The organism is Pedobacter sp. WC2501, assembly GCF_052682415.1.
On the sequence record NZ_JBQZFI010000001.1, the window covers coordinates 5,706,904 to 5,764,574 of the forward strand.

51 protein-coding genes (2 of these 51 only partly in view) are annotated in these 57,671 nt (G+C 37.8%); 32 read left to right on the top strand and 19 right to left on the bottom strand.

Going from position 1 to position 57,671, the window contains the following annotated elements; translation table 11 throughout:
- The 4 genes from ACUN24_RS23860 to ACUN24_RS23875 all read left to right on the top strand — a co-directional run.
- Window positions 1–1,016 carry the end of an outer membrane beta-barrel protein gene (locus ACUN24_RS23860; RefSeq protein ID WP_445564788.1) on the top strand. The gene continues 1,384 nt to the left of window position 1, outside the view, so only the last 1,016 of its 2,400 coding nucleotides appear in the window; its start codon lies off the left edge, out of view; the stop codon is at window positions 1,014–1,016.
- A 300-nt stretch (window positions 1,017–1,316) separates the two neighbouring features.
- Complete coding sequence (gene lat / locus ACUN24_RS23865) at window positions 1,317–2,648, top strand: L-lysine 6-transaminase (protein ID WP_445564789.1); 1,332 nt, start codon at window positions 1,317–1,319, stop codon at window positions 2,646–2,648.
- Between the two features lie 2 nt (window positions 2,649–2,650).
- Complete coding sequence (locus ACUN24_RS23870; RefSeq protein WP_445564790.1) at window positions 2,651–3,052, top strand: hypothetical protein; 402 nt, start codon at window positions 2,651–2,653, stop codon at window positions 3,050–3,052.
- 21 nt (window positions 3,053–3,073) lie between these two features.
- A complete protein-coding gene (locus ACUN24_RS23875; protein ID WP_445564791.1) occupies window positions 3,074–3,934 on the top strand; it encodes a hypothetical protein in 861 nt (286 codons plus the stop codon).
- Between the two features lie 1,000 nt (window positions 3,935–4,934).
- On the opposite strand, the gene ACUN24_RS23880 is transcribed toward ACUN24_RS23875, so the two are convergent.
- The 6 genes from ACUN24_RS23880 to ACUN24_RS23905 all read right to left on the bottom strand — a co-directional run bounded on the left by ACUN24_RS23880 (window position 4,935) and on the right by ACUN24_RS23905 (window position 9,330).
- Window positions 4,935–6,296: an acyl-CoA dehydrogenase family protein gene (locus ACUN24_RS23880; protein ID WP_445564793.1), complete on the bottom strand. Its 1,362-nt coding sequence runs from the start codon at window positions 6,294–6,296 to the stop codon at window positions 4,935–4,937.
- A gap of 154 nt (window positions 6,297–6,450) precedes the next feature.
- Entirely contained in the window at window positions 6,451–6,963 is a 513-nt protein-coding gene (locus ACUN24_RS23885; RefSeq protein WP_445564794.1) for a hypothetical protein, read from the bottom strand.
- Window positions 6,964–7,060: 97 nt separating this feature from the next.
- Window positions 7,061–7,390 carry a LytR/AlgR family response regulator transcription factor gene (locus ACUN24_RS23890; protein ID WP_445564795.1) on the bottom strand — a complete coding sequence of 110 codons (330 nt, stop codon included), beginning with the start codon at window positions 7,388–7,390 and terminating at the stop codon, window positions 7,061–7,063.
- An 82-nt stretch (window positions 7,391–7,472) separates the two neighbouring features.
- Window positions 7,473–8,189, bottom strand: coding sequence for a bacillithiol biosynthesis deacetylase BshB1 (gene bshB1 / locus ACUN24_RS23895; protein WP_445564796.1), 717 nt, complete (start codon window positions 8,187–8,189; stop codon window positions 7,473–7,475).
- Between the two features lie 7 nt (window positions 8,190–8,196).
- Complete coding sequence (locus ACUN24_RS23900) at window positions 8,197–8,709, bottom strand: glutathione peroxidase (RefSeq protein ID WP_219075528.1); 513 nt, start codon at window positions 8,707–8,709, stop codon at window positions 8,197–8,199.
- 6 nt (window positions 8,710–8,715) lie between these two features.
- Window positions 8,716–9,330, bottom strand: a complete 615-nt coding sequence (locus tag ACUN24_RS23905; protein ID WP_193423666.1) for a DUF4294 domain-containing protein — start codon at window positions 9,328–9,330, stop codon at window positions 8,716–8,718.
- 110 nt (window positions 9,331–9,440) lie between these two features.
- On the opposite strand from ACUN24_RS23905, the gene ACUN24_RS23910 reads away from it, so the two are divergent.
- The 5 genes from ACUN24_RS23910 to ACUN24_RS23930 all read left to right on the top strand — a co-directional run bounded on the left by ACUN24_RS23910 (window position 9,441) and on the right by ACUN24_RS23930 (window position 15,496).
- Window positions 9,441–11,648 (top strand): RelA/SpoT family protein, encoded by a 2,208-nt coding sequence (locus ACUN24_RS23910; protein WP_121287184.1) that lies wholly within the window; start codon window positions 9,441–9,443, stop codon window positions 11,646–11,648.
- A 152-nt stretch (window positions 11,649–11,800) separates the two neighbouring features.
- Window positions 11,801–12,298: a Fur family transcriptional regulator gene (locus ACUN24_RS23915; protein ID WP_090500261.1), complete on the top strand. Its 498-nt coding sequence runs from the start codon at window positions 11,801–11,803 to the stop codon at window positions 12,296–12,298.
- Window positions 12,299–12,336: 38 nt separating this feature from the next.
- Complete coding sequence (locus ACUN24_RS23920) at window positions 12,337–13,617, top strand: adenylosuccinate synthase (protein WP_445564797.1); 1,281 nt, start codon at window positions 12,337–12,339, stop codon at window positions 13,615–13,617.
- A gap of 215 nt (window positions 13,618–13,832) precedes the next feature.
- Window positions 13,833–14,084 carry a hypothetical protein gene (locus ACUN24_RS23925; protein ID WP_445564798.1) on the top strand — a complete coding sequence of 84 codons (252 nt, stop codon included), beginning with the start codon at window positions 13,833–13,835 and terminating at the stop codon, window positions 14,082–14,084.
- 155 nt (window positions 14,085–14,239) lie between these two features.
- On the top strand, window positions 14,240–15,496 hold the full coding sequence (locus ACUN24_RS23930) for an anthranilate synthase component I family protein (RefSeq protein WP_445564799.1): 1,257 nt from the start codon (window positions 14,240–14,242) through the stop codon (window positions 15,494–15,496).
- 365 nt (window positions 15,497–15,861) lie between these two features.
- Here the strand turns inward: ACUN24_RS23930 and ACUN24_RS23935 are convergent, their stop codons facing one another.
- The 4 genes from ACUN24_RS23935 to ACUN24_RS23950 all read right to left on the bottom strand — a co-directional run bounded on the left by ACUN24_RS23935 (window position 15,862) and on the right by ACUN24_RS23950 (window position 18,863).
- Window positions 15,862–16,668, bottom strand: a complete 807-nt coding sequence (locus ACUN24_RS23935; protein ID WP_445564800.1) for a M48 family metallopeptidase — start codon at window positions 16,666–16,668, stop codon at window positions 15,862–15,864.
- Window positions 16,669–16,763: 95 nt separating this feature from the next.
- Window positions 16,764–17,411, bottom strand: a complete 648-nt coding sequence (plsY, locus tag ACUN24_RS23940) for a glycerol-3-phosphate 1-O-acyltransferase PlsY (RefSeq protein ID WP_029279402.1) — start codon at window positions 17,409–17,411, stop codon at window positions 16,764–16,766.
- Window positions 17,412–17,460: 49 nt separating this feature from the next.
- Window positions 17,461–18,303 (bottom strand): carboxylating nicotinate-nucleotide diphosphorylase, encoded by an 843-nt coding sequence (gene nadC, locus ACUN24_RS23945; RefSeq protein ID WP_445564801.1) that lies wholly within the window; start codon window positions 18,301–18,303, stop codon window positions 17,461–17,463.
- Window positions 18,304–18,464: 161 nt separating this feature from the next.
- Window positions 18,465–18,863: a DUF4783 domain-containing protein gene (locus tag ACUN24_RS23950; protein WP_138817964.1), complete on the bottom strand. Its 399-nt coding sequence runs from the start codon at window positions 18,861–18,863 to the stop codon at window positions 18,465–18,467.
- Between the two features lie 172 nt (window positions 18,864–19,035).
- On the opposite strand from ACUN24_RS23950, the gene gpmI reads away from it, so the two are divergent.
- The gene (gene gpmI / locus ACUN24_RS23955; RefSeq protein WP_445564802.1) at window positions 19,036–20,559 is read left to right on the top strand and encodes a 2,3-bisphosphoglycerate-independent phosphoglycerate mutase; all 1,524 of its coding nucleotides are present in this window, start codon (window positions 19,036–19,038) and stop codon (window positions 20,557–20,559) included.
- A complete protein-coding gene (locus ACUN24_RS23960) occupies window positions 20,559–21,089 on the top strand; it encodes a hypothetical protein (RefSeq protein ID WP_445564803.1) in 531 nt (176 codons plus the stop codon). The genes gpmI and ACUN24_RS23960 overlap by 1 nt, the downstream gene beginning before the upstream one ends.
- A gap of 52 nt (window positions 21,090–21,141) precedes the next feature.
- Here ACUN24_RS23960 and ACUN24_RS23965 read toward each other — a convergent pair whose 3' ends face one another.
- Window positions 21,142–21,762: a tetratricopeptide repeat protein gene (locus ACUN24_RS23965; protein WP_445564804.1), complete on the bottom strand. Its 621-nt coding sequence runs from the start codon at window positions 21,760–21,762 to the stop codon at window positions 21,142–21,144.
- Window positions 21,763–22,077: 315 nt separating this feature from the next.
- Here ACUN24_RS23965 and lon point away from each other — a divergent pair, with 315 nt between their 5' ends.
- The 3 genes from lon to ACUN24_RS23980 all read left to right on the top strand — a co-directional run bounded on the left by lon (window position 22,078) and on the right by ACUN24_RS23980 (window position 26,196).
- Window positions 22,078–24,549, top strand: a complete 2,472-nt coding sequence (gene lon, locus ACUN24_RS23970) for an endopeptidase La (protein ID WP_445564805.1) — start codon at window positions 22,078–22,080, stop codon at window positions 24,547–24,549.
- Window positions 24,550–24,632: 83 nt separating this feature from the next.
- Entirely contained in the window at window positions 24,633–25,583 is a 951-nt protein-coding gene (locus ACUN24_RS23975) for a lipid A deacylase LpxR family protein (protein ID WP_445564806.1), read from the top strand.
- 97 nt (window positions 25,584–25,680) lie between these two features.
- The gene (locus ACUN24_RS23980) at window positions 25,681–26,196 is read left to right on the top strand and encodes a L,D-transpeptidase family protein (protein WP_445564807.1); all 516 of its coding nucleotides are present in this window, start codon (window positions 25,681–25,683) and stop codon (window positions 26,194–26,196) included.
- A gap of 3 nt (window positions 26,197–26,199) precedes the next feature.
- Here ACUN24_RS23980 and arfB read toward each other — a convergent pair whose 3' ends face one another.
- Complete coding sequence (arfB, locus tag ACUN24_RS23985; protein ID WP_445564808.1) at window positions 26,200–26,610, bottom strand: alternative ribosome rescue aminoacyl-tRNA hydrolase ArfB; 411 nt, start codon at window positions 26,608–26,610, stop codon at window positions 26,200–26,202.
- Window positions 26,611–26,644: 34 nt separating this feature from the next.
- Entirely contained in the window at window positions 26,645–27,169 is a 525-nt protein-coding gene (locus tag ACUN24_RS23990; protein WP_445564809.1) for a ferritin, read from the bottom strand.
- A 122-nt stretch (window positions 27,170–27,291) separates the two neighbouring features.
- On the opposite strand from ACUN24_RS23990, the gene cmk reads away from it, so the two are divergent.
- The 10 genes from cmk to ACUN24_RS24040 all read left to right on the top strand — a co-directional run bounded on the left by cmk (window position 27,292) and on the right by ACUN24_RS24040 (window position 39,281).
- Entirely contained in the window at window positions 27,292–27,972 is a 681-nt protein-coding gene (gene cmk / locus ACUN24_RS23995; RefSeq protein WP_445564810.1) for a (d)CMP kinase, read from the top strand.
- Window positions 27,973–28,377: 405 nt separating this feature from the next.
- Complete coding sequence (locus ACUN24_RS24000; RefSeq protein ID WP_445564812.1) at window positions 28,378–29,208, top strand: 3-keto-disaccharide hydrolase; 831 nt, start codon at window positions 28,378–28,380, stop codon at window positions 29,206–29,208.
- Between the two features lie 55 nt (window positions 29,209–29,263).
- Window positions 29,264–30,763, top strand: a complete 1,500-nt coding sequence (locus tag ACUN24_RS24005) for a TPM domain-containing protein (RefSeq protein WP_445564813.1) — start codon at window positions 29,264–29,266, stop codon at window positions 30,761–30,763.
- 16 nt (window positions 30,764–30,779) lie between these two features.
- Window positions 30,780–31,877: a hypothetical protein gene (locus ACUN24_RS24010; protein ID WP_445564814.1), complete on the top strand. Its 1,098-nt coding sequence runs from the start codon at window positions 30,780–30,782 to the stop codon at window positions 31,875–31,877.
- Window positions 31,878–31,889: 12 nt separating this feature from the next.
- The gene (locus tag ACUN24_RS24015) at window positions 31,890–32,111 is read left to right on the top strand and encodes a hypothetical protein (protein ID WP_445564815.1); all 222 of its coding nucleotides are present in this window, start codon (window positions 31,890–31,892) and stop codon (window positions 32,109–32,111) included.
- Window positions 32,112–32,374: 263 nt separating this feature from the next.
- Window positions 32,375–32,671 carry a hypothetical protein gene (locus tag ACUN24_RS24020; protein WP_445565161.1) on the top strand — a complete coding sequence of 99 codons (297 nt, stop codon included), beginning with the start codon at window positions 32,375–32,377 and terminating at the stop codon, window positions 32,669–32,671.
- The gene (gene lepB, locus ACUN24_RS24025; RefSeq protein ID WP_445565157.1) at window positions 32,610–32,744 is read left to right on the top strand and encodes a signal peptidase I; all 135 of its coding nucleotides are present in this window, start codon (window positions 32,610–32,612) and stop codon (window positions 32,742–32,744) included. The genes ACUN24_RS24020 and lepB overlap by 62 nt, the downstream gene beginning before the upstream one ends.
- Window positions 32,745–32,881: 137 nt before the next feature.
- Complete coding sequence (locus ACUN24_RS24030) at window positions 32,882–33,862, top strand: SH3 domain-containing protein (protein ID WP_445564816.1); 981 nt, start codon at window positions 32,882–32,884, stop codon at window positions 33,860–33,862.
- 1,316 nt (window positions 33,863–35,178) lie between these two features.
- On the top strand, window positions 35,179–37,113 hold the full coding sequence (gene rpsA, locus ACUN24_RS24035; protein ID WP_121287220.1) for a 30S ribosomal protein S1: 1,935 nt from the start codon (window positions 35,179–35,181) through the stop codon (window positions 37,111–37,113).
- A 503-nt stretch (window positions 37,114–37,616) separates the two neighbouring features.
- Window positions 37,617–39,281 carry a beta-N-acetylhexosaminidase gene (locus tag ACUN24_RS24040; RefSeq protein WP_445564818.1) on the top strand — a complete coding sequence of 555 codons (1,665 nt, stop codon included), beginning with the start codon at window positions 37,617–37,619 and terminating at the stop codon, window positions 39,279–39,281.
- Here ACUN24_RS24040 and ACUN24_RS24045 read toward each other — a convergent pair.
- The gene (locus ACUN24_RS24045; protein WP_445564819.1) at window positions 39,278–40,204 is read right to left on the bottom strand and encodes a helix-turn-helix domain-containing protein; all 927 of its coding nucleotides are present in this window, start codon (window positions 40,202–40,204) and stop codon (window positions 39,278–39,280) included. The two genes, ACUN24_RS24040 and ACUN24_RS24045, sit on opposite strands and share 4 nt — an antisense overlap.
- A 332-nt stretch (window positions 40,205–40,536) precedes the next feature.
- Here ACUN24_RS24045 and ACUN24_RS24050 point away from each other — a divergent pair, with 332 nt between their 5' ends.
- The 3 genes from ACUN24_RS24050 to ACUN24_RS24060 all read left to right on the top strand — a co-directional run bounded on the left by ACUN24_RS24050 (window position 40,537) and on the right by ACUN24_RS24060 (window position 43,031).
- On the top strand, window positions 40,537–42,042 hold the full coding sequence (locus ACUN24_RS24050) for an aldehyde dehydrogenase family protein (protein WP_445564820.1): 1,506 nt from the start codon (window positions 40,537–40,539) through the stop codon (window positions 42,040–42,042).
- A 164-nt stretch (window positions 42,043–42,206) separates the two neighbouring features.
- Window positions 42,207–42,581, top strand: coding sequence for a DUF779 domain-containing protein (locus tag ACUN24_RS24055; RefSeq protein WP_121287232.1), 375 nt, complete (start codon window positions 42,207–42,209; stop codon window positions 42,579–42,581).
- A gap of 243 nt (window positions 42,582–42,824) precedes the next feature.
- The gene (locus ACUN24_RS24060; protein ID WP_121287234.1) at window positions 42,825–43,031 is read left to right on the top strand and encodes a hypothetical protein; all 207 of its coding nucleotides are present in this window, start codon (window positions 42,825–42,827) and stop codon (window positions 43,029–43,031) included.
- Here ACUN24_RS24060 and ACUN24_RS24065 read toward each other — a convergent pair.
- The gene (locus tag ACUN24_RS24065; RefSeq protein ID WP_445564821.1) at window positions 43,028–43,429 is read right to left on the bottom strand and encodes a thiol-disulfide oxidoreductase DCC family protein; all 402 of its coding nucleotides are present in this window, start codon (window positions 43,427–43,429) and stop codon (window positions 43,028–43,030) included. The two genes, ACUN24_RS24060 and ACUN24_RS24065, sit on opposite strands and share 4 nt — an antisense overlap.
- Window positions 43,430–43,680: 251 nt before the next feature.
- Here ACUN24_RS24065 and pyrR point away from each other — a divergent pair, with 251 nt between their 5' ends.
- From pyrR to ACUN24_RS24085, 4 genes are all read left to right on the top strand, one after another.
- Window positions 43,681–44,229, top strand: a complete 549-nt coding sequence (gene pyrR, locus ACUN24_RS24070) for a bifunctional pyr operon transcriptional regulator/uracil phosphoribosyltransferase PyrR (RefSeq protein WP_138817984.1) — start codon at window positions 43,681–43,683, stop codon at window positions 44,227–44,229.
- A gap of 1 nt (window position 44,230) precedes the next feature.
- The gene (locus tag ACUN24_RS24075) at window positions 44,231–45,160 is read left to right on the top strand and encodes an aspartate carbamoyltransferase catalytic subunit (RefSeq protein ID WP_029279355.1); all 930 of its coding nucleotides are present in this window, start codon (window positions 44,231–44,233) and stop codon (window positions 45,158–45,160) included.
- A gap of 576 nt (window positions 45,161–45,736) precedes the next feature.
- Window positions 45,737–48,760 (top strand): tetratricopeptide repeat protein, encoded by a 3,024-nt coding sequence (locus tag ACUN24_RS24080; RefSeq protein ID WP_445564822.1) that lies wholly within the window; start codon window positions 45,737–45,739, stop codon window positions 48,758–48,760.
- Between the two features lie 4 nt (window positions 48,761–48,764).
- Window positions 48,765–50,462: a hypothetical protein gene (locus ACUN24_RS24085; RefSeq protein WP_445564823.1), complete on the top strand. Its 1,698-nt coding sequence runs from the start codon at window positions 48,765–48,767 to the stop codon at window positions 50,460–50,462.
- Between the two features lie 488 nt (window positions 50,463–50,950).
- On the opposite strand, the gene ACUN24_RS24090 is transcribed toward ACUN24_RS24085, so the two are convergent.
- The 4 genes from ACUN24_RS24090 to ACUN24_RS24105 are packed head-to-tail and all read right to left on the bottom strand — an operon-like array spanning window position 50,951 to window position 57,387.
- Entirely contained in the window at window positions 50,951–52,546 is a 1,596-nt protein-coding gene (locus tag ACUN24_RS24090; RefSeq protein ID WP_445564824.1) for a SusD/RagB family nutrient-binding outer membrane lipoprotein, read from the bottom strand.
- An 8-nt stretch (window positions 52,547–52,554) separates the two neighbouring features.
- On the bottom strand, window positions 52,555–55,653 hold the full coding sequence (locus ACUN24_RS24095) for a SusC/RagA family TonB-linked outer membrane protein (RefSeq protein WP_445564825.1): 3,099 nt from the start codon (window positions 55,651–55,653) through the stop codon (window positions 52,555–52,557).
- A gap of 33 nt (window positions 55,654–55,686) precedes the next feature.
- On the bottom strand, window positions 55,687–56,700 hold the full coding sequence (locus ACUN24_RS24100) for a FecR family protein (protein ID WP_445564826.1): 1,014 nt from the start codon (window positions 56,698–56,700) through the stop codon (window positions 55,687–55,689).
- A gap of 36 nt (window positions 56,701–56,736) precedes the next feature.
- Window positions 56,737–57,387, bottom strand: coding sequence for an RNA polymerase sigma-70 factor (locus tag ACUN24_RS24105; RefSeq protein WP_445564827.1), 651 nt, complete (start codon window positions 57,385–57,387; stop codon window positions 56,737–56,739).
- A gap of 152 nt (window positions 57,388–57,539) precedes the next feature.
- On the opposite strand from ACUN24_RS24105, the gene ACUN24_RS24110 reads away from it, so the two are divergent.
- On the top strand, window positions 57,540–57,671 hold the beginning of the coding sequence (locus ACUN24_RS24110) for an ROK family protein (protein WP_445564828.1). Its footprint extends 765 nt past the window's final position; the window shows 132 of its 897 coding nt (coding positions 1–132); its start codon is at window positions 57,540–57,542; its stop codon lies beyond the right edge, outside the window.

Consider the following 57,671-nt stretch of genomic DNA (forward strand, 5'->3'; position numbering starts at 1 on the left):
TTATTGATATCAACCTGTCCAATACTTTTGACTACAAGGAACAAATAAGTGCTGGGTACCTTAAATATGAAACGCCAATAAATGATGCACTCAGCTTTGATCTTGGCGTGAGATTAGAACATACACATTCCGAAGGAAACTTACTACCGACAGAAGGCAGTAGTCAATCTGCAACTTCTGTAGTTAGAAACTACCTGAACGTTTTTCCTACGGCTGCAATAACTTATAAAACTAAGCAAGAAGGCACCTACAACCTAAGTTTTGCACGTCGCGTTGACCGCCCGGCTTATAACAACCTGAATCCATTTTCATATCCTGTAGATGAACTCTCCTATTGGAAAGGTAATCCGTTCCTGCAGCCTCAATATGCGAATACATTAGCGCTCCAATATAGTTACAAAAAGACGACCATCGCTGCCAGTTACACACATACAAGCGATATAAGCAGCACTATTACGGAAGTAATTAAAGGGAGTATCATCAATATGGTGCCCAGGAATATCGGATTTCAGAACAATATAAACCTAACTGTTACACAACAGATCAGGTTGGCAAAATGGTGGAATATGAGTCTGACCGGTATTGGATATCGTCTGGAGAATAAAGTAGGAACTATAGATTATGGGAATTATAACCGGAGCCGTTTTGCGGGAACGATTAATATTCAACAAACCTTCAATCTTCCCAGTCACATTACTGCCGAGGCAATAGGCATGGTTAACTCAAAAAATATAAGTGGATTAAATACTTATATAAGGGGTAATTCACAGGTTGACATTGGCCTGCAAAAGAATTTGATGCATGAAAAAGCAACGCTTAGAATAGCGGCTTCCGATATATTAAGGAAAAATAAGATTATTACAGATACTGAACTTAATAATTTACTGCTTCATACCACCTATGTGGGTGAGAGCCGACAGATCAGATTGAGTTTTACCTATCGCTTTGGAAACACTAAGATCAAATCAAAAGACAGCCGCCAGTCTGGACTGGAAAATGAATCGCAACGATTATAGCGTTTTAAAATTATTTTTTTTTGAAAAATAGTCAATGAATACAGTAGTAAAAAACATAATAATAGAACTAATTTCACAAAAAAGTAAGGAATAAATCTAATGGAGACAGATGAAATGGAGATGCTTGAAAGAGATTCCTACCAAAAAGTTTTCCACACCTGTGAAGTCCAAAACCCGATTTTGTCCATAATCATACTTTAAACAGTTTAAACCTATTTTTTGCTTCACAGGCACAAAAAGTGCTTAAATTTTGATTTTAGGCACATTTAACTAAATTTGGATTATACCAAAACCAAGTTTATGTATCAATTAACAGTACCTGCAGATCACGTTAACGAATCTTTAAGTAAGCACATTCTGGCCGATGGTTTCGACCTGACCTACGATATGGAAAAGAGTCACGGTGCCTATATTTACGATTCTAAATACAATAGAACTTTACTCGATTTTTTCACCTGCTTTGCTTCCGTTCCTTTGGGTTATAACCACCCTAAAATGATTAATGATGAAGCCTTTAAAAAAAATCTTTTACTGGCTGCTTTATCCAATCCATCGAACTCTGATGTTTACACACAACAGTATGCACAGTTTGTTGAAACATTTTCTAAAGTTGGCATCCCTGATTATTTGCCACACGCTTTTTTTATTGCAGGCGGAGGTTTAGCAGTAGAAAATGCAATTAAAGTAGCCATGGACTGGAAGGTTCAAAAAAACTTTGCAAAAGGATATACTGAAGAAAGAGGCTTTAAGGTTTTACACTTCGAAAGAGCTTTTCATGGCCGTACGGGTTACACGCTTAGCTTAACCAATACCCTACCCGATAAAACAAAATGGTTTGCCAAATTCGACTGGCCAAGGGTGGCTGTTCCGGAAGTTAAATTTCCACTTTCAGGAGATAATTTAAGTCATGCCATTGCAACTGAAGAAGCTTCGCTCCAACAGATCAAAAAAGCCTTTGCAGATAATAAAGATGATATTTGCGCAATAATTGTAGAACCGATCCAATCTGAAGGTGGAGATAATCATCTACGGGATGAGTTTTTGATCCAACTTAAGACTTTGGCCGATGAAAATGATGCCTTTTTGATTTATGATGAAGTACAAACTGGTGTTGGCTTAACCGGTAAATTCTGGTGTCACCAACATTTCAGCGAAAAAGCCAGACCTGATATTTTGGCTTTTGGTAAAAAAATGCAGGTTTGCGGCATCCTTGTTGGGAATAAAGTAGACGAAATTGAAACCAATGTATTTAAAGTACCCAGCCGTATTAACTCAACGTGGGGAGGCAATCTGGTTGATATGGTACGTTCTACCCAGATTTTACAGATTGTAGAAGAAGATCAGCTATGCGAAAATGCGGCAAAAATAGGCACGTATTTAAAAGAGCAGTTGAAAAATCTGTCACACAAGTTTGATCAAATGACAAATATACGTGGAAGGGGTTTGCTGTGTTCATTTGATTTCCCGACAAAAGAAATGCGTAATGCATTTATTGGTAAAGGATTGGAAAACAATGTGATGTTTTTGGGCTGTGGCGATAAAACCATACGCTTTCGTCCGGCACTTTGTATTGAGCAAAAGCATATTGACGAAGGCTTGACGGTTATGGAAAAAATATTGCCTTTATTGTAGGCATGAATAGAAAATCGTTCGTTTATTTCTTCGTTGCAGGGATTTTAGTATTGATCTTTTTCATGGTTAAAGATGTTTTTGATCAGCCTGGGATTGGGGATATGAAAGCAGGCTTTAAGGAAATTATCAAATATAGAAACGCCAATAACACTGGCCCGGTACAACGGATTTACATCGTAACGGTTAAAGATTCGATATGGAAAGAAATGGAAGATTATGGTAACCTAATGCCCCATACTAAATACGGGAATACGAAAGTTTACTTCTTTATGCAAAATGGAAATGTTCCAAACACATTAGCGCCTGGAGAAGTAAACTTCGACCCTCAGTTTAATAAAAATTGTATTGCCTTATTTGAAAAAAGTGCAATGAGCCAGGTGGCGTTTAACAAGTATCCGTTTTAAAAGCAGTTTTTTTAATTACAAATGAACCGTGATTATAGTTCCATAAGTCCGTCAGCAAAATCGCTTTTACTTGCCAAAAGTTTAACAAATATTCCCTTTGTTGCCGATGCTGTTAAGTTAATCTACGGTAACGACGCCCTTGAAAAATTACATCATAAAGATTTTGATGAGGTATTTTTAAAACGGTTAGTGCATTTTGAAAGTAGATATTTATCTCTGGATAGCTTACTTTTTGCATCAGGCTCTTTAAATATTATAGAAATTTCTTCTGGCTATTCTTTCAGGGGCTTGGACCTGGTTTTAAGGCATCCGACGATTTATTATTTGGATACTGATTTACAAGGTGTAATCGATATCAAAAAAGATTTGGTTGATCGGCTAATTGTAGATGAGAAATTACAACTAAAGGGTAAACTCAAAACCGAGGCTTTAAATGCTTTGGATGGAGATGCTTTTTCAAATGTTATAAATCAAATGCCTCTTGGCCCGATTAGTATTATAAATGAAGGTTTATTGGTGTATCTAAATAATGAAGAAAAGACATCATTATGTAAAACCATCCATAAATCATTAAAACAAAGAGGTGGTTATTGGATCACTGCCGATGTATATGTTAAAAGACCGGCACCTAAAAGTGAAACCAATGATCATTTTTCTCAGTTTCTGGAAGCACATCAAGTAGAAGATAATAAGTTTGAGAGCTTTGAACAGGCTGAACACTTTTTTCTTGAACAAGGTTTCAAATTGATCACTAAAGCAACTTCAGTCTGGCATCAACTTTCCTCGCTAAAATATATTGATATTGAATTGTTAAAAAAAATGAAAGAACAGGCGAATAAAATTGGGAGAATCCGGGAAACCTGGGTGTTAAAAGCGATTTAATTAATAGAACGAAATACTCAGCATTCAAATAGGTAAAATTCCATGACCTGTTTGCCGAATGCGTTAATCCTTATGATTTGGAAATGAAGGGTTCTGTGCATTTGGCATTTTCAGTCCCGCTTTCCCCCCTGCCAATTTTAAGGAATTGGCATCCGTTCCAATCGGGTTTATAAACAATGCTTTGTGCCTTGAAAAAAACCGCTGTTCAATAAACCTGACAGCAGCGGCAGCCCCGATTTTTCTATCGGGCTACAGCGAATGGCAGGACTGTAGCACCTATGAAATGCTGACGTTCGTTTCTTAACCCTAAAAAATCTGTTATTTATTTTCCCTACGAGTCTTCGACTACGCTCAGACGGACAAGCAACTAATTACCCTAGCTCAAAACTAACGAATTTCCCTAACACTATTACCACCAGAAACTTCGTGAGTTAGCCTAAAAAAAGCCAAAAATCCCCTTGCCCCAGTATGTGTCCTCAGAGAACGGAACACATAAATATACGCTACCAGTCCAATCAATATGCTTTTGTTAAATAAACCTGACAGCAGCGAAAATCCTTTTTTGTTTGCAGCACCCTTAACATGATGTCATGCTGAGGAACGAAGCATCTGCAAGCTACGGAACAGAGGCTCCTCACCTCAGCACTTCAAAACCCGCAAAAAGATTGCAGCGAATGGCAGGACTGCAGCACCTATGAAATACTGACTTTTGTTTCCTACCCTGAACATGATGTCATGCTGAGGAACGAAGCATCTGCAAGCTACAGAACAGAGGCTCCTCACTTCAGCACTTCAAAACCCGCAAAAAGATTGCAGCAAATGGCAGGACCATAGCACCTATGAAATCCTAACATTCGTTTCTTAACCCTAAAAATCTATTATTTATTTTCCCAACGACTCTTCTACTACGCTCAGACTGACAAGCAACTAATTACCACAGCTCAAAACTAACGAAATTCCCAAACTGCTCTTACCCTTTCAAACTTCGTGAGTTTCCCCTCTAAACAAATGCCGAAAATCCGGTTATTGCACGGCCAACAATCAGTGTATTAATTTCTTTTGTACCCTCGTACGAATAAATCGCCTCGGCATCGGCCACAAAACGTGCTACATTATATTCGAGTAAAATACCGTTTCCGCCCATTACTTCCCTTGCTTTGCTTGCTACATCACGCGTTCTTAATGAACAGAAAACCTTGGCGAGCGAAGCATGCTCATCTTTCAATAAACCCTGATCCTGTAGTTGTGACAAACGGAAACAAAGTGTTTGCATCGCTGTTAAATTTGATAACATTTCCACCAGGTGATTTTGGATCAATTGAAAAGAAGCAATGGGTTTACCAAACTGTTTTCGGGTCTGGGTATATTCCAAAGCATTTTCATAAGCACCACGAGCGCAGCCTACCGCCTGCCAGGCAACCCCTGCCCTCGTCATTTGCAATACCTTAGCGGTATCTTTAAATGAGTTCGCATTTTGTAAGCGATCTGCTTCTTCTACCTCGCAATTGGTTAAAGTGATAATTCCATTTTGTACGATCCGCAATGCCATTTTATCCTGCATCTTCTCTACAGCAAAACCTGGATTGTCTTTTTTCACGATAAAGCCTTTTACTTCTCCGCTTTCCTCATCGCGTGCCCAAATAATTAAGATATCTGCAAAGGTGGCATTACCAATCCATTTTTTCTGACCATTTAAAATCCATTTACCGGCTACCTTTTTACAGGTTGTGGTTAAACCGCCAGCAGCAGCTGAGCCAACTTCGGGTTCGGTTAATCCGAATGCACCAATAATTTTAAATTGCTGCATCAGCGGTAACCACTGTTGTTTTTGTTCTTCCGATCCACATAAATAGATCGACCCCATGGCCAGGCCGCTCTGTACACCAAAAAAAGTAGAAATTGAAGTATCAATCCTGGCCATTTCCATCGCTAAAATACCTTCCATTAAATTCGATTTCCCCGGACAACCATAACCTTTATAGGTTAATCCACAGATGTTGAGTTCGGCAAGTTTTGGGATAATTTCGAAGGGGAATTCAGCTTTGTTCCAGTAATGGTTAACTATGGGTTTTACTTCTTTTTCTAAAAAAGCACGTACTTTTAACTGAAGTTCGCGGTCTTCATCTTTGAGCGCTTCGTCGCCCAAATGGTAAAAATCACCTTCAATGGGTGGCAGTTCTTTCTTTTTACCGGATCCACCCATCATTTTCATCATCCCCTGGATTTGTTTATCATCCAGGCTTGATATGGTTTCGACCATTTTGGGTAAATCGACTTTTTTCGATAAAGCCTCTAACTTATCGAAATCTACGTGTTTAAAAAGATTGTATGCGTTTTTGAGAGAAGAGAATATATTCGCCATTATTATTTGTTTTGAGAATAACAAACGAAGGGCGGTTTTGTTGGACTTTCAAGTTTAACCGCAAAGCGCGTAAAGGCTTCACTAAGGAAAAGAAAGGGTTCTGAGAAGCATTAATTTAAACCCCCGACACAGTTTCAGGAAACACTCCTGTTTTTTAATTTCTGTCAAATGTTTTCGGAATTATATTTTTGTCCGTTTCTCCACAAAATGTCCAAGATATAATGTACCAACGATAATTATCAAAAATTAGCTGAATACTATTTATTCCTCTTCTTTCAACTTTTCCGTCTTTTTCTAATCTCGTTTCATAAGTACTCCAAATGTGTGCAATATTTCCAAAAACTCTAACTTCCCGATTAACTTCGCTTTCATAAAAAGCTGTACCAAAAACCATTTCATCAGTTTCTTTATGAAATTCTTGCAGTGTCATAGTTACTTGTTTTTGCTTTTTTCTGTCAAAATAAGAATAAACTGCTTTTTGATGGTGCAAATAATTATCTCTTTCCCATTGTCTTTTTGCTCCTTTTTCGCCTGAAACAACCTCATAGCTTGCTTTCATTAATGCATCGATTGTTTTTGCATCATTTTCGAATGGGTTGTTCTGTGCTTTTAAACTCCCGGTTGTCATAAATATCATAGTTGTTAAGTAAAATAAAAATTGTTTCATAATCTTTTTTTTTTACAAAACAACTCAGATAATTTTATCCAAAAAAATAAGTTATTTGGTTTGTTTAGGTTTTTATGTGATCTGTCAAATTTCTTATTTAGAGTAGCAATTTTTCAATACTAATTAATAGACAATCTTTATAACTTTTTGCTATTGTAATTTTATGTTCACCTATAATTAAATGATTATCTTCTATACATTCCACATTTTTCAAATTCACGATGTTTGAATTATGAACCCTCATAAATTCATCAGGTAATTTGTCAATAAGGTCTTTTAAGGTTTTGTAGTAAACATATTTTTTATTGTTTTTAACAAATATTTCAACATAATTTCCCAATCCTTTTACAAACAAAATGTCGTCAAAATTTAATTTGATTAATTTTCTGTCAGTTTTTATAAATGTGAAATTTTGTTGATTTGTCATTTTATGGTCGTTTAGTTAAAATTGCCACGAACTCACACCTTTGCGCGCTTAGCGAAAGTCTTCTTTTCTATGCGGTAAAAAACTACCTTAAATCAAACAAATTATCAACACCCAACAATTTCCGCGAAGTAAAGCCTTCGCCAAAAGTGGCGCCAATGCTTTTACCAAATTCTCTTGAACGGCCAATTACGCTTTCGAAAAACTCAGGCGATGAAATATAAGTTTGCAAACCATCTACATCAGGATTATAAAACTGTGTTTTAAAAGCCTTAATCGATTCAATTTTCTTATCCATGTGATCAGAAATATCTACAATAATATCAGGCTTCAAGTATCTGTCCTGGATGTATTGCAACAACAACCTCGGGCGGTGGGCCTCTTGTTTAACACCATCTATCAACGTTTCTATTTTTGGTAAACCTGATAAAAAAACCGAATCATAAACCAGGTCTCCTGCCCTTCCGTGATCAGGGTGACGGTCTTCCAAAGCATTGCTTAAAATAATTTCCGGTTGGTATTTTCTGATGGATTTAATTACTTCTAAACGGTGAAATTCATCGTTCTGAAAAAACCCGTCCCTCATGCCTAAATTTTCGCGCACATGTAAGCCCAAAATTTTTGCAGAGTCTGCCGCCTCTTCATCTCTTGTTTCTGCTGTACCACGCGTACCCAGTTCGCCTCTGGTTAAATCTACAATTCCAACTTTTTTACCAAGGGAAATATGTTTTAAAATAGTACCGGAACAGCAAAGCTCTGCATCATCGGGATGCACTGCGATCACTAAAATATCTAACTTCATGATGTAATTATTGGGTATTTTGGCTCAGCAGTTGCTGAATTTTCTTTTTAATTTTCGAACTCAACGGCTTGGTGAAGGGCAAGAAATAATCTTCCAGTTCACCATTTTTGTTCAGCAGGTATTTATGAAAGTTCCAACGGGGTTTCGAACTTAATTTTGCGTTTTGCTTTTTATCACTCAAGAACTGATAAAGCGGATGAGCATGTTCGCCACGAACCATAATCTTTTCAAAAACAGGAAATTTTACACCATGGTTAATCTCGCAAAAAGATGCGATATCAGATCCATTTAAAGGTTCCTGTTTTCCAAAATCATTTGTGGGAAAGCCCAGAATTTCAAAATCAGGGCTGTTAATCTCATCCTTAAGTTGCTGTAATTCTTTTAACTGTGGCGTAAAACCACATTCTGATGCGGTATTTACAATTAAAACAACTTTGTTGCGGTAGGCTGATAATGGCTGCTCTTCGCCATTAATTTTCTTAACCTTAAATGAATAAATATTCGGAATGCGCTCCTGCATTATATGTTATTGATAAAATCCTGACGTACGGATAATAGACTCTATATCTCTATCTGTATTCGGATCGTAAGTGCTTTTTAAATTATGTCCTACCACACGGGCAACAATCTGATAAGAAAATGCAGCGAAACCTCCTTTGGTTTGCTTTACTATGTCGTATGTTGTTCTGCCCACTTCACGGTCGATCAGTTTTGTTAAAATCTGACCTTGAGTAATCGTTAATTCCTTTATTTCGCGGTTAAACATGTCTTTAATTTCTTTATCACATTGTTTAACCAGTTGTTTCTGTTCTTTTTTCTCGGGAGTCCGGGCCAAATCCTGCTCCAGTTGCTCATATCGGCGTTTTGCAAACAGCGCATAAGGCATTACTTTTAATACGTTATACCTTAAACGGTTGTAGGCAGCCTGTTCTGCCGGCGATTTCCAGATTCTGGCTGCGTAAATGTTAACCTCATTAAGTTGCATCCAGGGAATCATGACACCATTATCGTTTGTTGAGGCTACTCTAATCGTATCGCTTTTACCCTTTTTTGGAAATACAGGTGCAGCAGGATCCTGGGCTCGTAGCGAAATGCTGCAAATCATTACAATAGAAAGAAAAAAGAGCCCTTTAAATTTCATAAATTTATACTTTTACAAAGTTAGGTGTTATTTCATATATTAGTTGTTTCACAAAACTAATATAAGTTTTATTCATAAATAAGACGCAAATTTTTACGCAAAAAATACAAATGAAAACAGAGTTAGTGATTGATTTAGAGGCGGAAAAGCAAGAGATTCTAAAAAGATATAGGGCATTACTACGGGCAAGCAAATCTACTTTACAAAAAGGCGATAAAAAAGAAATCAGGAAAGCTTTTGATATGGCGCTGGAAAGCCATAAAGATATGCGCCGAAAATCCGGCGAACCTTACATCTACCACCCTATCGCTGTCGCGCAGATTGCTGCTGAAGAAATTGGCTTAGGAACAACCTCTATAGTATGTGCCTTGCTACACGATGTGGTAGAAGATACCGACATCACTTTAGAAGATATTGAACGGGAGTTTGGTAAAAAAACCGCTAAAATTATCGATGGCTTAACTAAAATATCTGGCGTTTTCGATACCAACAGCTCGTTACAGGCTGAGAATTTCCGCAAAATGCTGCTCACTTTGGCTGATGATGTGAGGGTAATCCTGATCAAACTTGCCGATCGTTTGCACAATATGCGTACAATGGATTTTATGCCCCGCCACAAGCAGCTTAAAATCGCTTCAGAAACCATTTATTTATACGCTCCACTAGCGCATAGGTTGGGTTTATATGCCATAAAATCAGAATTGGAAGATCTTTCGATGAAATATCTTGATCCTGATACTTATAAGTTCATCGCTAAAAAATTAAATGAGAAAAAAGCAGAACGTGCGCTTTTCATCAAAAAATTCGTTGAGCCGATTGATGAGATTGTTCATGAGCAAGGATTAGTGGCCGATGTTTACGGCAGGCCGAAGTCAATCCACTCCATCTGGAACAAGATGAAAAAGAAAAATATTCCTTTCGAAGAGGTGTATGATCTATTTGCGATCCGGATTATTTTGGACTCGGCCCCGGAAAATGAAAAAGCCGATTGCTGGAAAGCCTATTCAATTGTAACCGATTTATATCGCCCAAATCCTGATCGTTTACGCGATTGGGTTTCGTCACCAAAAGGGAATGGTTACGAAAGTTTGCACACTACGGTAATGGGTCCACGCGGACAATGGGTTGAGGTACAGATCCGTACACAACGGATGAACGAAATTGCAGAGAAGGGTTTTGCTGCACACTGGAAATATAAAGAATCAAGTAACGATAACGGTCTGGATCAGTGGATCCAGAAAGTGCGCGAAATGTTAAGCAATCCAGAAGCCAATGCTTTAGATTTCCTTGACGATTTCAAGATGAATCTTTTCTCTGATGAGATTTTTATTTTCACGCCAAAAGGTGCTTTAATCCAATTGCCTTTAGGCGCAACCGCATTGGATTTTGCTTTCGAGATCCATACCGATGTAGGCGCAACCTGTATCGGAGCTAAAGTAAACCATAAGCTGGTTCCGATTTCATATAAACTACAAAATGGCGATCAGGTAGAGATTATCACCTCGAGCAAACAAACCCCTAAAGAAGATTGGCTAAACGTGGTGGTTACCGCCAAAGCCAAATCTAAAATTAAGTCATCGCTAAAAGAAGAAAAGCGGAAAATTGCTGAAAACGGAAAAGAAATCTTAGAAAGAAAGCTAAAGTCATTAAAAATCACTTATAATACCGATAATATACAAAAGCTTAGCTATTTCTTTAAGTTGCCTTCTACACAGGAGCTTTTTGTAAATGTTGCCTTGGGCAAAATCGAGCTAAAAGACATAAAAGAATACCTGTCTAGCGAGAAAGAGGTCGAAAACCGTAGCCCGGAGCGACCTGAAAACCTTTCGGTTGATGGGATTAAGAGTAAAATTAAAGGTGGCGAATCTGATATTTTGCTGATTGGCGAAGATATGCAGCGCATTGATTATACCTTGGCTGCCTGTTGCAACCCAATTCCTGGAGATGATGTTTTTGGATTCATCACCGTGAGCGAAGGCATTAAAATACATCGCACCAATTGCCCAAATGCAGCACAGTTAATGGCTAATTATGGGTATCGTGTGGTAAAAGCCAAATGGAACAAACAACAGGAATTAACCTTTTTAACAGGCTTACGGATTGTTGGCATTGATGATGTAGGCTTGATCAACAACATCACCAGGGTTATCTCTACCGATTTTAAAGTAAATATGCGTTCGATTACTGTTGATACCAATGAGGGGATTTTTGATGGTTCGATTATGATTTTTGTAAACGATACCGAACACCTGGAAAACCTGATTAAAAATTTATTAAAAGTTAGAGGGGTAACCGGAGTAACGAGGTTTGATGCCTAAGTGAGTCCATAGTCGAAAGTCCTGAGTCTCATCTTATGATGGATAAAGACTCTGGACTTCAGACTAAACATTTAGCAAATCTATGTAATCATTTAATCGGTGTAATCATTTTTCAAAACTATTTACCTACCTTTGAATGGAGTTTAAAAACTATGTCTGAACAAAAAACAAATGAGCTCGTTCGCAAGATTTTTGAGGCTTATTTAGAAAACAAAAATCTACGTAAAACACCAGAGCGTTTCGCTATATTGGAAGAAATATATTCAAGAAACGACCACTTTGATGTAGAAACCCTTTATATCCACATGAAAAACCAAAAGTACCGTGTAAGTCGTGCTACGGTTTATAACACATTGGAGTTATTGGTTTCATGCGATTTAGTTACCAAACACCAGTTTGGTAAAAACATGGCGCAATTCGAAAAATCTTATGGTTACCGCCAGCACGATCACGTGATCTGTATCGAATGTGGTAAAGTAGTCGAATTCTGCGATCCACGTATCCACCAGATCCAAACCATGGTTGGCGATCTATTAAAATTTGATGTTAAACACCATTCATTAAATCTATATGGTTTCTGCTCTGACTGCAGTATGGCCAGGAAAGTTAGCGAAAGTGCGGCAACAGTCGAAAAAATCAAACAAAATTAAATCAAAATACAAATAAAATCAGCTTAATTTATTAAATAATGACGCAAGTAGATGTACTTCTCGGCCTGCAATGGGGCGATGAAGGAAAGGGAAAAATCGTTGATGTACTAAGTCCAAAATATGATCTTATTGCCCGTTTTCAGGGTGGCCCAAATGCCGGACATACTTTAGAGTTCGATGGCAAAAAATTCGTTTTAAATACAATCCCTTCAGGAATTTTTAACGAAAAAACCATGAACCTGATCGGTAATGGTGTAGTAATCGACCCTATTATCCTAAAAAGAGAGTTAGATAATTTAAAAAAAGCTGGTCATGACCCTGTTGCCGATGGCAAATTGGTGATTGCCCGTAAAGCACACTTAATTTTACCAACCCACCAGTTATTGGATGCTGCTAACGAAGCACGCATGGGTAAAAACAAAATTGGATCAACTTTAAAAGGTATCGGTCCAACTTATATGGACAAAACTGGCCGTAACGGTTTACGCGTTGGTGATACTACCCTACCTGATTTCAAAGAGCGTTATGCTAAACTGGTAGAAAAACATACTGAAATCCTTTCTCACTACGAAGGTTTTGAATATGAACTGGCTGAAAAAGAAGCATCATTCTTTGAAGCAATCGAATTCTTAAAAACCATTCCTCACGTAGATAGCGAACATTATGTGAATGGTTTCTTAAAAGAAGGAAAAGCAGTTTTAGCAGAAGGTGCTCAGGGAACATTATTGGACGTGGATTTCGGTTCATACCCTTTTGTAACTTCTAGTAACACTACAACTGCAGGTGCCTGTACTGGTTTAGGTATTGCGCCGAATAAAGTAGGAGCCGTTTATGGTATCTTCAAAGCATATTGCACACGTGTTGGTGGCGGCCCTTTCCCTACTGAATTAGATAACGAAGTTGGCGAAAATTTACGTGCTTTAGGTCACGAGTTTGGTGCAACTACAGGTCGTGCACGCCGTTGTGGCTGGATTGATCTTCCTGCATTAAAATATGCTATCATGTTAAACGGTGTAACCGAATTAATTATGATGAAAGCAGATGTTTTAGATACTTTCGATACCATTTATGCTTGTACCCACTACGAATATAATGGCGAAACGATTGATTATATGCCATACGATATCATTTCAATCGAACCAAAACCCGTATTGAAAGCAATTGACGGTTGGGCTACGGATGTGACTAAAATTACTTCTGTAGATGAAATTCCAGCTAAATTGAGCGATTATATTGCTTTCTTAGAGAAAGAATTAGAAGTGCCGATTAAATTCCTTTCGGTAGGACCAGATAGAGCACAAACGCTAGAATTACGCTAAAAATACTTGATTCAGTCACCAAGAATAAATTCTGTGACTGCCCATAAAGAAAAGCAATCCATAACCGGGTTGCTTTTTTCATTTCAGAGTTGTCAACTTTAATGGCAGGAAAGTGCCAGAAAGTTGACAACTCTTTGCCAATTGAGATAGTAAATTGATTTCAACAGTTTGTTTTCCTTCTTCAATTTAGTTATTTTTGAGTATAAATATTTATTATGGCAACTATCTTAGAAAGCGAAATGCTAAATTATTTTACCCAGCTAGACGATGCCGAAAAAACTTCTGTAGTAAAAATGCTTAAAGCATTTATAAAAGGTAAAAAAGAAAATTCAAACATTACTATTGAAGCCTATAATAATGAGCTTTTAGCCGCAGAGCATGAGTTTAAAAACGGCAATTATATTTCTCATGATGAACTATTGTCGTCATCTCGACTGAAGCGCAGCGAAATGGAGAGATCTATCTAAACAGATTTCTCGACTGCGTTGCACCCGAGCTATCGGATCCGCTCGAAATGACGTTTTATCTGAATGAAAGTGCTATGAGAAAATCAATAAGCCGCTCCAAAAGATAAAAATTAATTTCTTACAATTACCATCTCTATTTTTACCTTTGCGGCAGCTTGAAAACCCTGCAAAACATATCCGATTTCAAACAAAAAGCATTACACTGGGCCAACCAGTTCGAGATTTGTTGCTTTTTAGATTCAAACAACTACAAAGATGCTTATTCAGCTTACGACTTCATTATCGCGGCCGGTGCTCACGCTGAACTAAAATGTAGATCAGGAAATGCATTTGATCAACTAAAAAGTTTTCATTCTCAACATCAGCAGTGGATTTTCGGATTTTTCAGTTACGACCTGAAAAACGAAATCGAAGACCTTCAATCTAATCATCCAGATCATTTAAATTTTCCCGATTTATACTTTTTTGTTCCAAAAAACCTTATAACCTTTAAAAATGGCAAGGCTGAGGTTTTACTTGGTCATCCTTCCATTTTAGCTGATATCGAATCCTTGCAGATTCAAATAAAAAATCAATCGAAAGCGCTGACAATAGCGCAAAGATTATCCAAAGACCAATACATCAAAAAAGTAGGTGCCTTAAGAGATCATATTATTCGTGGCGATATTTATGAAGTCAATTTTTGTCAGGAGTTTTTTGCCGAAAATATAGAAATAGACCCCATTCAAACTTTTGAGGCGCTAAATCAAGTCTCTCCCACCCCTTTTGCAGGTTATTTTAAGGTTCAAGGTAAATATATTTTATCTGCCACACCAGAAAGATTTTTGTGCAAACGTGGATCTAAACTTACCTCACAGCCCATTAAAGGCACGGCTAAAAGAAGTTCTGATCTGGCAGAAGATGAAGCCATAAAACTGCAGCTCAGAAATGACATTAAAGAACAGGCAGAAAATGTAATGATTGTTGATTTGGTTCGCCACGACCTTACTAAATCAGCCGTTAAGGGTTCTGTTACCGTTGATGAATTATTCGGCATTTACAGCTTTCCGCAGGTACACCAGATGATTTCTACCATTAGTTGTGAATTAAATCCAGAGATCCATTTTATCGATGCCATTAAAAATGCGTTTCCAATGGGTTCTATGACTGGAGCCCCAAAGGTTAAAGCCATGAAATTGATAGAAGAATACGAAGTCACCAAAAGAGGAATATATTCTGGCTCTTTCGGCTGCATCAGTCCTGACGGTGATTTCGATTTTAATGTGATTATCCGCAGCATTTTGTATAATGCCGATTCCAAGTATTTATCTTTCCAGGTTGGAGGAGCGATTACCTACCAAAGTAATGCGGCTTCAGAATATGAGGAGTGTTTGCTAAAAGCCAGTGCGATATTGAAGGTATTGGGAGGTTAATTGGTTCATTAGTTCAATTGTCATTAGTTCACTTGCCATTCATTCTTTAGCCAGTTTGTCATTCTGAACGCAGTGAAGAATCTTTTCTACCTTAGTTGTAGCGCTCGCTACGACTTAACCACTATTACTAATTATTATTCAAATAAAAAAGTCTTAGCGAGACGCTAAAAACAGGACGTTAGAGTATGTCATTCTGAACGCAGTGAAGAATCTTTTTATTTCTTGCTGTATCCTCTCGTAATCGTTTTACACTTTCGAATTGCAGATTCTTCGTAAACTCAGAATGACAATTTTCGGAAAACAAAAAAGGCAGAAAATTCTGCATCATGCAAAACCTTCTACCTCTTTACCTTAAGCCTTCAACCTTATTTCTTATAATATTGCTTTGCTTCAGGTAAATATTTTTGAATCTGTGCAATACGTGTAGCATCGCTTGGGTGGGTGCTTAAAAATTCAGCCGGCTTTTGGGCGCCTGCAGATGCAGCCGACATTCTATTCCAGAAACTGGTCGCATTTTGTGGATTATATCCCGCCATGGCCATAAAAATCAAGCCCAAACGATCGGCCTCTAATTCCTGGTTACGACTGAATTTTAACATCGCAACTGGTGTACCAACGCCATATAGGGTATTAAAAATAGACTGCGTTTTAGGGTTTTTAGACAAAGCAACTCCCGCTGCTGCGCCAACACCCTGTGCAACCATTTCCTGCGACATACGCTCAGCTGAGTGACCCGCAATGGCATGCGCAATCTCATGCCCCATAACAGTTGCTAAACCAGCATCATCCTGGGTAACTGGCAAAATACCAGTATAAACCACAATCTTCCCTCCTGGCATACACCAGGCATTTTTTTCATTGTTCTGTACTACATTAACTTCCCATTGATAATCAGCAATCAGATTACCGTAGTTATTGTTGTTCATATATGATTTTACAGCTGTAATTAACCTGCTTCCAACCGTTTTCACTTTTAAGGCCTGGGCATTTGAAGCGGGTAAAACGGTAGATTTATTTTCTGTTAAAAAGGTACTGTAGGCCTGGAATGCCATTGGCAAAACCTGATCGTTACTAACTAAATCAAATCGACTACGTCCTGTTAAAGGAACGGTAGAACATGAGTTAAATAATAAAATCCCAGCAACACTTGCTGTTAAAAATAACTTTTTCATAAATGCGATTTTAAATGATTAGTAATACCTATAGGTAAAGTCGATGATTAAACAGTAAGCCTATAAATAAGTTTTAAAGAAATGTGTTTTGTTAATTAATTAGTCTTCTTCCTAAACAAATACACTTTAGATTCTTTGCCTTTCAGCAATCTTTCGAGATTTTTTTGGTGCGTAACTAAGATTAAAATACAAACCACCATGCCATAAAGCACTTCAGATTTGATGGAAACCTGAAACAAGAAAACTACACTTAGCGGAAAAGTAAATCCGGCGCAAATAGAGCTTAATGAAACATATTTAGTTAACAACAATACCACCACAAAAACCAGAACGCAAAGCATAGATGCTTCGAAGTTAACTGCTAAAATCATTCCAAAAAGTGTGGCTACCCCTTTTCCTCCCCTGAAACCCGCAAAAACAGGGAATAAGTGCCCCATTACCGCGGTTACACCCAAGGCGAGTTGGTAGTTAACAAAAACAACTGAATTTTGTGGTCCGGTTACCGACATGCCGATAAGATAGGCAAGATTGGTCGCAGTATAACCTTTTGCAATATCAATGATCATCACAGCAATTCCGGCTTTTTTGCCCAGTACCCTAAAAGTATTGGTTGCACCAGCATTGCCACTTCCGTATTCTCTTACATCAACTCCATAGAAGGCCTGACCAAGCCAGACAGCTGTTGGTATAGATCCAAAAAGGTAAGCAATTAATAACGCGCTGAGAGAATAAACCGTAACCATAGCCTACAATGATACAAAAAATAAGCTTTCAATTTTATAGCAAATCACTTTAGTATGCTTTTAAACTCATATCCAGGCTTTTCACAGAATGTGTAAGTGCGCCCATCGAAATAAAATCTACTCCACAAGCTGCATATTCTGCAACATTCTCTTCGGTAATTCCTCCGGAAGCTTCTGTAATAAATTTCCCGTCGATTAATGCAACGGCAGCCCTTAAGTTTTCAAAACTAAAATTATCAAGCATAATGCGATCTACACCACCAATAGCTAAAACCTGGGATAACTCCTCTAAGTTCCTAACCTCAATTTCGATCTGAAGTGATTTATTCTGATTGATCAGATATTTTTGCGCAGCGGTAATGGCGTTTGAAATCCCTCCTGCATAATCTACATGATTATCCTTGATTAAGATCATATCATATAAACCAATGCGGTGATTTACACCACCACCAATCCTAACTGCCCATTTTTCTAAATAACGCAAACCGGGAGTAGTTTTACGGGTATCTAAAATCTTGGTTTTAGTCGTTTTTAACAGTGAAACAATACGATGGGTTTTGGTAGCAATACCACTCATACGCTGCATACAGTTTAATACCAATCGTTCTGCTATTAAAATAGCATGTGTACTTCCAGCAACGGTTAAAGCAATATCGCCTACTTTTACAGCAACACCATCCTGTAGCAATATATCAACTTTCAGTCCGGCATCAACCTCCTTAAAAATCTCAAGGGCCAATTCAATTCCAGCTAAAATACCATCTTCTTTGATAATCAGTTTTGCTCTTCCCTGTGTTCCGTTTGGAATTGTTGAAAGTGAAGTATGATCTCCATCACCAACGTCTTCGGTAAGGGCATTTTTTATGAATTGATGTATAAGTTGAGTATCCAAAATATAGGTTTTATGCCGCAAAAATAAGAATTATTTATTAGCAGGCAATTTCCTGAAGGGTTAAAGTGAATTTGTTAACATCAGAAGTCTCCAGCATCAGCGACATGCGAAGTTGACACAGGTATAGCGTCGGCAAAACTTCGTAAATCCTGCCTGGCAAATTAATCCTTAGCAGGCTCAATCCTTAATTCGGTAATCGAAAAATTAGTATTGAATTTTTTCATGGTAATAGAAATCCTGAAGGTTTCTTTAGCAGTACTTAAAATAATTACGCCAAAACGATAATTTGGATTTGTATTAATTTTATGAAAAATACTTGTTTTTACCGGAGGATGTTTAATAAAAAAATCTCTCAAAATCTGTTCACCCTGTGCTTTAGAGTATACATCTTCTTCATCAACAATGATAAGTTCGATAGTTGAAGCGAAATTTTTAGCAATTTCTTTTGAGTTGCCAGCCTTAAAATACGAGGATAAATCATCAATTATATCTGCCTGGATGGCTGTAGGGTAATATAATGACGACAAACTAATAACGAGTAAAAATAAGCTCCGGATCATTTCTGTATTTTATACAGAACCCTATAGCTAAAATTATGCCATTAGCATATCAAAAAAAGGATTTCTTCATTTATATAAGCATCAATAAAGTTATATTTGCCATATAAACAAAATACTAAACATGTTATACATGAAAATGTTTTGATTTGGATCAATAAATTTTACAATAAAAATGGTAAACGATAAAAAACTCGCGCTTATAATCCTTGATGGCTGGGGCTACGGAAAACAAGATAATTCTGATGCTGCCTACGCTGCCAACACTCCTTTTTTCGATTCGTTATTACAGAAGTACCCAAATTCCAGGCTTGAAGCATCTGGTGAAGCAGTAGGCTTACCAGCCGGGCAAATGGGAAACTCAGAAGTTGGACACATGAACTTAGGCGCAGGTAGAGTAGTTTACCAGGAGCTTGGAAGAATCAATAAGTCGATTACCGACAGGGAATTGCACCACAACCCGGTTTTGGTAAGTGCATTCGATTATGCAAAACAGCATAATAAAGCCGTTCACTTCATCGGCCTGGTTTCAAACGGCGGGGTACATGCACATATTGAACATTTAAAAGCTTTATGCGATGCCGCAAATGAAGCAAATGTACCAAACACCTTTGTTCATGCTTTTTTGGATGGCCGTGATACGGATCCAAACTCTGGCCTGGGCTTTATTACTGATCTGGAAAACCATATCCAAAACACCAATGCTAAACTAGCAACCATGGTTGGCCGTTACTATGCTATGGACCGCGATAACCGTTGGGAGCGCGTTAAACAAGCTTATGATGTAATGGTAAATGGCATTGGCGAAAAAACCCAAGATGCCTTAGCTGCAATCAAAAAATCGTATGCCGATGGCGTAACTGATGAGTTTTTAAAACCAATAGTACTAACACAAGACAATGGTGCCCCGGTAGCGACCATTCAAAATGATGATGTGGTAATCTGTTTCAATTTCCGTACAGACAGAGGACGTGAGATTACAACAGCATTAACTCAGAAAGATTTCCCTGAGCAACAAATGCATAAACTACCATTGTATTATGTTACCATGACTACCTACGATGAGAGCTTTGAAAAGGTAAATGTAATTTTCACCAAAGATGATTTAATCCAGACCATCGGTGAAGTATTGGCCAATAATAATAAAAACCAGATCCGTATTGCTGAAACTGAAAAATATCCTCATGTAACCTTTTTCTTCTCTGGCGGAAGAGAGGCTGAATTTGCCAATGAGAAACGCATTTTAATTCCTTCACCGAAAGTAGCAACTTACGATCTTCAACCTGAAATGAGCGCAGCAGGAATTACCGATGCCATTACCAAAGAAATGGAAACAGGATGGGCTGATTTTATTTGTTTAAACTTTGCCAATCCAGATATGGTTGGACATACAGGCGTTTTTGAGGCAGTAGTAAAAGCGGTTGAAACTGCAGATAAATGCGCTGAAACCGTAGTAAACAAAGGTTTGGAAAATGGTTATTCGTTTATCCTTTTAGCTGATCATGGAAACTCTGAATTTATGGTAAATGGGGATGGATCTGCCAATACTGCACATACCACCAACCTGGTACCTTGTATTCTAATTGATAAAGACTATAAAACCATTGCAGATGGTAAATTAGGCGACATTGCCCCTACTGTTCTGAAAATATTAGGTGTAGCTATTCCGGCAGAAATGACAGGAAACGTTTTAGTATAATGGTTAAAAAACTTTTTATCCCGGTATTTGCTTTAGCTTTATTTTCATGTAACCAGCGAAAAGAAGCTGAAGCAAATACCAGTTTAAGTTATTTCGATGTTAAGGGTTATTTCGGAAAAGAAATTTCACGACTGCAGCGTTTAAATCCCGATGTTGATAAAACGGTGAGTATAAATGGTATAGCGGAACATAAAAAAGCCAAAATTACAGATTGGACAAAGGAACTTGCCATTTTTGTTAATGCCGATATCAATAAAACCTCCTGGAAAGGTAGTTTTAAAACTAAAGAACAAGATGGAGTTGATATTTACACTTCCGATAATAAAAAAATCCCTATCAAGAAGATTTCTATAACCTGGAAAGGCCAGAAAGCAGGTAAAATAGAGATCATAATCGATAATAAAAATATCTTATACCAATCTCAGGATACTTTAATCTACTGCCCTGATAGCTTATACGAAATCAAAAAACAACAGAAAATTAAATTGCTAAAGGAAAAAAAGTATTCAGTTATTGGAAAACTGAAATAAAAAAAATGGGACTCGAAAATATTCAAGTCCCATTTTTTTAAAGGGAAGTATTTTATTTTAGGCTGGCAATCTGCGCCTTATCATAGGTTACCCAATCAATAATATCTTTTCTTAATGGCTGCAAGGTTAATACTTTCTGAAAATCAGCGATAGAGTTATTGAACAAAGCTACACAAGCTGCTTTTTCTTCTTTTTTCTTTGCTTTAAAAGACCTGAAAATTGCATAATCTTTGTAAGCCAGGCCACGGTTCTGGAACATCTGTGTATCTTCATCACCATTAATTTCGATGGCTTTTGTAAAATCTTTGAGAGATGCCAGATAAAAATTTTCGCGCATGGTATTTAACGATTCTTTGGGATCGTTAGCTATTTTCAACCTTGCGATACCACGATAATAATAAGCGGAAACCTCAGTAGGTTTGATGGTTAATAAGCGGCTGTAAGTGGCAATACACTTCTCGTACTCACGATTTTGGAAGTAAGAATATCCGAGCATCTGGAGCACATGTGCATTATCAGGAGTTTTAGTATCAGCTTTTTCTAATTGTATAGCAGCAGTCTTATAATCACCTTTCATCATAGCCTGCATGCTTCTTTCGTAATTGCTTTGCGCAAAACTACTCGTTGATGTAAAAATAATTAAACCTAAAATCGCCTTTTTAAAATAGTTCATGTATGAGTAATAAGTTAATAAATCTAACGCCTAACCGAATTTATAGGAGAAATTTTTTGCAATATAATCCTATTCTGATAATTTAAAAGTTTTTAATTTTCTTTCATTCAAACCAGGTGCCCTAAACATTAGCTTAAACGCTAAAAATCGCTTTATATGATATTGGCGAAAATATTTATATTTTTCTGCCTTTTTAACATAAGATTAATATTATTTTCATTTTGGCACAAGAGTTGAATTTATTAAGCTAATACTAAAATTAAACAAATTGAATGCGATCAAACTGCCAGTTTGTCGTTAGCGGAAAATGTGATAATGAGTAAACAAGATATATTTGATTTCCATACAGCAATGCCAATCATAAATGAAGATACAGAGTTTTTTCCTTTAATGTCTCAACAAGACGAAGAGGAAATGAACAATGAGGAAACGCCCGAAACGTTGGCCATATTGCCTTTGCGAAACACAGTTTTATTTCCAGGAGTAGTTATTCCTATTACTGTTGGAAGAGATAAATCAATTAAGTTAATTAAAGAAGCTTACAAAGGAAATAAGATTATTGGCGTTGTTTCTCAAAAAGACGTTTCTATTGAAGATCCTACTTTTGAGCAGCTTAACACGGTTGGTACTGTTGCTAACATTATTAAGTTGTTGCAGATGCCTGATGGGAATACAACTGTAATTATTCAGGGTAAACAACGTTTCAGCTTAATTGAAGAGGTACAGAATGAACCTTATATCAAAGCCGTTGTTAAAAAATTCGAAGAACAAAAGCATAAGGCGGATAAGGAGTTTAAAACATTAATTGCTTCTATACGCGAGATGTCTGCGCAGATCATCCAGCTTTCACCAAATATTCCAAGTGAAGCCAGTATTGCACTAAAAAATATTGAGAGCAATTCATTTTTGATCAATTTCATTTCATCAAATATGAATGCCGAAATGGCCGATAAGCAAAAAATCCTTGAAATGGATAAATTGCAGGAAAGAGCGCAAAAAGTAATGGAGCTCTTAATGGTCGAATTACAGATGCTGGAGCTGAGAAATCAGATCCAATCAAAAGTGCGTACCGATTTAGATAAACAGCAACGTGATTATTTCTTAAATCAACAGCTCAAAACCATCCAGGAAGAACTGGGCGGAAATTCTGCCGATTTAGAATTTGATGCTTTACAGGAAAGGGCTAAAAAGAAAAAATGGACCCAAGCCGTTGCTGATCATTTTGATAAAGAAATAGATAAGTTAGGCAGAATGAATCCCGCTGCGCCTGATTATTCGGTTCAGTTAAACTACTTAGAACTACTATTAGATTTACCCTGGAGCGAATTTACAAAAGATAATTTTGACCTAAAAAGAGCACAACGCATTTTAGATAAAGATCACTTCGGTTTAGAAAAAGTAAAGCAGCGTATTATCGAATACCTGGCTGTGCTAAAACTAAAGCGTAATATGAAAGCGCCTATTTTATGTTTGGTTGGCCCTCCGGGAGTTGGTAAAACATCTTTAGGAAAATCAATTGCAAAGGCATTAGGCCGTAAGTATGTACGTATGGCTTTAGGCGGTATCCGCGATGAAGCAGAGATTCGTGGCCACCGTAAAACTTATATCGGTGCCATGCCAGGCCGTATTATTTCATCGATTAAAAAAGCCGGAGCAGATAACCCTGTTTTTGTTTTGGATGAGATTGATAAAGTAGGTACTGATCACCGTGGTGATCCATCATCAGCTTTGCTAGAGGTTTTAGACCCTGAGCAGAACAATGCTTTTTACGACCATTATGTAGAGGTAGACTACGATTTATCAAACATCTTATTCATTGCCACAGCAAACTCTTTAAGCACCATACAGCCTGCTTTGTTAGATCGTATGGAAATTATTGAGGTGAACGGATATACGATTGAAGAAAAAATAGAGATTGCCAAAAAATACCTGTTGCCAAAACAGAAAGAAAATCATGGTTTGCAAACCAAAGATATTAGCCTTAAGACTACCCTGATTGAAAAAGTGATCGAAGATTATACAAGAGAATCGGGTGTGCGTGGTTTAGAGAAAAAAATCGGCTCTTTGGTACGTGGTGTGGCTACTAAAATTGCAATGGAAGAGACCTACGAAGCAAATTTAAGCCATGATGATGTGGAGCGTATATTAGGTGCCCCAATTTACGATAAGGATTTGTACGAGGGCAATGAAGTTGCCGGGGTAGTAACAGGTTTAGCCTGGACAAGTGTTGGAGGTGATATTTTATTTATTGAATCGAGTTTAAGTCCTGGGAAAGGAAAATTAACCTTAACCGGTAACCTGGGTGATGTAATGAAAGAATCGGCAGTAATTGCTTTGGCTTATCTACGCGCCCATGCAGCTGAATTTGGCATAGACTACACTTTATTTGACAATTGGGATGTTCACGTCCACGTGCCTGCAGGTGCTACGCCAAAAGACGGACCTTCTGCTGGGGTAACGATGCTTACTGCTTTAACTTCGGCATTTACGCAACGTAAGGTAAAACAACATTTAGCTATGACTGGTGAGATTACTTTACGCGGAAAGGTACTTCCTGTTGGTGGAATTAAGGAAAAAATTCTTGCGGCAAAAAGGGCAAACATTAAAGAAATTATCCTTTGCAAAAGCAACCGTAAAGATATTTTAGAGATTAAAGAAAGTTACATTAAAGATTTAACGTTTCACTATGTAACCGAAATGAGCGAAGTAATTGAATTGGCATTAACTAAAAATAAGGTAAAAAAACCTATAGATCTGAGCGTTAAAATTGCTCCGATTGTAAACTAATTGCTAATTCTTTTGGATTAACGATCAAAAATCCAATTACAATAAATACTTTTATAGCCCAGGTAAATTGCCTGGGCTTTTTTATGAGATCATTTTTATTTACCATAGTTTTTTGTTCGGTTGTTTCAACCTGTTTCGCCCAATCTTTTAAAAATGAATTCGGTTTTAAAACTGAAAACGATGCTTATCTGGCTACGTTAAACGATCGATATTATACCAACGGATTATTTATCTACTTCCGCCGGGCCATTAATACCGACAAGCTATCCGATAAGATCGAAAAGAAAACCTACGAAATTTCTGCCGGGCAAAAAATGTATACGCCCTATTGGGGTCAGGTACCGAATAAAGCAGATCAGGACAGGCCTTTTGCAGGTTACCTTTATGCTGGTGGTTCTTATTCGGTTTTCTATAAAAATGAAAGTGTTTTAAAAACAAGTGTAGAATTGGGAACTGTTGGCCCCAACTCACTTGCTCAAACCGCACAACGTTTCCTCCATAAAACTGTAGGTTTTTATACTCCTGCAGGCTGGGATTACCAGATTAAAAATGAACTGGCCGTAAACTTTGCCGCAAATTACAGCAAGTTACTTTTTAGACCTGAAGATCCCATTGTGGATATCAGTGCTCAGGGTTATGCCAATTTAGGTACCACTTTTTCAGGGCTAGGCGCCTCTGTTTTATTTAGGGCAGGTAAAATCAATCAATTGTTCAATAGTGCTTACCATAATGCGGTAATTGGAAATTCAAAAACAAAAAGCCTAAATAATTCAGAGTTTTTCTTTTACGTTAAACCGCAGCTAAACTTTGTTGCCTATGATGCCACCATACAGGGAAGCCTTTTTAATGACAATAGTCCGGTAACATTTGGGGTAAAGCCAATCGTTTTTGAACAACAGTTTGGTGTAAATTATAGTTCGAAGCGATTTACAGCTGATTTTAATGTGATTTTTAAAACGAAAGAGGTTAAAAGTGTAGCCAAGGCACAGAATTATGGTGGTTTGAGTTTATATTACAGGTTTGGAAAGAGTTAGATAATTGTTAATATTGTTTTATTGTTGGATATTTCATTGCTCACTGAAAATTGCCAACTATAACCCATTTAAAAGGTTAATTGAGAATTTGCGACATATGAAAAAAATAATCCTTTTTATCATTTCGTTTTTCATAATCGGTGCGGCTATTTACAATTTATATCCCGAACAAAAACTTCCACTAAATACCGAAATTGATTACATTATTGTAAAAAAATCTGATCGGCAGCTATTGGCTTACGCGAAACACAAGTTGATAAAAACATACAAAATTTCTTTAGGCGATAGCCCGGTTGGCCATAAGGAATTTGAAGGTGATGAAAGAACACCAGAAGGGTTTTATATCATCAACGCTAAAAACCCAAATAGCGGCTACCATAAAAACCTTGGAGTATCTTATCCAAATAAAGAAGATATTGCCAAAGCTAAAACCCTGAATAAATTACCTGGCGGCGATATTAAAATACATGGAATTCGAAATAAATTAGGCTTTATTGGCAAGTTTCAACGATTTTTCGATTGGACAAATGGCTGTATGGCACTAACCAATAACGAAGTAGACGAATTGTTTTATGCTGTAAATATTGGAACTAAAATAGAAATCAGGCCGTAAACTTTAATCAATTGATGGTCTTTTGCGACTCTCCTTTTTATCTGCATTTACGGCCTTATTATTTAATCTTTTTTGAATAACTGCTTTAGGGATTTTAGTTGCTTTCCGTTTCTTCTGAACGTGTAAAGATCGCTTTAACAATTCAATCAACTTGGCAACTGTTTTCTCTTTATTCAGTAACTGGCTCCTATCCTCTTGCGAAACAACATGTAACAGTCCTTCAGAATCTAAGCGATTTTCAAGTTTTTCTTTTAAGCGTAACTTTTCATCTTCATCCAAATAAGAAGCTGTTTCCAGGTCGAAAATTAATTCTACCTTACTCGAAACTTTATTTACATTCTGTCCACCTTTGCCCCCACTTCTGGAAGTTTTGAAAGTAACAGACCGTAAAATTTCTTCTCTTGTAGGCAACATGCTGCAAAAGTAAGAAATTGAGACAAATAAAATCTTATTCTCCTTCTTTGGTTTCGCTTACCTTGCTACGTAAACCTACAATATCCTTATCCAGCTGGTAAATTCCTCCCCTATCACTTCCAACTAACTGAAGTTTCTCTAACATAGTTTTTGCCATTTTTTCTTCTTCCAGTTGTTCATCTAAATACCATTGCAAAAATTTAAATGTCAGGTAATCTTTTTCGTTTAACGAAAGTTCTACCAGATCGTTAATGCTTTTTGATACCAACAGTTCATTATCCAGGAAATCCTGAAATACCTCTATTACCTGGCCAAAAGAATTTTTGGGCATATCTAAAGCTGTTACTATCGCATGTCCGTCGCGGTCATTAATATAATGAATCAGTTTAAGCATGTGGTGGCGTTCTTCATCGCTCTGGCGATAAAAAAACTCGGTATATCCTTCTAAACCCGGCTGTGTTTCCAGCCACGAGGCAATGCCCAGATAAACTTGTGATGATTCGGCTTCCAATTTAACCTGGTTATTCAGCGCCGCCAACATTTTTTCAGATAGTAACATAAATTTCTATTTATTTTTCTAATTAAACACATCCAGCAAATCAATGTTTTAGCAATACCTTGTTTATAATCTATCTTAAAAAAATTCAGCATTCTGTTTCTATTTTTTACCTTTGCGCTACGATGAAGAAAAACCTGGTAATAGCGATAGATGGCTATTCATCTTGCGGAAAAAGTACATTAGCGAAAGCACTGGCTAAAAAATTAGGTTTCATTTATGTAGATAGCGGGGCGATGTACCGTGCCGTAACCCTATATTTTTTAAGGAATAATATTGATATTGCTGATGATGCTAAAGTTGTTGATGCTTTACAGCACATCGAACTGAATTTCCACTCCCGCGATTACGAATCGCACATTACCCTTAATGGTGAGGAAGTTTCTGATGAAATCCGTTTAATGCCTGTTTCTGAAAATGTAAGTGAGGTTTCAGCGCATAAAATTGTCCGCCATGAAATGGTGAAACAGCAGCAGCGCATGGGCAAATCGAAAAATATCGTAATGGATGGCCGGGATATTGGCACTACCGTTTTTCCTGATGCACCTGTAAAATTCTTTATGACAGCTGATCCAAAAATCAGGGCCGAACGCAGGTTTAAGGAACTGGAAAGCAAAGGCAATAACGAAACCACTTTGGAAGAAGTTTTCGAAAATCTTGCACACCGTGATTATGCGGATACCACCCGTAAGGAAAGTCCGTTGGTTAGGGCTGATGATGCCATTATTTTAGATAATACCGATCTTACACAGGAAGAACAATTGGATTTTGCGCTGGAGAAAGTTAATCCGTTTTTGGGTCATTAGGCAGTAGTTCATTTGTTCACTGGTCATTTGTTCATGGTTTAGTCGTTGATGGACATAAATGCATGGCTTAATTAATCGTCTTAAGACTAGGGATTTATATTAAATAGATTTCTCCATTCCGCTGTGCTCCAGTCGAAATGACGTGTCTCTAAGGTTAATTGTTTAAATCGGTTAACTGACACCCAGCTATGAGCCACCAAGCTATTAACCATGAACGATCTAACTTCCAGCCCTTCGATTCCGCTCAGGATGACACACCGAGAGGAATTGTTACAATCGCATAATTGACTCCAAACCCCAAACGCTCAACTCCAAACTGATAGGCTCCAGGCTATCAACCATGAGCTATCAAACTTTAACTTCAGAAAAAAATTCATATTTTTAGCACATAACCCAAATGTTGCTATGAAATTGAAATCAATTTACCTTACTGTATTATTTCTATCCCTTTTTATTTTAAACGTAAATGCCCAAAAAGGCTGGATCAACCTCTTTAACGGGAAAGATTTAAAAGACTGGAACATTAAAATTGCAAAACACAGCTATAAAGAAAATTATGCCAACACATTCCGTGTAGAAAACGGTGTAATGAAAGTAAGTTATGACGGATACAATGAATTTGATCAACAATATGGTCATATCTTCTATAAAAAACCTTTTTCTGCCTATCTTTTAAAAGTAACCTATCGTTTTGTAGGCGAACAGGCTAAAGGTGGCGAAGGCTGGGCAACCCGGAACAGTGGTGCCATGTTACATTGCCAGGATCCGGCAACGATGTTAAAAGACCAGGATTTTCCGATTTCTATCGAAGGACAGATTTTAGGTGGAGATGGAGAACATGAACGCCATACCAGCAATGTGTGTACACCTGGAACATTGATAAATTATAACGGTAAATTGTTTACGCCACATTGTTTAGATTCCAAATCGAAAACCTATGCAGGCGACCAATGGGTAACCGCAGAATTTTTAGTCTTAGGTGATTCTGTTATCAAACACATTATAGCAGGCGAAGTAGTTTTAGAATACACCAAACCTCAAATTGGTGGAGGTAACGTCTCTAACTTCGACCCGAAAGTTAAAATAGATGGTAAAGCATTAACATCAGGCTATATATCATTACAAAGCGAAAGCCATCCGATAGAATTTAAAACGGTAAAACTTTATGATTTAGCAGCCTACATGAAAAATAAGGCAAAACTAGATAAAGTACTGGCTAAAATATTAAAAGAGTAAACCATATCGCTAGTTAGTTGTTGAATGGTGATGTAAAATATACACCTAAATTTATATGATGCTCAACACCCGTTTTTTCAAATCCCTTTCCCTGCTATTCTTTCTTTTAGTTGCCAATATCGCTTTTGGGCAAACTGCTTACAAAGTAAAAGACATACCCGACCCTAAAAAAAATGGGGGTGGTTATGTAAGTGACCCTGATAAAATATTGGGTACCAATGCGGTTTCGGAGCTCAATAGTACCATATCCGATTTCGAGAGTAAAACCAATGTGCAAGTGGCAGTGGTGGTAGTTAACGATTTCGACCATGATAAAGAGGATTTCGACTTTGCTTATGAGCTTTTCAATACATGGGGAATAGGTTCAAAAACCAGTAACAATGGTTTGTTGTTATTTATTTCGAAAGAGCGCCGTAAGTACAGGTTTATTACGGGTACAGGTGCAGAAGGTGTTTTACCTGATGTAAAGCTTAAACATATTGCCGAGCAGAATCTCCTACCAGCTTTCAGGCAAAATGATTTCAGCACTGGGATAACGAATACCATTAATGCCATTGGTGAGATTATTTTAAACCCTGAACATAAATCGGAACTCAACCAATTGTTTACTCAGCAAGAAAGTGGTAATGATTTAGAAGATTTCTTACTACCTACCGGGATAATCATCCTGCTCTTTTGGGCTGCATTCAAAATTTTAAACCGGCAGGCTAAAAATGCTACAAAAGATAAATCCAAGTCAGATGGAAACCAATATGAAAAGATTGGAAAAGGTTGTGCGGTGGCTATGATGATCACTTTTGTAACTGGCTTTATATTCTTCTTTTTTGGTGGACTGGAATTAGTTAAAAAAATAAGGCCAAAAGATGTTCCGATTATTCTGTATGTTATTTTAGCTCTTGTACTTTTCGGCAGGTACCTTTTCCACATTTCAGCATTGCGGAAAATACACAATGACGATAAAAACTTTTTTAATTCGGTAAGTAGCTTTCATAAAAAGAATTTTTGGCTAATCATTTTTTCTCCTCTTATTTTAATCAACATCATCATCTATTTATTTAAAAGCGTTAAGAACATTAACCGATTTAAAGCAGTGCTGGATAGTAAGGGCCAGGAAATGCTGCGTTTAGATAGGGATATCAATATTGAAGGTGAACCTTTTTTAACAAAGGGCCAACGTAAAGAGGAAATAGTAAAAGCTTATGATTACGATATCTGGGAAAGTGCCGACCATAAAGAACATATCATTAAGGCATGGCCTGCAGAAAACTACAATAGCTATACTGAATGCCCGGATTGTTACTTTAGAACTTACAAACTAAATAAACGCATAACCACAAAAGCGGCAACCTACAGCCATGAAGGCCAGGCAAAACTGATAAATGAGTGCAGTTTTTGCAAAAAAACAGAATTTATAAAGTGGATTACACTGGCCATGCTGGTCGAATCGAACTCATCTTCTTCTTCGTCGGGCAGTAGCAGCAGTTCTTCCTCTTCATCGAGCAGTAGCTGGGGCGGAGGAAGCAGTAGTGGCGGTGGTACAGGTGGAAGCTGGTAGTGTTAACTCAAATTAAATGAGAAAGAAAAATATTTTGATCGCACTGGCCATTTTCATCATTCTGATCATTATCTATCTGGCTAAGTTTACGTTCATTAATATAGCCTTATCTAATTTATCATTTCCTGATCAGCTGAAACATTATCCCTATTTAAATCAGGGAGCCCAATCAGAAAATTTTGAAGTGGATTATCTTTTCTATGATCCGGCAAATATAGATTACGATACCGAAACGGGGAATTTCATTATTACCACCGCACATGTAAACCAGGATTTTGAGGTATACCACAAACTCGATGCAAAGGGAAATTCAATCGATTCGCTCGTTAATGATAGCAGTGCCATTCATACCTTTCATAACGAAGGTGTGGTTTTTGGCGAAGATTATTTTATTGATTGGAGCACATCAGGTAATAAAAACAGACAGCCTTTTATTGATTTCCTGAACCAGGATTTTAAAATGGACGAAAAGGCCTGGGAAGAAATTTTTGAGACCAATTACAAAAATGCGCTTGCAGTAACCTATAAAACATCAGCAGATTGGCATTCTTTAACTTTTTATTTTAAAACATCCAAAGGCTGGCTCGCCATGAATACTTTTAAAAACGATGATCGGATCTATCAGGATATGGGCTCAGAAAATGAGCTGGATTTTAAGGGTTACCCTATTAAAGGGAACAGATTTATTGCTTTAAAAAGCAGCATTACAGGAAAATATCCATTGCTGAGTTATAAAAACCAGAATAATGTAGAAAACCAGCCTTATAATTGGACAGACCCGAAAAATCCTGTTATTCTAAAATATTTCAAAAAAGAGAACTTACAGGGCCGGGCGCCATACACTGGTTTGCCACAAACCTGGGGTGGCGACGTTTATCTGACCTTAAAACATAAAAGCCAGCTAATCGGATTTAAAGAAATTGCGCTTAAAGCTGTTGGATTTTCATCCGAACCAAAAATTAACCTGGATTTATACCAGGTCCCAAAAGCATTTGAAAATAAATCGGATGTTGCTTTTATTATCCTCTCGTATGGAACAAATATTGGCGACCGGGGTGGAAACGGCATTTATGTAATTAAAAAAAATAGTTATATCTTATCGATTCAAACTTAACGCTTTCCAAACATGAAAAAGGTAATTTTCATCTGTGCAGGTTTCTTTTTACTATTAGTATGCTTTTGGATCGGCATCAGGATTTTTGGCATTTTCAATACCTATAGAAATGTTTCATCGGCCAATGCGCCCAATATTGCCGTTAATCAGATCGTAATGGCTTCAAATTTAAAAGAAGCGAAAAAAAGCAGTCTTAATTGTCGTGAAAGTAGATGGAGTGCCCTGTATTTATAACCTGAGTTCGATTATTAAATCTCATTTTGTGGCGTTTTAATCAAGTTTTCTGCTAAAGCGGTCGTCACCCTGAATTTATTTCAGGGTCTTTCACGCTAAAAAGATGCTGAAATAAATTCAGCATGACGATCTCGTTATCCCAAGGCGCTAAAAAACAATTATTTAGATTAAAGTATTAATCGAATTCAGGTTTATAGGCTTTGTGCTGTCGAAGGAGATTAGATCGAATAAAAAAGGGCGACGCTTATTTAAACGGCAAAATAATGCTGCGAAATTACGATACCAAGCACAATTATAATTTTAGCAATAAAGTATACGACAAACTAATCAGTTTGGGCAAAATAAAGGCCGGAGAAAATATATATACGATGGCCGATGAGGTTCATCTTGAACTTGTTGATGCTGAAGCTAAAAAAGCAGGCATTTATCAGAACAGACAGCTGGCAATGTTGGCATACCGTGATGAAAATATCGAGAAACAATGGCAGAACAGATCGAATGCAGATAATTTCGGCCCAGTGCTGGGTTCCAAAAGACAGTTTTTTCGTGCTTGGGGATAACAGGAACAATGCAAGGGACTCCAGATATATTGGTTTTATTAAAAAAAGCGATTTACTTGGTGTAGTTTTATAACATCGGATTTAGAACTCTTTTTTAAATCCTATCCTTAGCTATTAAAAGTATTTTCTAATTTTGAAACTCTTAGCACGGTGTTTGCTTATAGCGTGTTTGCAATTACCGATTAAACTGTTTCGCAGAATCTTATACTTATGACTAGAATTTTCTTCCACCTCATCGCTCTTTCCATTTTTGCTAACCGTTTAAGTGCACAGGAAACTTATAGGGTCAAGGCCGATAAGTTGCGCGTAAGAGAAAGCAGCAATCCGAAAAGCAAGGTGATTGGAAATATTGCCCAAAATGGAAACATTACGGTTTTAGATGCAAGTAATGACAAGTTTTACAAAGTAAAGTTTAAAAACCGAGAAGGTTGGGTAAGCAAGGATTTTGTAGAAAAAATTACACCGGCAGCTAAACCGACTACTCCACAGGCAACTACTGCACAAACAGGTGCTGCCACGCAAACGGCAACAAGCACCGACATGTATCGCGTAACTGCCGACGATTTACGGGTTAGGCAGCAAGCCGACCCTAAAAGCAAAATTGTTGGATACCTGCCTAAAAATGAAAATGTCGCTGTTATCGACTCATCGAATACGAGCTTCTATAAAATTAAAGTTACCAACGGTGAAGGATGGGTGAGTAAAGAATTTTTAGTCAGGGTTTCTCCTGTAAAAGCTGCAGTAGAAAAAACCAGCGTAGCCGCATCAGTACCTCTGGTAAAAACAGATTACACAAACATTATCTTTTTTGTAGTTGTAGCCTTAATACTCATCACTATATTATACTTTTCGATTAAATATGCCAGTGGAAACAAATTTTTGATTGGTTTTTCGGTAATTGTAATTCTAGTAATCGGATACTTCTGCTACATTACTTTTATACAGGCAAAAGCGGTAACAGGTACCTTTGCCAGCAATGAAGACATACAATACAAAACCTTCAATTTTAAATCGAAAGATTCGGTAACCGTTACCGATGCCTATACTGATTCTATTTTCACTTCCAAATATGTTATTGAAGGGGACATGATCAAACTTTATGATCAGCAGAACACGATTATGCTGTTGATCAGAGATGATAAAACATTAATTGGCGAAGGTTTTACCCGAGGGACTTTTACGAAAAAATAGAATTTCCAAAATTATATCAAACGTTCCTACGGAACGAAAAAAAAAATACTTTTTTTTTCTACCAATGAATCGTCCCTATGGGACGACTAGTCTTAACAAATAACCACACGACGCCTAATTGGCGATTTGCAAATGGAAGACGAGCTGGCAACTTTACATCATACTGTCCCATCAGGACGTTTAGTCTTAACAAATAACCACACGACGCCTAATTGGGCGATTTGCAAATAGAAGACGAGCCGGCAAACTTTACAAGCCGTCGCTATCGGTACGCTTAGCCTTAACAAATAACCACACGACGACTAATTGGGTGATTTGCAAGTGGAAGACGAGCCCGCAAACTTTACACGCCGTCCCATCGGGATGCTTAGTCTTAACAAATAGCCACACACCGCCTAATTGGCAATTTGCAAATGGAAGACGAGCCGGCAAACTTCACATGCCTTCCCATCGGGACGCTTAGTCTTAACAAATAGCCACACGCCGCCTAATTGAGCGATTTGCAAATGGAAGACGAGCCGGCAAACTTCACATGCCGTCCCATCGGGACACTTAGTCTTAACAAATAATCACACACCGCCTAATTGGCGATTTGCAAATGGAAGACGAGCAGGCAAACTTTACATGCCGTCCCATCGGGATGCTTAGTCTTAACAAATAGCCACACACCGCCTAATTGGCAATTTGCAAATGGAAGACGAGCAGGCAAACTTCACATGCCTTCCCATCGGGACGCTTAGTCTTAACAAATAGCCACACACCACCTAATTGGCGATTTGCAAATGGAAGACGAGCCGGCAAACTTTACATGCCGTCCCATCAGGGCACTTAGTCTTAACAAATAACTACACGACGCCTAATTGGGCGATTTGCAAGTGGAAGAAGGGTCGGCAAACTTTACATGCCGTCCCATCGGGACGATTGCCAGGTAGCAAATAACCAATGTTATTTGTCTTTCGTTCCGTAGGAACGTTTGGTAGGTATTTGTGCACAGTCCTTTGTTTATAAACCCGATAAAGCGGAATAGCCCGGAGCGCAGCGAGGATTATAAGCGATAGCGGGGCTGCTGTTCCCGATGAAATACGGAGCGCTCATTTTCAAATAATTAACCTTAAAATCACTATATAATGTTTTCATATTCTAAAAGAGTATCTGGCAAATTCAAATAACCACCCCGCCTTTCAGGCACCGCTCCATGGGAGGGGAATTATAAAACGCTAAAAATCAGCAAGATTTATTAAAAAAATCTTTTCTATTAATTAAAATATTTTTACCTTTGCAGTCCCTAAATAGGGGAAAAAGGAGATAATTAATTAATGGCTAAAAAACAAGTAGCAGAAAAAGAATTAGCAGCTAAAACAGCTGAACTTCAGGGAGAAGGCGGACGCCTGACTGAAAAAGAAACTATTGAATCAGAAGCTGATTCAGTTTCGATCGAATCGATCAAATCATCATTAGCAACACCAACCGAAGATTTCGATTGGGATGCAGATGAAAAAGTTTTCGGTAATTACAATGATGCAGACCGTAAAAAGTTTGAGGATATGTATGCCGGAACATTCAATCAGATCACTAAAGGTGAAATCATCAGCGGTATCGTTGTTTCAATTAACAACAAAGATGTAGTATTAAACGTAGGTTTCAAATCAGACGGTTTAGTTTCTACTTCAGAATTCCGTGATACACCAGATCTAAAAATCGGCGATTCAGTTGACGTATTCGTTGAAGCACCAGAAGATGCTAACGGTCAATTGATCCTATCTCGCAAAAGAGCAAAAACCCAAAGATCATGGGAAGCAATTAACGAGGCTCTTGAAAATGATAGAATCATCAACGGTTTCGTTAAGAGCCGTACTAAAGGTGGTTTAATTGTTGATATCATGGGCGTTGAGGCTTTCTTACCAGGATCTCAAATTGATATTAAACCTATCCGCGATTACGATGTATACGTGGGTAAAACAATGGAATTTAAAGTTGTTAAAATTAACCATGAGTTTAAAAACGTAGTTGTTTCTCATAAAGTGTTAATCGAAGACGATTTAGAAAGCCAAAAAGTAGAGATCGTTTCTAAATTAGAAAAAGGTCAGGTATTGGAAGGTACTGTTAAAAACATTACTGATTTCGGTGTGTTCATCGATTTAGGTGGTGTTGATGGTTTACTTCACATTACAGATATTTCTTGGGGCCGCATAGAGCATCCAAAAGAAGTGTTATCATTAGATGAAAAAATCAACGTGGTTGTTTTAGATTTCGATGATGAGAAAAAACGTATCGCTTTAGGCTTGAAACAATTAACTCCACACCCTTGGGAAAACTTAAGTACTGACATCCAGGTTGGTTCTAAAGTAAAAGGAAAAATCGTAACTGTTGCAGATTACGGTGCTTTCTTGGAAATCATCCCAGGTGTTGAAGGTTTAATCCACGTTTCTGAAATGAGCTGGTCACAAAACTTAAGAAATCCACAAGAATTCTTAAAAGTTGGTGATGAGATCGAAGCTGAAGTTTTAACTTTAGACAGAGACGAGCGCAAAATGAGCTTAGGTATTAAACAATTATCTAACGATCCATGGCAAGAAGTTGCTGCTAAATTCCCAGTTGGAAGCAAGCACCAGGCAACTGTTAAAAACATGACTAACTTCGGTGTTTTTGTTGAAATCGAAGAAGGTATTGATGGATTAATCCACATCTCTGACTTATCATGGTCTAAAAAAGTAAACCACCCTAACGAATTCACTAAAGTTGGTGATGTATTAGACGTAGTTGTTTTAGAATTAGATGTTGATAACCGCAAATTAAGCTTAGGTCACAAACAACTAGAAGAAAACCCTTGGGATACTTTCGAAACGATCTTCACTTTAGATTCGGTTCACCAGGGTACTGTTGTTAAAGTAACTGATAAAGGTGCTGTTATTGCTTTACCTTATGGTGTAGAAGGTTTCGTACCAACTAAACACATGGTTAAAGAAGATGGTACTTCAGTTAAAGCTGAAGAAACCAATGACTTCAAAATCATTGAATTCAACAAAGAAGCAAAACGTATCGTAGTATCTCACGCCCGTATCTGGGAAGAGGTTAAAGCTGAAGCTGTAGCAGAAGAAAGAAATGCTAAGAAAAAAGAAGCTAAAGCTGCTGTAACTGCGGTTAAAAAAGTTAAAGATTCTGTAGAGAAATCTACTTTAGGAGATTTAGACGTATTGGCTCAATTGAAATCGCAATTAGAAGGCGAAGAAAGCAAAGCTAAAAAAGGCTAATTCTTTTTAACTGAATATATTAATCCCGATAGCGAAAGTTATCGGGATTTTTTTTGACCTATTTTTGCCACGGAAATACGGATTTCTTTGATGAATCGTCATTGCGAGAAGGCTTTTTCAGCCGACAAAGCAATCTCATTTTCATTCACCATATAAGAAATGTAAGAACATTGAAGAAATTTGCAACATGAGCTTATATTTTCTTAAATGTCTTATATGGTAAATCATAATTAGAAAACGAAAGCAAGTGCTTATCGGTAACTCCGGTCCCGCTTTTCGTTCAATCTTTTTGCAGCTTCTGTCATGCTGAGGCACGAAGCATCTTAAACCGATGAAAGAGATGCTTCGTGCCTCAGCATGACAACATATTTAAGGATGCTACAAACAAAAAGGATTTCACTACTATCGGGTTTATGTAACATAAGTAATTCGCCCTGCCAAACCTTTTCCTTTAAACCGCCTATAATTATTACTTTTGAAAAGCGTAACCAAGTCTTTTCAGCATGAGAAAAATTATCCTTTTGTTTCTGACGATTATTTCCTTCAAACTTATTGCTCAGGAAGTGAATATTATTCCGCAGCCAGCTTATATTAAAATAGAAGAAAATAGAAAATCATTTACAATAGATTCAAAAACTCAAATTGTTGTAGTTGATTCATCATTATTGAGTTCAGCTAATTTTCTAATTAATTATGTTCAACAGTATTATAATCTGAAGCTAAACATAACAAATGTTACCCCAACCAAAAATTTCATTAGCCTAATTTTAAATACACGTGTCAGTGAATTTGATGATGCTTATTTTCTAAACACTTTAGATGATGGAGTTTCTATTATCGGCACATCAAAACCGGGGGTATTTTATGGTATACAATCATTAATACAACTTTTACCTACCTCAAAAGCAGAAAAGTTAAGTATAAAATCGGTTTCAATTATAGATTATCCCCGTTTCGATTACCGAGGCATGCACCTCGATGTAAGCCGCCATTTTTTTAATGTAGCCTTTGTAAAACAGTACATCGACTTCTTAGCGCTGCATAAAATGAATTATTTTCATTGGCATTTAACCGATGATCATGGATGGAGAATCGAGATTAAAAAATATCCAAAACTGACTCAAATCGGCGCATGGCGTAACGGAAGCATTATTGGTTTATGGCCGGGAAAAGGAAATGAAAACATTAAATACCAGGTTTTACCAACAGAAGTAAAAATTACACCAAAAGATGCCGTGCTTAAAACCGATGGCGTTAAACATGGTGGATATTATACCCAGGAAGAGATTAAAGATGTAATTGATTACGCGGCCAAGCGTTACATTACCATTATTCCTGAAATTGAAATGCCTGCGCATAGTATGGCTTTACTGGCTGCTTATCCTGAATTAGGTACCGAACCCAATAAAAAGTATGAAGTTGCCCAGACCTGGGGAATGATGAACAAATACAATAATGTATTGCAAGCTTCTGATACCACATTTAAGTTTTTAGAAAATGTTTTAACAGAAGTGATGGACCTATTTCCATCGCCATACATCCATATTGGTGGTGATGAAGCTTCGAAAATATGGTGGAAACTATCCGCAGTTTCACAACAGATCATGAAAGTCAACGGATTGAAAAACGAAAGTGAACTGCAAAGTTATTTTATCCGCAGGATGGAGAAATTTGTAAATAGCAAAGGCAAAACCATTATCGGCTGGAACGAGATTTTACAGGGCGGTTTAGCACCAAATGCAGTGGTAATGAGTTGGCAGGGCGAAAAAGGTGGTATTGAAGCTGCCAGACAGCAACATAAGGTAATTATGACGCCCGAAATTAAAATGTATTTTAACCATGCCCAGTTTGCAAAGGAAGATAGTTTAACAGCTAATAAATTTTCGCCATTGATTGATGTATACAATTACGAGCCCGTACCGACCGAACTCACTGCGGAACAGGCAAAATACATCTGGGGCGGACAAGCTTGTTTGTGGAGTGAGTACATCACAAATCCGGCAAAAGTGCAGTATCAGCTTTCCCCAAGGTTAGATGCCCTGAGCGAAATTTTGTGGAGCCCTAAAGAAAAACGCAATTACCCTGATTTTCAAAAACGCTTGAAAACACAGTTTAAGCGATACGATTTAATGGGCATTACCTATTCGAAAAAATATTTAGAAAATTAGTGAATGATCTGTTTTGCCACCTGCATCTGATAAGTACCTGGAGTAATACCCACAATCTTTTTAAAAGCCCTGATAAAATAATTGGCATCGTTAAAACCAAGTTCATAGCTTATCGAAGCCACTTTTGCCCCAGGCTGGGTTAGTAAGATTTTGGCTTTGTTAATTTTTTCTGCCAGGATAAAATCGTTTGGGCTGATGCCCAGTTCGCGCTTAAACAACCTGTAAAATGTTGCCTTGCTCATACAGGCCTTATCGCTCAGGCTATTGATGCTGATCTTCTCGTTCAGGTTCGATTTAATGTAGTTCAACACAAAGGCCAAAGGATTTTGATTGAGGTTATAACCTTCATCGCTGATGGTTTTAAGATTTTGAGTCTGCATAATGCGCACCAGCAGTTCTTTTAAAGTTAAATCGGCCAATACGTCTTTTTCTTTTGTCCGCTCTGAGCAAATCCTGATTACTTTATTGATAAGATAGGCAATCTCTTCATTATTGTAAAAATGGTATTCATCATAATTTAGCAGCCATTTCTCATTGCTGCCCTCTTTCGGGAAAAACTCGTTCAAATAAGAAATTGTTTTTTGGATCTGCTCCTGATCTATAGCTAAGGCGATACATTGGGTGGGATTAAGATTCGAAGCTTCAGGAAAATCAATTTCCATGGTAACGGCAGGCGGAACAATAACGGTTTGGCCAGGAAAATAATCAAAACCTTTCTTATCAAATAAATGCATTATCTTTTTGCCCCTCAGCATGCTCGTAATCACAAAATCATTAAAAGTAAGCGGAACTTTATACGATTCTGTATAGGTTTCGAAAACATTTAATTCGCAACGCTCTAAGGTATAAGAGGTTCTGTTCTCTACCAAAGTTTGCAAGGTTTCCGATGCACTGAGATTTACCTGATCTAATGTATGTTGCATAAACCGAAAAGATTTGGTCAGACATATTAATAAACTCAAATATAATTATTTAAGCTAGTTATATCGTATGGATAAATGCCCGTTACCTGCATGACATGACCTAATCTCCATTTGCTGACTGTTAAGCTCATTATGGTTTCAATTTGGTTACATAGCCTGAAATAATAATGCTATCAATTGATTCGATTGTACTATCTGCTCCATAGGCTTTGCCATTAGGTTTGTATTAACCAAATCTTAAAAAAGTAAAAATCACGATGAGCCATCCCATTAAAATCCTATAACAAACCCCGCTCAAAATGATTTTTAAAATTTAATAATCAATAATAATTATGGAAAATTTAATTGAAAAACCATCATTCAAGCCCCATTACGATAATTACATTGGAGGGAAATTTGTAGCCCCGGTAAAAGGTGCTTACTTCGATAACATATCGCCAATTGATGGTAAAGTTTTTACCAAAGCAGCACACTCCACAAAGGAAGATTTAGAATTAGCCGTTGATGCCGCACATGAGGCATTTAAAACCTGGAGCAAAACATCTTCTACCGAAAGAAGTATCATTTTGAACAAGATTGCACAGCGGATGGAAGATAATCTCGAATACCTGGCGGCGGTTGAAACCATCGATAATGGTAAGGCGGTTAGAGAAACCTTAGCCGCCGATTTACCCTTAGGCGTAGACCATTTCAGGTACTTCGCAGGAGTAATCCGTGCCGAAGAAGGTTCACTTTCAGAACTCGATCAACATACTGTTTCGTTAATCGTACATGAGCCGATTGGTGTGGTGGCGCAAATTATTCCATGGAATTTTCCATTGTTAATGGGCATCTGGAAACTTGCCCCTGCCCTTGCCGCGGGAAACTGTGTGGTGTTAAAACCAGCAGAAAGCACACCAGTTTCGATTATGGTTTTAATGGAATTAATCGGCGATTTATTGCCTCCCGGAGTAATAAATGTGGTAAACGGTTTTGGCGCTGAACTTGGACGTGCCTTAGTGACTAATCCTAAAATTTCGAAAGCTGCATTTACAGGCTCTACCCCTACAGGCAGATTGGTGATGCAATATGCAACCGAAAATATCATCCCGGTTACACTGGAACTAGGTGGAAAATCACCTAACATTTTCTTCAGTTCGGTAATGGCAGAAGATGATGCCTTTTTAGATAAAGCTGTAGAAGGCGCGGTAATGTTTGCATTAAACCAGGGCGAAATTTGTACCTGTCCATCACGTTTATTGATCCAGGAAGATATTTACGAAAAATTTATTGCCAAAGTAATCGAGAGAACAGAAGCGATAAAAATCGGTAGTCCTTTAGATAAAACGGTAATGATGGGCGCGCAAGCTTCGAAAATCCAATATGAAAAAATTGCGCAATACATTAAATTAGGTAAAGAAGAAGGGGCAGAAGTGTTAACCGGCGGAGAGGTAAATGAGCTCCCTGGCGAATTGGGTGGCGGTTATTACATCAAACCAACCATCTTTAAGGGCCATAACAAAATGAGGATTTTCCAGGAGGAAATTTTCGGTCCGGTATTGGCCGTTACCACCTTTAAAACAGTAGAAGAAGCCATTGAAATTGCGAATGACACTTTGTATGGCTTAGGTGCCGGTGTTTGGACGCGCGATGCGCATGAGCTTTACCAGGTACCGAGAGCCATTCAGGCAGGTCGTGTTTGGGTTAATCAATATCATGCTTATCCTGCAGGTGCTCCTTTTGGTGGCTACAAGCAATCGGGCGTGGGCAGAGAAAACCATAAAATGATGTTAGGCCACTACCGCCAGACCAAAAACATGCTTATTTCTTACGATAAAAATAAATTAGGTTTCTTTTAGTTAGATCATAGTTGATGGTTTGTTAGTTCATAGCTTATTGTTTCATAAAAACTAAATCTTGCGATAAATGAAATAAGCACCACGGCTATCAACTACCTGACCATCAACCATCAACCACATAAGTATCAAAATACGAAGAACCATAAAACCACCTATACATTATCATGATCGAGCGAATAGACAGTACAGAAAAAGCAAAAGAGCTGATTGCGATACTTAAAGAAAAACATGGAGAACTTATGTTTTACCAGGCTGGTGGATGCTGCGAGGGTACACAGCCCCAATGTTTCGAAAAAGGAGGTTATTACCTGCGAATGCGCGATGTTTGTTTAGGTGAAATAGAAGGTTGCGAGTTTTGGGTAGACAGAGACCTGTTCGAGTATTGGAAATTCTCACACTTTACTTTAGATGTACTGGATGGATTTGGTGTAGGTGGTTTTTCGTTAGAAACCCCACTTCAAAAAACCTTTAAGATCCATTACCGCTTATTCTCCGAAGAAGAATTAAAAGATTTAACTCCAGTTAAAACGGCGGAATAATTGTTGTTTATTTGGTTTAAACAGAAGCCAGTTCGGAGAAATCCAGCTGGCTTTTTTTGTTTATATATTCTATAAGAAATCGTCATCTCGACCGGAACGCAGTGAAATGACGACCCTCTGTGGCATAGCATTTTTCATTTCACTTCATTACTAATACCTTGTTTAACAGAATTTGAGATAACTCTAATAAAGCACACGCACTATTTTAAAAATTTATGCAATCTTTGCATTAAAAATTAAACCATGCGTAAACTATTTGCCGTCCTTTCTACCATCATTACCTTATTTGCCATTAAAGAAACGGTCTATGTATTTACTTCTAATGAAGCAGACATGGTTAAGCAAAAAGCCATCATGATTGTAATTGCTTTAAGCATTACCATACCGTTAATCATTTTAACTCTTTGGCTTTGGTCGCCGGGTAGAAAGAAAAATGGTCAACAAAACTAAGCAATAAACTTACTTTTCAATTCGGGAGTGGGCACCCAACAACTTTCCTGCTTTCCCCACCATTTGTAACGGTTTTTGGCAATTATATCGTAAACCCAGTCACGTATAAACTTAGGAATAATTAGAAATGCATAAAGAAACGGAGTTAATCCATTGAGTTTTCGGGCCACCCTTAGTGCCGCTGAAGATTTAGTATAGAGCTTTCCATCCTCCAGCAATAAAATGGTATTCAACTTTTCCGGATCCGCATTAAATTTTGGCAGCGTTTCTTTAGCGTAATCACCTTGTAGCGCAGTAAATTTAAATTGATCCTTTTTATCGTGTTCAATAACAAACTGCACAGATGAATTGCAGAGGTTACAAACGCCATCAAAGAAGATTACTGGTTGCCGGATCATAGATTATAAAAATAAAGTTTTTTAATGCAAAAACAGCCATTGCTTTCTCAGAATATTAAGCTTAAAAAACATAATCCTAATATAAATCTTCTACTTCTGTATTTGTACTTTAGTCTTTAAACCACTATCAAAAAATAATTTTACGTTTTTATATTTTGATAGAGAACAATTTAGCCATGAAACGCTAAAACAATCCAGCTTCAACTTTCTTACCTTAAAACATTTTTATATATTTGCCCAATCCTTCTTCCATGCAAAAGAAAACACTTCTTGACGGACAAAAAATTCAGATTACAATTAAGAGGCTCTGCCATCAATTAATTGAAAACCACGACGATTTCGCAAATACCGTTTTAATTGGCATCCAGCCAAGGGGTATTTTTTTAGCAGATCGTATTCATCAGGATCTTCAGCTTATCCTTAAAAACAAGAAAATTCTAAAAGGAAACCTGGATATTACTTTTTTCAGAGATGATTTCCGCCGTAAAGACGGATTGGTTACCGCAAGTAGCAACTCAATCGATTTTATTATCGAAGGCAAAAAAGTAATCTTAATTGATGATGTACTTTGGACCGGCAGAACCATTAGGGCAGCACTAGATGCCTTGCTTGCTTATGGCCGACCAGAGAAAGTAGAACTTTTGGTTTTAATAGACCGGAGGTTTAGCAGGCATTTACCTATAGAACCTGATTATATTGGGCATCAGGTAGATAGCCTAAACTCGCAACAGGTAAAAGTAACCTGGGCGAGTGAAGGAAGTGAAGATAAAGTGATTTTAATATCCGAAAATAATAAATAAAATGGCAGCAGAAAAACTATCAACCCGACATCTTTTAGGCATTAAAGATATTAACCGGAATGATATCGAATTGATTTTCGAAACTGCAGATAATTTCAAGGAAGTAATTAACAGACCGATCAAAAAGGTTCCTTCACTTCGTGACATTACAATTGCCAACATCTTTTTCGAAAACTCTACCCGTACCAAACTTTCTTTCGAACTTGCTGAAAAAAGGCTTTCGGCCGATGTGGTCAATTTTGCCGCTTCGTCTTCATCGGTAAGCAAGGGCGAAACCCTGATTGATACCGTAAACAACATCTTATCAATGAAAGTTGATATGGTAGTAATGCGTCATCCGTATGCAGGAGCAGGTCAGTTTTTAAGTAAACATGTGAAGGCTCAAATTGTAAATGCCGGAGATGGCGCACATGAACACCCAACTCAAGCTTTACTTGATGCCTTCTCCATCCGCCAGAAACTGGGCGATGTAGCTGGTAAAAAAGTAGTAATTGTGGGCGATATCCTGCACTCTCGTGTAGCCATATCAAACATTCTTTGCCTGCAGCGTTTAGGTGCGGAGGTAATGGTTTGCGGTCCTACAACCTTAATTCCCAAACATATCCATCAATTGGGTGTAAAGGTCGAGCATAACCTCATTAAAGCTTTAAACTGGTGCGACGTAGCAAATATGCTGCGTATCCAATTAGAGCGTCAAGACATTAAATACTTCCCATCTTTAAGGGAATATGCCATGATGTACGGCTTAAACAAACAGATTTTAGATAATCTTGATAAAGAAATCATCGTGATGCATCCCGGCCCAATAAACAGAGGTGTTGAGATTACCAGCGACGTGGCCGACAGCAAACAGTCTATTATTTTAGAACAGGTAGAAAACGGAGTGGCCGTGAGAATGGCTGTGCTGTATCTGTTGGCAAGTCAGGGGTAGGTTAGTTCAATAGTTCATTTACATTGGTTCATTGGTGCAGGATGCATAGTTTAGCATGGCGCATTGACAATCGTTCATTAATCAATAGTTAATTGGTGCAGGGTGCATAGACTAGCATGGGGTATTGATAATTGTTCATTTCTCCATGTTGCAGAGTATTATGCTCTCTATTTATCATTGCTTAATGGACTTTGTTCATTTTAATTGATCATTACACGATGAAAATAATGAACTCTACACAAACAGTCAACTGATGTAAACTACTAACCAATTAACCTTCTACGCGATTTCTACATAAATTACCTACAGCAAGACAGGTTCTTTGCTCCCCCTTGCAATGACTGATGGTGGGACTAATAAACCAATGACAAATCAACCAATGAACCTCTACCGGATGCGGCGGTACCAATGACGAATGAACTAATGACCAATGAACCTAACTTTTCCACATTCGTTCACCCCTGAATACCAAACCAAAAATCCTATCGTTAACTTGTGTTATTAACAGATGTTAATTACTTCTGTTGATAAGCTTTGATACTATTTCTAATTTAGTACCAACCATATTTGAAACCAATGCAGAAAAAATACTTACTAATTCCGCTAATTTTAGCTGGAAGTTTTAGCACTTACGCTCAGGTTAGCGCGGTGCAGAACCTCAACAAAAACTATCAAACGGGCTTAGAATTATTAGACAAAGAAAAATACACTGCAGCTGCACAACAGTTTAAACTTGTTGAGCTGCAACGTTATAAACCTTCTACCCAAACAGAGAGCAACGCCGAATTATCTTTACTGAAAGAGAATGCAAAATTTTATGCCGCCGTTTGCGCACTTGAATTAACCAATGCAGATGCTGAAAGCTTGTTTCAGGCCTTTATCCGCGATTATCCGTTAAACCCAAACACCAAACTGGCTTATTTCTACGTTGGAAAAACTTATTTCAACCAGAAAAACTATAAAAAAGCTTTAGAATGGTTCGAAAAAACAGATCCTTCTACACTTTCGGGTAAGCAAAGAAACGAATACCAGTTTAAGCAGGGTTACGCGTATTTCGAACTTAAAGACTACGACAAAGCAGAACCTTTATTCGAAAAAGTTAAAAAAGAAGAGGGCGATTTTCAGGAAAGCGCTACTTACTACTTTGCTTACATCAACTACTTAAACAAAGAGTATAAAACAGCATTGGCCAACTTCGAAAAGTTAAAGGGCTCTCCTACTTATGAGGCCAGTTATCCATACTACATCACTTCGATGTACTATCTTGATGAGCGTTACGATGATGTAATTAGCTATGCCTTGGCTTCTATTCAAAAAACCAAACAACAATTCGAACCAGAAATGTTGAGTTTGGTTGCCGCATCGTACTTTGCAAAATCTGAATTCAAAAATGCGGAAAAGTATTTCGCCGAATATTATGCAAAAGATAAAAGCGAAACCAAGAACAATCTCTTCATTTACCAATATGGGTATTCATTGTTTCAGAATAAAAAATACAAAGAGTCTGTTGCCGTTTTAGAAAAACTGAATACTGATGACATTTACCTGCAAAACGGTATGCATACGCTGGGTAAAGCATTTATCCAGTTGGGCAACAAGCAGAAAGCACAAAGTGCTTTTTTCAGGGCTTCGCGTTTAAGTTTTGATAAAGGTATACAAGAAGAAGCCTGGTTAAACTATGCCAAATTAAGTTACGAATTAGAATTCCACCAACAAGCTTTAGAGGCTACGCAGGGTTTCTTAAAAACTTTCCCAAAATCGCGTAAAATAAACGAGGCGAAAACTTTATTGGGTGAGGTTTTATTAACCACAAAAAACTACCAGGCAGCTGTAGATATTCTGGAGCCAATTCCGGATAAAAACCTTGAGGCCAAAGAAGCCTATCAAAAGGTAACATATTTCCGTGGACTAGAGTTTTATAATGAAAGGGCTTTCCCGAATGCATTATCAATGTTTTTACGTTCTGAAACGTTCCCCGAAGATAATGAGATCAATGCATTAAATACTTACTGGAAAGCAGAGGCAATGTACGAACTGCGTAAGTATGGCGAAGCGGTTAGCACTTTCGAGAAATTTTTAAAGATGCCGGATGCCGATAAAACAGGCGTTTACAATTTTGCGAATTATGCTTTGGCTTATGCTGCTTTCGAAGATGAGAAATACAGTAAAGCAGCTACTTATTTCGAAAAATTCCTTGCTGGTAATGATAAAGATCAAAAAACCATTGATGATGCGACCATTCGTTTAGCCGATTCGTATTTCGTAAATAAGAACTATGGTGATGCAATGGCTAATTACAACAAAATCATCAGCCGCAAAACCACTTCTGAAGATTATGCCACTTTCCAAAAAGGAATGATCCAGGGATTGGAAACGCAGTATGATGCGAAAATTGCAACGATGCAAAGCTTGTTAAATACTTTTCCAAATTCAAATTATGCTGATGATGCAGGCTTCGAAACAGCCTATACCTATTTCAACAAAGGCGATTTTGATAAATCTAAATCAGATCTTGTTGCATTGGTGGCCAAATACCCACGCAGCAGCTATGTAGCGAAAGCCCTGGTTACCATTGGCTTGGTTCAGTACAATCAAGACCAGGATGATGCCGCTTTAGAATCGTTCAAAAAAGTAATCCGCGATTATCCAACTGCCGATGAAGCTAAACAGGCGATGGAATCGATCAAGAACATTTATGTAGATCGTGGCGACGCGAATGGTTTCATTACCTATGCTGCCACTACCCCACTTGGAAACTACTCTGGTTCAGAACAGGATAACATCGTTTTTGCCGCAGCCAATAACACCTATCTAAAAGGAGATGCCAATGGCGCATTCCAAGCAGTAAATGCTTATTTCGATAAATTCCCTAAGGCGAACCATGAAAAAGAAGCCAAATTTATCAGGGCAGAATCACTGGTAAAATTAGGCCGTCCGGATGAAGCCATTCCTGATTACGAATTTATCTTAAACGACTGGACGAGCGATTATACCGAACGTTCTTTGGTAAGTATCTCTCAACTCTTTTTAAATCAGAAGAAATACAACGAAGCGATTGTTTACCTGAAAAGATTAGAAACTACAACCGATTACAAATCGCACTATAGTTTTGCCATTAATAATTTATTAAAGGCTTACACGGCCTTAAACATGCCTGATGACATGCTTAAGTATGCACAGCTGACCAAAGAATCGGAAAAAGCTTCGGAAGAAGAAAAAAACAGTTCCAGCTTATACTCTGGTAAAGCTTACTTGTTAAAAGGCGATACTACCACAGCCATAAAAGAATTTAAAAATGTAGTGGCTAAAACAAAAACCATTGCTGCTGCCGAAGCAAAATACAATCTGGCTTTATTAGAATACAACAAAGGTGATTTCAAAACTTCATCTAAAACCTGTTTTGATCTTGTTAACAACATGGCCGCTTACGATTATTGGGTAGCGAAAGCATTTATCCTTTTATCTGATAATTATGTGGCACTAAAAGACAATTTACAGGCAAAAAGTACACTTCTCAGTATAATTGATAATTACGAAGGCAAGGACGATATCATTCCTACAGCCAAAGAAAAACTAGAAAAACTAAACCAGAAGAAGTAGCATTATGAAATCAATTAAATATATATATAGTTCACTGTTTTTTTTAGCTGCTGGATTAATGTCTGCTCAGGGACAGGATAAAAAAACGGAGGAAAAAGGGGTGGTAAACGAAGAGATTGAAGTAGTGCGCCCATATAAACCAATTTTGGCCGAAGCGGTAAAGTTGAGAAGGAGCCCGAATTTGGACGACGTTAAAACTTACAAAGCAAAATTAAACTACAGCATTTTAGATAGAAAGCTGGAGTTGAATAGCGATATCCAAAAGCTACAGGCACAGGCGCTTGCCGAAGAAAAAGAAAGCATATTGGTTAACAATTATGTAAAAGGTGCATTCGGATCATTGGGTACCCTTTTGGGCGAAGCCTATTTTAACACCGGCAAAGATGAAGGACTACAGGTTGGTGGTTATTTTAAACATTTTAGTCAGCAAGGAAAATTAAACAAACAGAACAGTAGCAACCAACAGTTAAGTGTTTTTGGTCGCAGTATTTTAGATGAAAATACCGTAAGTGGCCGTATCAATTTTGAGCGTAACGGCACTTATTTTTACGGTATGGATGATATCAGGCCAACCCTAAACACCAATCCGGATAAACAGGCTTTAACTACCATCGAATTAGAAGGTGAACTGGTGAAAAACTTTACGGAAGATGAAGATGCTTTTAGTTATGCCTTAAAAGCCAATGGTTATATCTGGAACGATAAATTTAGCGCCAAAGAAAATTACCTGAGCTTAAGCGGTTATGTAAACAAACGTATCAATTCTTTAAACCTTGGTTTAGCTGCATCAACCGAATTTGGTAATAGCAAAGATGCTTTAACCAGTGTTGGCAATAACCTGTTGCGTTTAAACCCTTATATCCGTTTACAGGTTAAAGGTGCTAAAATTACTGCAGGAGTTAATTTTGTACAGGAATTTGGCGCCTACAGCAGTTCAAAAATATTCCCGGCAATTACTGCTGATTTTACGCTGATTCCTGATTATTTGCAGGTTTTTGGCGAGGTTAAGGGAGATGTAAACAGAAACTCCTTAAAAGGTTTTACAGATGAAAACCCTTGGCTAAACAACAATATATTCGTAAAAAACACGGTAGAAAAATTAAGTTTTAGTGCAGGCATTAAGGGTACTGGCGGACCAGGTTTTGGTTACAAAGCCCGTATCTATGTAAAACAGTTTGATGATATGCCTTTGTTCGTAAATAACTTTACCGACTTTAATAAGTTTGATGTGATATACGATTTCGGCAAAACGAAATTAACGGGTTTAGAAGGCGAAATTTCTGTTCAGGTAAGTGATGCTTTAAAATGGACAGGTAAATTAAACATCGACGATTGGAAGCCTGCTTCTGAAACTTACTCTTGGTTTAAACCAGGTTTAAAAGTGAGCTCGAACTTTATGTATACCTTTAACAAAAAGTTAAGCTTTAATGCAGGTGTGGTGATCCAGGATGACGTAAAAGCTAAAGTATACACTGGTGCCCCTGTTCCCGCTTCACAATACGTAATTCCCAATACCAATATAGAACTTATTGAAACGGTTAAAGGTTATGTAGATTTAGGGCTCGGTGCAGATTACAGAATCAACAAAAAATTCTCTGTTTTTGCAAAAGCAAACAACATCTTAAATAAAAACTACAGTAGATATTTGTACTATCAGGTTAATGGATTTAATATTTTCGGTGGCTTGACTTATTCATTTTAGGTTAGGGAAACCTCTAAAGTCTTACTGAAACAAAAAAATGCCTTCCGAAATCGGGAGGCATTTTTTTATGGGCTGTTTAGTAAAATCTTCATTGCCAAAGTCTGTTTTTAAAAAACAAAGTATTGGAATAACAGGTATAATCAGATAGTCATTTCGACCGCAGTGGAGAAATCTTTGAACTATTTTAAAAGATTTCTCCATTTCGCTGCGATTCAGTCGAAATGACGGCGATTTTTTAAATCTATCATTTATAGCGTAGTCAAAGGCATTTATTTGCGGTTTATCAATCTTAAGAAGTCTTCGACTACGCTCAGACTGACGACTGTGGTGCTCAACTTAATAACATTGCCTAAATGCTTTCTCAGCAATGATGCTATTTTAAGAAAATTATTTTTACTTAAACCTATATCCTATTCCAATCCTAAAAACCTGATTAGTCTGTTTAAAAGAGCCCAAACTATTGCTTTATTAGACTAACTTCCGGTTGATTACTTATCCCACCAAACTCTTGCAGTAAGCACATCGCCTCCTGCTATCTTGGCCACAGCATCTTTATAATTCTGGGGGTTGTTCAGCACTTCGGTTGATAGGTAAATCATCCGTCTGGGAATAGTGCCATTGGTAACGTTACCTTTGTAGTTTATGGGAATAAGCTTAGGGTAATCGCTTCTTTTCCAATTTAACCAGGCTTCTATAAAATTAAAATTGGTACCCGTGGCCACCCAATACTGTGTATTGATTGAAGCTAATGCAGTTTGCGTGCTGCTTTCATCAAGTGGGTTTTGGCTAACAAACGCAGTAATCTTGTTGGCGTCAACCGTTGCGGATGGATCTAATTGGGCAAGTGACTGTATGGCTCCGGTTAATCCGTTAATATAATGCTGTTTTGCTGTACCACTAATATTCCAGCCTCTCACCTTAGCTTCGGCCAATAAAAATTCAGTTTCGGCGTAACTCAGGATAAAAATCGGGCCACCCAACTTAAGATACACTGCGGTACGTGGTCTGGAGTATTTCCCGAGCGGAGCAAAATCACTTCCGCTGCCTGTACCGCCCGGATAGTTTGGCGAATGACTGATATCAGTTGCTCCGCCCTGTAGATCAAACCCATTAGGCATACCCAACTGAACTGCTGCGTCAGTATTTCCGCTTAGGTTTTGATCGGCATTCCTGGTCAGTCCATCTTTTGGTACTTCACCGATCACACTCAACCTGGGGTCGTTAGTATTCCTTAACTGATCGATTAAGGTTTTACTCCAGCGTACTTCCAGGTAATCAGAAAAGGTTCTCAAAGCAAGTGATGTCCCATTCTGGCTGTTAAATGAGGAGGCATCTGTTAACATGATCGCGTTGTCATTGATGTCTGTAAATGTTTTATCAGCAACCTTCTCAGTCCAGTGCCTGGCTTTGTCCGGATCCACCTTGGTTAAGCGCATGGCAACCCTCAACATTAACGAGTAGCCAAACTTCTTCCATTTTGCAACATCTCCCTTATAAAAAAGATCGGCAGTTGGCCCTGGTTTTTCGGTATCCAGTTGTGCTGTAGCGGCATCAAGATCATTCAGCATTTGGTTATAAATATCTTCCTGCCGATCGTAAACAGGGTATTTAATGCCCTGCATGGCCTTAACTGCTTCCGTATAAGGTACGTCACCGTAGGTATCTGTAATTCTTTGTAAAATCAGCACGAACATGATATCGCCAATGGCAATCAGGTTTTTATACGCTACCGGATCTTTCAACCTAGCCAGTCGCTGCATCTCTCTGATGGATGAAGCATCCTTATATCCTTCGTCAAAAATACGCCCCTGATAATCAGTAAAACTGCCCACATTGATGTATTTATCTCCATTATTGTAATAATAATAGGTAGAGGCAAGCAATTGCATCATAGTACTTTGGTACAAAAGCTGGTAATACCCCAAATTAGCATATTTTAACTGCGCCTGGGCAAGCAGGCTATTGGGATCGTAATTACTTTCAGTCAGTTTGGTTGGATCGGTATTGATCTGATCTAACTTTGCTTTAGAACAGCTGCCCATTAAAGCCAGAAAAAAAATACCCAAAACACACCACTTTCTCATCGCCATCGTTATTTGAATTTAAAATTAAAATTAACCCCAAACGTACGCGTTGCAGGCAATGAAGCCCCTTCTATACCAGCATAACCCAGTGTGGGCGAAAACTGCGACTCGGGATCGATATTCTTACTATATTTAAGTAAAGTAAATAGGTTTCGGGCCACCAAATCAATCCCAATACTGCTAAAAGGTGTCCTTTTTAAAAAATTATTGTTAAAAGTATAGCCCAATGTGGCCTGTCTGAATTTAATAAAACTACCATTGAGTACCGCTAACGCAGAAATATTGGTGGCCAGTTCAGGGTAATAGGCATAAGCAGGAACGTTAATGGTATTTTTTTGTCCATTTTCCAATACCCCATCCGCTACAATACCTGTTTCTCTACCCACCAGAGTTGCCTTATTTAAGCCAAGCACATAGCTATAATATTCTGTTGCTGAAAGAATTTTATTGCCAAAGCGGTAATCTATCAAAAAAGAAAAACTAAACTGCCTGTAATTAAAACTGTTGGTTATCCCACCATACAAAGTAGGCATAGTACCACCCATTGGAATAAAATTACCCCGTTTAGGGATGCCATCGGATCCAATGATAATATTGCCTCTGGAATCGCGCAGATAATCGTAAGCCATAATCTGGGTAATGGGTTTGCCTACCACCAACGCAGTATTGGCGTTTAATGGCCTATAAGTACCCGTCAGCGTATAATTGCTATTGCCATCAATGGAGAGTAGTGTATTTTTCACCTTAGTAAGGTTAAGATTAATCTGCCACTTGCTGGTTGTGGTAAGGATTGGTGTGTATCCTAAAGCAAGTTCAATTCCTGCATTACGGGTTTCACCAAGATTAACGTAAGCCGAGGTAAAACCAGTGGTAACAGATTGTTTTGCATTGATGATTTCGTTGTGCGTAACGCGATTAAAATAAGTAAAATCAATATCCAACCGGCTGTTAAAAAATTTAAGGTCGAGACCTGCTTCTATTTCATTTAAGGTGAAGGGTTTTAAATTGTAGTTAGGTAAATCGCTGGAAAAGCCGCCAACAGGAGTACCATTCACCTGATCATCTACTGTATAATAAATTTGTGTGGTATAAGGAACGATAGGTTCGCCGCTGGTTTTGGCAAAATCAAGGCGCAGTTTACCAAAATTCAGAGCTTTTAATTTCAACAGATCTGAAAAAATAAAACTGCCCGATACCCCTGGCACAAAAATCCCACGGTTATTGGCAGGCAAAGTTGAATAGATATCATACCGGCCCGTAACTGAGAAATTAAGAAAATGCTGATAACTCAGGTCGGCTGTGTAATAAGCAGATTCTGTTACGATCCTCGAGATAGCTAATGTTTTGGTACTGGTAATCAGATTTTCGGGAGTGTACAAGTATGGCACCTTAAATTGTGAGCCTTTTAACTTTTCGCTATTACCTCTTCTTTCACGGTAATTTGCGCCCATAGAAAGTTCAAGATTGAGTTTATCGCTAAGATTCCGGGTGGCACTAAACAGGATATCACTATTCAGTTCAGAGGTAAGATTCTGATCATAGGCATTCATACCACCCTGTCTGTTAATAGAAAAAGCAATTCCGGTAGGCAAAATGCTTACCAGTTCATCCTTACTCGAATCGTAACCAATTCTTCCCTGAACAGATGCCCAACTGGCCAGTTGATACTTCAGCACTGCGGATGAAATGTAACGGTTGCGGCTGGCATGATCAGCTTGTTTATTCATCAAAAAATATGGATTGGTTTTGTATTCATCGGCATTCCAGCGACTTTCGAAACCTGTTTCCGCATCAAAACCGGGTGCCAGAATAGATTGATCCAGGCTGGTAGCCAGGGTAGAAATTCCATAATTAGGATTTAATGGACCATCGCTTAAATAACTCTTGTTTTTATTCCATTCGTAAATATAATTGCCTGTTAAACTCAGCGATATTTTAGGACTTAAGGCCACTGTGCCATAAAAATTTAACGTTTTACGGTTTAGTGATCCATTGCTTAAAATAGAATTGTAATCTAAATTAGAAACCGAAATACGATAGTTATTCTTTGTATTTCCGCCAACAAGTGAAAGTGTATTTGTAAATGCCGGAGCAATACGGTAAAAAGTCTGGATGTTATTTTTAACAGCAGCGTAAGGCCGCATAGAACCATCTACCTGAGGAGTTAATTTGCCGTCCATCATTTCTCCCCAGCTTAACAAACCTGTTGAAATGGCGTTATACAAATCGGCAGGACGTTTATTCTGAGTCCCTTGCCCGTATAAATATTGAAAATCAGTTGAGTTAACAGGAACATCGAAAGCCAGGTTGGTATTGTATTCAAATTTAGCTCTGGTATTTTCTCCTCCTCCTTTAAGGTTAATCAGGATCACACCATTTGCAGCCCTCGCCCCATATAAAGCAGAAGCTGCCGATCCTTTTAATATGGTTATGGTTTCAATATCGTCTGGATTAATATTACTGATCCCATCGCCATAATCGGCACCACCATACTCGTTGGCACTGCCCCTGATGCTATTATCAATGGGTACACCATTTACGACAAATAATGGAGAGGCGGCAGTCATACTCGAAACACCCCTGATGAGCACACGCGCAGCAGACCCAGGGCCACCGTTTACACCTGTAATATTTAGTCCGGCTACCCTCCCCTGCAGTGCCATAATCAGATTACTTTCTCTTGCTTTGGTAATAGACGAGCCTTTAATAGTGGTAAGGGCATAACCTACTTTATCATTATCTTTTTCGATACCCAAGGCTGTAATTACTACCTCTTTTAAAAAACGGACACTATCTGTCCCCATCACTCCGGCATTTTTTCTAATTACAATGAGATGATTGGGCAGCAAGGAATAAGTGTAACCACTATTAAGCAGAAGTTGATCAATTACTTTTACGGCTTCCTCTTCTTTTACCTTTATAGATACCTGATGTTTAGGAATTTTGGATTCGCTGTAGGCAAAATGATAAACAGTTTGCTGCTGTATAGCTTCCACAACCTGCTCAAAATTTGCTCCGTTGAAATTTAAGGTAACTTTGGTTTGTGCAAAGGCACATAGCGGAAAAATTAATCCAGTTAAAAATATAATCCGCTGCACAAAATTCATGGCAACAAATATACATGGCTAAAGTATTATGTGCTAACGGTAGATATACACATTTTTGCCCTTTATCGAATAATTGAAGTTATCAATAAGTTTTAGCACCTCTAAAGCTTCTGCGAGTGTTTCTTTATCAACATGCCCCGTAAATCTCAAGGCTTTAAGTTCAGGGTCTTTAAAGGCTACTTTGATACCATACCAACGCTCAAAAAGTTTAGCGATTTCCTCAAAACTATTGTTTTTGTAAATAAGCTCGTGGTTTGTCCATGCCGTTTCCAAAATACGTTCAGTCCCAGTGCCATTAAAGTAGCTGAGTTGGCTCATGCTTGCTTTATCACCAGCCAATGTGAATTTATCATTTGGCTTTAAGATAAAAGTTTGTTTGGTATTATTTTTAAGGGAAATAGATACCTTTCCCCTGATTAAGGTGGTTTCGGTAAAAGTATCGTTCGGGTAGGCTTTAACATCAAATGCGGTACCCAGTACTTTTACAGCCAATTGTTCGGTATGGACAATAAAAGGGTGTTGAGGATCTTTTTTAACATCAAAAAATGCCTCACCAGATAAGTAAACATCCCTGGTAGCGGCAGTAAAATGATCCGGATACTTTAAGCGACTTCCAGAATTCATTTTTACGGTAGATCCATCGGCTAGTACAATGGTTTTCACCTCTGCGGCTTTGGTTAGTGCCTGTGTTAATTCCAGCTGATCTGTTTTTGTGAAGAAAATCGCTTCTCTGTTGTATACCAGTGCACCGACAATAACAATGGCTGCAACCGCCGCAATTTTTAGCCAGACACTATAAGGTTTATTTTTGATAACTGTTAAGCCCGGTTCTCCCGGAACTGTAATTTGAGCTTTGATCCGATCAAAAACCTGATCAATATTTTCATCCTCAACCGCTTCAGCATCAAAATAAGATTGTAAGCGATCATATTCCATCCTAAGCGAGGCGCTGCCAGCTAAACCAGATTTAAGTTCGACAGATTCATCCGGCGAAATTTCACCGGCCAATTGTTTTCCAAGCAATTCTGTAAATCTTTGATCTGTCATTTTTTTCCGTGCCTTTATTGTATGTTCCTTTTTCTGTTAAAATTGCCTACAAAAAATAAAAAAAGATAAAGTACCCGCTAAGATAATCAGGGAGATCATTTTTCCAAGTTTTTTTCCATCGGTTCTCTTATCATTTAAAGGCTGTAATGTCAAACGGAGCTTCGAAATAGCCCTGAATAATTGCGTTTGCACAGTTCTGGGCGAGATATTCAACAGTTCTGCCACTTCTTTATACTTCATTCCGCTTTCTTTTATTAACCTGAAAACAGTAGCCGCCTGTGGCGCCAAACTTGCAATGGCATGGTCGAGTTGTTGATGCAGTTCTTTAGTTTCGAGAATGTATTCTGGTGTACGAGTTGACACCGAAATGTTATCCTCTTCATCAAGTAAATCGATAAACGTAATGGAAGAATTTTTTTTAAGGTATTTAAGCGATTGATTTTTTACTGCAATAAAAAAATAACTTTCGGGATTTAACACATGGGTACTTGTCGCCCGGTTTTCCCAGCATTTCACAAATACCTCGGCTACAAGATCTTCAGCAACCTGTTTATCATTCACATAATAAATAGAAAATTTGATTAACCTGCTGTACAGAAAGCGGTAAAGTTGCTCAAAAGATTTTATATCATCCTCAAGGCAAATCTTATTCCATAAAACGACTAGATCTGGCTTAGCTGCTTTCAACTTGGTTAGTTTGATTGAATCAAATGTAAGGTAATAAAAAATATTTCATAAAAAAATCTTCCTGCTGTAGGCAATTTAACAAAAAAAAGACTCTTTATTGAGGTGCCACAATAAGGTACAAGCCAATTATAGATCTATTGAAGCAGAAAACAATGAATAAAAACAAATATGTACTGGGCATTGATATCGGCGGCTCGCACATTACAGCGGCGGTAATAGATATGCAGCAGCGCAATATCCTTAAAAATTCCTTTACACGTGAGCGCGTAGACTCTCATGGCTCA

Excerpts from the sequence above, each read along its gene's own strand:
- lat (WP_445564789.1), top strand. The coding sequence starts at position 1,317 with ATGTATCAATTAACAGTACCTGCAGATCACGTTAACGAATCTTTAAGT.
- ACUN24_RS23870 (WP_445564790.1), top strand. The coding sequence starts at position 2,651 with ATGAATAGAAAATCGTTCGTTTATTTCTTCGTTGCAGGGATTTTAGTA.
- ACUN24_RS23875 (WP_445564791.1), top strand. The coding sequence starts at position 3,074 with ATGAACCGTGATTATAGTTCCATAAGTCCGTCAGCAAAATCGCTTTTA.
- ACUN24_RS23880 (WP_445564793.1), bottom strand. The coding sequence starts at position 6,296 with ATGGCGAATATATTCTCTTCTCTCAAAAACGCATACAATCTTTTTAAA.
- ACUN24_RS23885 (WP_445564794.1), bottom strand. The coding sequence starts at position 6,963 with ATGAAACAATTTTTATTTTACTTAACAACTATGATATTTATGACAACC.
- ACUN24_RS23890 (WP_445564795.1), bottom strand. The coding sequence starts at position 7,390 with ATGACAAATCAACAAAATTTCACATTTATAAAAACTGACAGAAAATTA.
- bshB1 (WP_445564796.1), bottom strand. The coding sequence starts at position 8,189 with ATGAAGTTAGATATTTTAGTGATCGCAGTGCATCCCGATGATGCAGAG.
- ACUN24_RS23900 (WP_219075528.1), bottom strand. The coding sequence starts at position 8,709 with ATGCAGGAGCGCATTCCGAATATTTATTCATTTAAGGTTAAGAAAATT.
- ACUN24_RS23905 (WP_193423666.1), bottom strand. The coding sequence starts at position 9,330 with ATGAAATTTAAAGGGCTCTTTTTTCTTTCTATTGTAATGATTTGCAGC.
- ACUN24_RS23910 (WP_121287184.1), top strand. The coding sequence starts at position 9,441 with ATGAAAACAGAGTTAGTGATTGATTTAGAGGCGGAAAAGCAAGAGATT.
- ACUN24_RS23915 (WP_090500261.1), top strand. The coding sequence starts at position 11,801 with ATGTCTGAACAAAAAACAAATGAGCTCGTTCGCAAGATTTTTGAGGCT.
- ACUN24_RS23920 (WP_445564797.1), top strand. The coding sequence starts at position 12,337 with ATGACGCAAGTAGATGTACTTCTCGGCCTGCAATGGGGCGATGAAGGA.
- ACUN24_RS23925 (WP_445564798.1), top strand. The coding sequence starts at position 13,833 with ATGGCAACTATCTTAGAAAGCGAAATGCTAAATTATTTTACCCAGCTA.
- ACUN24_RS23935 (WP_445564800.1), bottom strand. The coding sequence starts at position 16,668 with ATGAAAAAGTTATTTTTAACAGCAAGTGTTGCTGGGATTTTATTATTT.
- plsY (WP_029279402.1), bottom strand. The coding sequence starts at position 17,411 with ATGGTTACGGTTTATTCTCTCAGCGCGTTATTAATTGCTTACCTTTTT.
- ACUN24_RS23950 (WP_138817964.1), bottom strand. The coding sequence starts at position 18,863 with ATGATCCGGAGCTTATTTTTACTCGTTATTAGTTTGTCGTCATTATAT.
- gpmI (WP_445564802.1), top strand. The coding sequence starts at position 19,036 with ATGGTAAACGATAAAAAACTCGCGCTTATAATCCTTGATGGCTGGGGC.
- ACUN24_RS23960 (WP_445564803.1), top strand. The coding sequence starts at position 20,559 with ATGGTTAAAAAACTTTTTATCCCGGTATTTGCTTTAGCTTTATTTTCA.
- ACUN24_RS23965 (WP_445564804.1), bottom strand. The coding sequence starts at position 21,762 with ATGAACTATTTTAAAAAGGCGATTTTAGGTTTAATTATTTTTACATCA.
- lon (WP_445564805.1), top strand. The coding sequence starts at position 22,078 with ATGAGTAAACAAGATATATTTGATTTCCATACAGCAATGCCAATCATA.
- ACUN24_RS23975 (WP_445564806.1), top strand. The coding sequence starts at position 24,633 with ATGAGATCATTTTTATTTACCATAGTTTTTTGTTCGGTTGTTTCAACC.
- ACUN24_RS23980 (WP_445564807.1), top strand. The coding sequence starts at position 25,681 with ATGAAAAAAATAATCCTTTTTATCATTTCGTTTTTCATAATCGGTGCG.
- arfB (WP_445564808.1), bottom strand. The coding sequence starts at position 26,610 with ATGTTGCCTACAAGAGAAGAAATTTTACGGTCTGTTACTTTCAAAACT.
- ACUN24_RS23990 (WP_445564809.1), bottom strand. The coding sequence starts at position 27,169 with ATGTTACTATCTGAAAAAATGTTGGCGGCGCTGAATAACCAGGTTAAA.
- cmk (WP_445564810.1), top strand. The coding sequence starts at position 27,292 with ATGAAGAAAAACCTGGTAATAGCGATAGATGGCTATTCATCTTGCGGA.
- ACUN24_RS24000 (WP_445564812.1), top strand. The coding sequence starts at position 28,378 with ATGAAATTGAAATCAATTTACCTTACTGTATTATTTCTATCCCTTTTT.
- ACUN24_RS24005 (WP_445564813.1), top strand. The coding sequence starts at position 29,264 with ATGATGCTCAACACCCGTTTTTTCAAATCCCTTTCCCTGCTATTCTTT.
- ACUN24_RS24010 (WP_445564814.1), top strand. The coding sequence starts at position 30,780 with ATGAGAAAGAAAAATATTTTGATCGCACTGGCCATTTTCATCATTCTG.
- ACUN24_RS24015 (WP_445564815.1), top strand. The coding sequence starts at position 31,890 with ATGAAAAAGGTAATTTTCATCTGTGCAGGTTTCTTTTTACTATTAGTA.
- ACUN24_RS24020 (WP_445565161.1), top strand. The coding sequence starts at position 32,375 with ATGCTGCGAAATTACGATACCAAGCACAATTATAATTTTAGCAATAAA.
- lepB (WP_445565157.1), top strand. The coding sequence starts at position 32,610 with ATGCAGATAATTTCGGCCCAGTGCTGGGTTCCAAAAGACAGTTTTTTC.
- ACUN24_RS24030 (WP_445564816.1), top strand. The coding sequence starts at position 32,882 with ATGACTAGAATTTTCTTCCACCTCATCGCTCTTTCCATTTTTGCTAAC.
- rpsA (WP_121287220.1), top strand. The coding sequence starts at position 35,179 with ATGGCTAAAAAACAAGTAGCAGAAAAAGAATTAGCAGCTAAAACAGCT.
- ACUN24_RS24040 (WP_445564818.1), top strand. The coding sequence starts at position 37,617 with ATGAGAAAAATTATCCTTTTGTTTCTGACGATTATTTCCTTCAAACTT.
- ACUN24_RS24045 (WP_445564819.1), bottom strand. The coding sequence starts at position 40,204 with ATGCAACATACATTAGATCAGGTAAATCTCAGTGCATCGGAAACCTTG.
- ACUN24_RS24050 (WP_445564820.1), top strand. The coding sequence starts at position 40,537 with ATGGAAAATTTAATTGAAAAACCATCATTCAAGCCCCATTACGATAAT.
- ACUN24_RS24055 (WP_121287232.1), top strand. The coding sequence starts at position 42,207 with ATGATCGAGCGAATAGACAGTACAGAAAAAGCAAAAGAGCTGATTGCG.
- ACUN24_RS24060 (WP_121287234.1), top strand. The coding sequence starts at position 42,825 with ATGCGTAAACTATTTGCCGTCCTTTCTACCATCATTACCTTATTTGCC.
- ACUN24_RS24065 (WP_445564821.1), bottom strand. The coding sequence starts at position 43,429 with ATGATCCGGCAACCAGTAATCTTCTTTGATGGCGTTTGTAACCTCTGC.
- pyrR (WP_138817984.1), top strand. The coding sequence starts at position 43,681 with ATGCAAAAGAAAACACTTCTTGACGGACAAAAAATTCAGATTACAATT.
- ACUN24_RS24075 (WP_029279355.1), top strand. The coding sequence starts at position 44,231 with ATGGCAGCAGAAAAACTATCAACCCGACATCTTTTAGGCATTAAAGAT.
- ACUN24_RS24080 (WP_445564822.1), top strand. The coding sequence starts at position 45,737 with ATGCAGAAAAAATACTTACTAATTCCGCTAATTTTAGCTGGAAGTTTT.
- ACUN24_RS24085 (WP_445564823.1), top strand. The coding sequence starts at position 48,765 with ATGAAATCAATTAAATATATATATAGTTCACTGTTTTTTTTAGCTGCT.
- ACUN24_RS24090 (WP_445564824.1), bottom strand. The coding sequence starts at position 52,546 with ATGAGAAAGTGGTGTGTTTTGGGTATTTTTTTTCTGGCTTTAATGGGC.
- ACUN24_RS24095 (WP_445564825.1), bottom strand. The coding sequence starts at position 55,653 with ATGAATTTTGTGCAGCGGATTATATTTTTAACTGGATTAATTTTTCCG.
- ACUN24_RS24100 (WP_445564826.1), bottom strand. The coding sequence starts at position 56,700 with ATGACAGATCAAAGATTTACAGAATTGCTTGGAAAACAATTGGCCGGT.